Source organism: Brachybacterium sp. GCM10030268 (assembly GCF_042666305.1).
In the GTDB taxonomy this organism is placed as follows: domain Bacteria; phylum Actinomycetota; class Actinomycetes; order Actinomycetales; family Dermabacteraceae; genus Brachybacterium.
Map to the genome: position 1 here is coordinate 115,344 of NZ_JBHTCW010000005.1, position 55,241 is coordinate 170,584.

Below are 55,241 nucleotides of genomic sequence, written 5' to 3' on the forward strand. Positions count from 1 at the left end.
CTTCACCTTCTGCCGGACCCGCCCCCGATGGCAAGGTCCCGGAGCGGACCGGGCCGACCGGTCGGCAGCCGAAAGCTGGAGCGTCGCAGCCGGCCGGTCCGTGCAGGTCGCACCCGGGCGATCCGTGAAGGAGTACGACAGTCGCGCGGCCACCGTCGAGTTCGGCTCGTCTCCGAAGCACTAGGCTCGAGCCGTGCCCCGGCCCCAGGTGAATGACCGAGCGGATCCCAGGAGGACGGGATAGATCCCAGGAGGACGGGATATGAGAAGCATCGCCGATCAGAGCGTCTCCGAGCTGGGGGGACGCTTCAGCGTCCTCTCCCGGCAGCGGCGCGACCATGTGACGCTCGATGGGTTGCTGCACCGCCTGAGCAGCTCGTCGCACGAGGAGCAGCTGCCCGTCCTGATCGACTTGTATCGCCTCGTGTTCCCGCATGCCTTCGCCGAGGAGTCGGTGCTCTGGCCCGTCATGCGCTGCGTACTGCCCGACGGCGAGGACCTGACGCTCGAGGTCGAGCAGGAGCACCAGGAGGTCAATGAGCTCGTCACCCGGCTCGAGGGTCTCGAACTCGGCTCGCCGGAGCGCGAGGCCGCGCTCGAGAGGCTGGCCGAGGTGCTCCGCGAGGACGTCCGCGCCGAGGAGGACGAGCTCTTCCCCCGCCTCCAGGAGCGCGTGCCCGTCGATCACCTCCGTCTCCTCGGCATCGCCTGGGAGGTGGTGAGCCGGATCGCTCCGACGAGGGCGCACCCGATCGTGGCCCGTCGCCCTCCGGGCAACGTGATCGCTGCCCTGCCGCTGTCGCTCCTCGACCGGTCTCGGGACCGCCTCGATGTGATCCGCCTGCGCGGTGCCGGTCCGGCCGAGGGGGCGCTGCATACCGCCACCGATGCGCTGACGCGAACCGCTCATGCCATCGAGCACCACCCCGCGATGCGTGCGGGCGAGGATCCCTCGACGCGCATCGATCCGAAGCCGGGTGCGCCCTGGGGGCTGCTCGCGGCGGGGGCGCTGGTCGCTGTCGCGGTGCCCCTCGCTCTGACCCGCCGACGAGATCGCTGATCTGACAGCCTGCACCCGCTGCCGTCCCCACCCCGATGAGCGCAGCGACGTCGTCGGCGTTCATACGTCGCCACAACCCATACGGCGCGGCCCGAGGCACGGATACAGTCACCAGCGGCCACCACCGGAACCGCAACGACGAGGGCACGCCATGACCCGCAACCACCTGACCGAACGCCTCGATGCCGGCACCGTCATCTGTGCCGAGGGCTTCCTCTTCGAGCTCGAACGGCGCGGCTACCTGACCGCCGGCGAGTTCGTGCCCGAGGTCGCCCTCGAGCACCCCGAGGCGCTGCGCACCCTGCACGTGGACTTCCAGCGCGCCGGCTCCGACATCGTCGAGGCCTTCACCTACAACGGCCACCGCGAGAAGATGCGCGTCATCGGCAAGGAGGACCTCCTCGAGCCCCTGAACCGGTCCGCTCTGCAGATCGCCCGCGAGGTCGCCGACGCCGTCCCGGGCAATCTCGTCGCCGGCAACATCTCCAACTCCAACATCTGGGACCCGGCGGACACCACGACGCAGCGCGAGGTCCGAGGCATGTTCGAGGAGATGGTCGGCTGGGCCGTCGAGGAAGGGGCCGACCTGATCGTCGGGGAGACCTTCTACTACGCCGAGGAGGCGCTGACCGCGCTCGAGGTCGCCAAGGCCTCCGGCCTGCCCGTGGTGATCACCCTCGCCCCGATGGCGTTCCAGGAGATGGCCGAGGGCGCCGGGATCGTCGAGACCGCACAGCGCCTGGAGCAGGCCGGGGCCGACGTGGTGGGCCTGAACTGCTTCCGCGGGCCGGCGACGATGCTGCCGTGGCTGCGCGAGATCCGCGAGGCCGTGGACTGCCACGTCGGCGCCCTGCCGATCCCGTACCGCACCACGGAGGAGGAGCCGACGTTCTTCAACCTCTCCGACCCCGCCGCGGCCGTGCCCTCCCCGCACGGGCGCACCTTCCCCACCGCCCTGGATCCGCTGCTGACCAACCGCTACGAGATCAGCGCCTTCGCCCGTGAGGCGCTGGAGCTGGGCGTGAACTACCTCGGGGTGTGCTGCGGCGCAGCCCCGATCCACATCCGCGAGGTCGCCGAGGCCGTCGGCCGCACCACCGAGGCGAGCCGCTACTCCGAGCGCATGGAGAACCACTTCATGTACGGCAGCAACGAGCGTCTCCCGGAGCACATCGTCGGCCTGGGCTCGCGCGCCTGAGCGTCGGCCCCGGGCAGGTACGGGTCCGGCCCGACGAGGCTCCGGGCTCCGCCCGAAGAGTTCGGGACTCGGCCCGAAGAGCTCGGGACTCGGCCCGACGTCGCTCGGGGCTCCGCCCGGCGCGAGGGCTTGAGCTTCCAGCGATCGCGGGCCGGAGCAGTCGATCATCGGCGCGGAATATCGGATACTGCCAGTGACCGGACACCACCGGAGGAAAGGAGCAGGACGATGACCAGCACGCCGCACGAGCACTCCCCCGAGGCCCCGCTCGAGGACGCCCTGGACCAGGAGGTCGATGCCCTGCCGGACGACGGGACCACGGACGCCCTCGGCTCCGAGGAGCTCGGCTCCGTCACCTCCGCCTACGCCGATCCAGCGGATGTCCTCGACCAGCGCCGCGAGGTCCCGCTCGACGAGGACTACGCCCCCGAGGCGACCGGTGAGGACGGCTCCGAGGACAGTGCCTTCGGGGCCGACGACGGCGCCTTCGACTCCGAGTGAACGGCGACCCGCCAAAGCAGCGGGACGCCGCTCGCTGACCGGCGGGACCGTCGGCCCACCTGATCGGCGAGACCGTCGGCCCACCTGATCGCTTGATCTCCGACCCATCGGTCATGCGGAGTCTCGTCGCGTGATCGGTGACCCTCCGGGGATCGACGTGGGCGATCACGGCCCCGCTCAGCCGCCCCGGGACCCGGCCCCAGCGCCGGGGTCCCGGGGCGGCTCCTGCTATGTCGGGGTAAGGTCGTCGTCGACACGGGGTGCCCCGCCAGGGGCTGAGATCACACCCGACGAACCTGATCGAGTTAGCGCTCGCGGAGGGATGTCATGACGTCGCACTGCGTCACTGCGTCACTGCGCCGCTCGCCGCGTCGCGAGCGCGCCTCGAGGTCGGGCCCCGGGTCACCGGATCGGGAGCTCCCATCCGGACGGATCGACTGACGAGGAGAAGTCCCGATGTCCACCTCTTTCACCGACGACCTCCGTGGGGCCAGCGAACCCACCTGGACCCGAGCCGTCCAGCACCGCTTCGTGGCGGAGCTCCACGACGGGTCGATCCCCGATGAGGTGATGGCCGGATACCTGATCCAGGACCATCGCTTCCTCGACAGCTTCCTGGTGCTCCTCGGCGCCGGCATCGCCGAGGCTCCCGCGTTCGAGGCCCGGCTGCGACTCTCGCAGTTCGTCGGCGAGGTCGCCGGGGACGAGAACACCTACTTCCTGCGCGCGTTCGAGTCCCTGGGCGTGAGCGAGCACGACCGCGCAACCGTCCCGGACACGCTGGCGACCACCGGCTTCACCACCATCTTCCGCGAAGCCGCCGAGACCCGGGACTATGCCGCGATCCTCGCCGTGCTGGTGGTCACCGAATGGCTCTACCACGACTGGGCCGCCGCCGCTCCGGACCCGCGGCCGAGCAGCTTCGTCCACTCCGAATGGATCGACCTCCACGACAACCCGGACTTCGCCGGCTTCGTGAACTTCCTGCACGCCGAGCTCGACGCAGCAGGACCCGGCAGCCCCGAGCGGGCCCGGGAGTTCTTCGAGCGCACCGTCGCCCTCGAGCTCGACTTCTTCGAGCAGTCCTACCTCCACCCGTTCACCGGGGAGGCACGATGAGCCTGTTCGACGATCTCAGGTCCGCCGCCCTGCCCGACTGGGACGATTACACCCGCCACCCGTTCGTCGAGCAGCTCGGCGCGGGCACACTGCCGCTCGCCGCATTCCAGGACTACCTGATCCAGGACTACCTGTTCCTCGTCCAGTTCGCGCGGGCCAACGCGCTGGCCGCCTTCAAGAGCCGACGGCTCGAGGACATCCAGCACTCCGCCGATGCCCTCGCGACGACCCTGGCCGAGACCGAGCTGCATGTGCGGCTCACCGCGAGCTGGGGCATCGATCGCTCGCAGCTGGACGCCGCACCCGAGAAGCAGGCCACCGTCGCCTACACCCGGTACGTGCTGGACAGCGGGCAGGTCGGGGACCAGCTCGATCTGAATGTGGCCCTCGCCCCGTGCGCGATCGGGTACGCCGAGATCGGGGCCCGTCTGGCTCCCCGCCTCGAGGAGCAGCCGGAGCACCCCTACCGCGACTGGATCGCCGAGTACGCGAGCGAGGAGTTCCAGCAGGCCGCGCGCGACGCCATCGCCCACCTCGACGTCCTGGCGGCGCGGTCCCTCACCGAGCAGCGATTCGAGGAGGTGGCCACGGTGTTCCGCACCGCGACCCGGCTCGAATCCGCCTTCTGGCAGCAGGCGCTGGACGGCGCCGTGGAGTGAGGGGCCACGCCGCGGCGGGCAGCCAGAAATCGGTTCCCGCCCGCCATCGAGGGTTGATACGAGGCCAGCGGCACAGTATGGTCGCACCCAAGATCAGCGGGAAACCGGTTTCTCATCGCGAGGGCGCGAGGATGATCCGCGCTCTGCCACGACATCCCCTGTGTGGTCGCCGTACCCGAGAGGCGAACCCGCTGCGATCGGACGAATGACCCCGCCGACGGCGGTCCATTCGAAGGACAGCAATCCACACTCAGGAGAGCCCGTGCTACGACGCCGACGTTTGATGCAAGCCCTGACCACCGCAGCGGTGGCTGCCCCCCTGACTGCTGTCGGCGCGACCACCGCGCAGGCGCGCCCCGAGGACCCGGCGCGAGAGACCCTGCGCGCCGGGGACGGCTGGGGGTCCGCCGGCGCCGGCACCACGGGAGGTGCCGACGCCGCCGGCGACATGGTGTTCACCGTGACGACCAAGGCCGAACTCATCTCCGCGCTCGAGCGAGCCGGCGACGAGCCCGTGATCATCACGGTCCGCGGCACGATCGACATGAACACGGGGCCCGACGGGGCTGCGCTGACGTGCGAGGACTACGCCGACCCCGCGTGGGACCTGGAGGCGTACCTCGAGGAGTACGACCCGGCCCACTACGACGGTGACCCGGAGGGACCGCTCGAGGACGCACGCGACCGTTCCCACCAGGCACAGCTGAACAGCATCCAGCTGGACCTGCCGAGCAATCTCACGCTCATCGGTGAGGACGACGCACGCCTGATCGGTGTGAGTCTGATCCTGCGCGGCGAGAACATCATCGTGAGGAACCTGGAGCTCACCGGCATGGAGAACTGCTTCCCGCAGCGCAACCAGGACGGGTGGGTCTCCGAGGGTTTCGACGTCGTCGGTCTGATCGGCGCCAAGAACGTGTGGCTCGATCACCTGACCATCGACGGACCGTATCGCGCAGGCGAGCCCAAGGAAACCATCTTCGGCGACGTGGTCCACCGGGTCGACGGCCTGCTCGACATCACCAATCAGGCAGACCTGGTCACCGTCAGCTGGAGCACGATCAGGAACGGGAGCACCTCGGTGCTGATCGGCAACAGCGACAGCAAGCCGGAGGACGAGGGCAAGCTTCGCGTGACCTTCCATCACAACCGGTTCGAGAACCTCGCCGAGCGAGCCCCACGCGTCCGCTACGGGGCTGTCCACGTCTACAACAACCTGTTCGTCATCCCCGACGCAGAGCACTTCGTCTACTCGTGGGGAGTCGGCGTGAACTCCAAGCTCTGGATCGAGGACAATGCCGTGCGTGCCGTCGACGGTGTGGCCCCCGCGGAGCTCGTGCACGCATGGGGCGGGACCGAGGTGCACATCGGCGCCACACGATTCAATGGACAGGACGTCGACCCGCTCGCCGCGTACAACGAGGTGGCCGTGGACGCGCTGGTCGAGTACCCGGGCCCGGCCCCGACCCTGTACGGCCACCGCCACCCGCTTCCCGCGGTGGAGCCCGTCGTCCGCGCCAAGGCAGGCGCGCACGGACTCTCCCGGTAAGACCCCGGGGAGCCCGCCACCGGAGGCCGGTACACGACATCTCAGGGCCGGGCCTGCCCGCAGGTATCCGACGACGTCCCACCGAGCAGGTGCTCCGGGTCAGCGCCCACCGGACTCCTGAGGACCTGCTCGGCGGGGCCGCGCCGGCCGGCCGCCGACTCAGGCCAGCAGGATGCCGGCGATCGTGGCGCTCATGAGGTTGGCGAGGGTCCCGGCGAGGATGGCCTTGATGCCCATCTGGGCGATCTCGGAACGGCGCTCGGGGGCGATCTGGCCGATGCCGCCCAGCAGGATGCCCAGGGAGCTGAAGTTCGCGAAGCCGGTCAGGCTGAAGGTGATGATCGCCGCGGACTTCTCGCTGAAACTGCCGGCCTCGGGACCGAAGTTGGTGAAGGCGACGAACTCGTTGAGCACGAGCTTCTGCCCCACGAAGCTGCCGGAGGCGACGGCCTCGCTCCACGGCACGCCCAGCATGACCATGACCGGGGCGAACACGTAACCCAGGATCTGCTCGAACGTCAGGTCACCGGCACCGAACCAGTCGCCCACCGTGCCGATCAGAAGGTTGACCAGGCCGATGAGAGAGATGAAGGCCAACAGCATCGCCCCGATCATGGCGGCGAGCTTGAGCCCGTCGCCCGCGCCACCGGCCGCGGCGTCGATGACGTTGCGGTACTGGATCTCGCCGAGGTCCTCCTCGGCGTCGTCCGTCGTCTCCTCGCCAGTGGCCCCGGCGGAGGCGTCGGACCTCGTCGCGCCGGCAGTGCCGGCAGTGCCGGAGCCGGCCGGGACCGTGCTGCTGTCTCCCGAGCGTGCCGCCCGCCGCGACTTCGCGGCGCGGCTGCTCGCGGCGACCAGCTCGGCCTCGCGAGCGACGGCATCGGGATCGTCCTCGGGCACGATGATCTTGGCCATCAGGAGGGCGCCCGGAGCGGCCATGAAGCTCGCCGCGATGAGGTATTCCAGCGGGGCGCCCAGCAGCGAGTACCCCACCAGCACCGAGCCGGCGACGGTCGAGAGCCCGCCGACCATCACCGCGAACAGGCCCGAGCGGGACAGCCGCTTGATGTAGGGGCGCACCACCAGGGGTGCCTCGGTCTGCCCCACGAAGATGTTGGCGGCGGCATTGACGGATTCGGCGTAGCTGGTTCCCAGCAGTTTGCCCAGCGCGCCGCCGAGCCAGGAGACGACCTTGGGCAGGATCTTCCAGTGGTAGAGCACCGCGGTCAGCGAGGCGAAGAAGATGATCACCGGCAGCACCTGGAAGGCGAAGACGCTCCCCTCCTCGGGCAGCACCGGCCCGAACAGGAAGGAGATGCCCTCGCCGGAGGTGTTGATCACGGCCTGGAAGCCCTCCGAGACCTTCTGCAGGGCCCACCGTCCCGGCCCCCAGTACAGGACCAGCACGCCGAACCCGACCTGGAGCGCGAGCGCCCCCAGGACGGTGCGCAGGCGGATCGCCCGGCGGTTGCTGGACAAGGCGAGAGCGATCAGCAGCAGGCCTGCCATCCCTCCGATGCCCCAGAGCAGGTCGACCATCGCTCTCACCTCACAGAAGCAGATCAGGAATATATGCCGCGGTCGCAGGCGCCAGTGTAGGGGTCGCTCGGACGTGCGCCTGCCGCGGCGGGGCCCGTACGTGGCGGTGTCCTCGTCCGGCTGCTGCCGGTACATCGTCCTGCGGCCGTAGCGTGAGGTGAAGGTCGGGTCAGGCCCGCACCCGGTCACCCCGCGCCGGCTCAGGCGAGCGCCCGGACGATCGTCACCAGCGCACCGGCGACGGCCAGGACCACCACGACTCTCATCATCGTCGGCCCGGAGAAGCGCCCGGCGAGCCGCTGGCCGACGACGGTGCCGCCCAGGATGGCTGCGATGGTCACGATCCAGCCGCCGATGCCGAACGACGGCAGGGCCCACTTCGCGGCGAGGGACACGATGCAGATCACGGCGAAGTGCGCCTGGATCGAGGCCGCGAACCCACGGTGCTCCCATCCCGTGGCGATCGCGTAGACCGCCACGGCCGGGCCGCCGACGCCCGCGGTGACGTTCATGAAGCCCGACGCCGTGCCGAATGCCGAGCTGACCGTCATCGAGTCCTCGAGCCGTCCCGAGCGGAAGAACACGGTGACAGCGATCGCCACGAGGACCGATACCCCCACCAGCACGGCGAGCGGATCCGCCGGCAGCACCAGCAGCACGAGCGCTCCGATGCCGATGCCCACCAGGGAGAACGGCGTGAAGCGCAGCAGACGCCGCCACTGGACGTCCCGACGCAGGAGCCAGAGGTTCACGGACGAGGACACCAGTCCGCAGAGGTTCGTGACCAGGACGCCCTCGAACGCCCCGAGCGTCAGCACCAGGAAGGGAGCGACGACCAGGGCGAACCCCATGCCGGTCAGCCGCTGCAGTCCCGCCCCGACGCCGACGATCACGGCGAGCAGGGTCAGGGCGGTGAGCGTCACCCGAGCCAGCCTACGGCGGCACGGTCGCCGGGACGACGACTGTCCACCCCTCCATCGGTCACACGACACCGTGCTATTGACTATAGTGTGTGGCGCACACTATCGTGTGGGTTATGAGCGATGCCTTCGAGACTCACCTGCAGGAGCTGCGGCGCGGCACGATCGTGCTCGCCTGCCTCCAGCTGCTGCGCACACCCGGATACGGCTACGGACTGCTGCTGGATCTGGAACGCCACGGCTTCGCCACGGACGCCAACACCCTCTACCCGCTGCTGCGCCGCCTCGAGAAGCAGGGCCACCTCGCCAGCGAGTGGAACACCGACGAGGCGCGCCCGCGCAAGTTCTACCGCACCTCGGCCGAGGGCATCCGCCTGGCCGAGACCCTCACCACGGAGTGGCTCGCGCTGACCGACGCGATCACCTCCCTCACCGACGACGACCGCCCGGACCAGGAGCACTGAGATGACCACCCCAGCCACCCCGTCACTGACCCAGCGGTACATCGCCGCGACGACCAGGTCCCTCCCTCCCGAGGCGCAGGACGACGTGCGGGCCGAACTCGAGGCATCGATCGCCGACGCGGTCGAGACTCGCACCGAGCAGGGCGAGGACCCCGCCGAGGCGGAGCGCGCCGTGCTCACCGAGCTGGGCGACCCCGCGGCCCTCGCCGCCGGCTACACGGACCAGCCCTTGCAGCTCATCGGCCCGCGCCACTTCCTGGCCTGGTGGAGACTGCTGAAGCTGCTGCTGATGATCGTCCCGGCCTGCGTCGTCGGCGGCGTCGCCCTGGGGCAGGCTCTGGCCGGCGCATCGTTCGGCGACATCATCGGCGAGGCGATTCCCCTGGGGATCTCGGTGATCCTGCACCTGTGCTTCTGGGTGACCTTCGTGTTCGCCGTGCTCGAGCGCACCGGCGCGGAGGCCACCAGCACATGGGACGTCGACCAGCTGCCCGAGGCCCCCACGGACGGCACCTCCCGCAGCGAGCTCGTCGCCTCGCTGGTGTTCCTCGTCCTGAGCGCGGCCGCGCTCTTCTGGGACCGTTTCCGCGGGTTCGTGTGGACCGACGGGGAGAAGCTCGCCGTGCTGCACCCGGACCTGTGGCCCTGGGGCGTCGCCGCCCTGCTGGGGCTGATCGCACTGGAGGCCGCACTGGCCCTCGCGGTGTACGTGCGGGGGCGCTGGACGGCGGCCCTGGCCACCCTCAACTCCGCGCTGGCACTGCTGTTCGTGGGGTGGGCGCTGTCGCTGCTGGCACGCCAGGAGCTGGTGAACCCGGCTCTGGTGGACGTCATCACCCGGGAGAGCGATCTGGCACCGGGCGCGCTGCGCACCCTGGCCATCGTGACCGCGTTCGCCATCGTGGCGGTCTCGATCTGGGACATCGTCGACGGCTGGCGGAAGACCCGGCGGGACGCCCGCTGACCAGGCCCGCCACCGGGCGAAACACGCACCCAGCACAGCCCGACACCCCTGCGCCGATGTCCGGACTCCCGATCGGGCCGTGGCAAGAAGGTGTAGCTGAGCGGCACGCGCCCTCCTCCTGAGGGGGTCGCGTGCCGCTCAGCTACATGTTCGTGCCAGTCACCTATGGGACCGCCGCCTGCCGCCCGCCTTCGGGGCCGCCTTGCACCAGTCAGCTACGCGGCAGCGCGCCGCGACTGCGCCCGGTACTGACTGGGGCGGATCCCGTACTCCCTGGTGAACGCGGCGCTGAGCGCATAGGGGCTGGAGTAGCCGACGCGCCGGGCGACGGTCTCGATGGTGTCCTCGGTGTCCTGGAGCAGGTCGGCCGCCAGGCACAGCCGCCAGCCGGCCAGGTAGGAGATCGGCGGTTCGCCCATCACGTCGGCGAAGCGGCGGGCGAGCGTCGCGCGGGAGACCCTGGCCGCCCGGGCGAGCGACTCCACGGTCCACGGTCGTGCCGGGTCCGTGTGGAGGGCGGCGAGCGCGGGGCCGACGACTGGGTCTCCGGCGGCGCCGTACCAGGCCGGCGCGCTCGCCTCGGGCAGGGCGAACCAGTCGCGCAGGGCGCCGATCAGCACCAGGTCGAGCAGGCGATCCAGGACCGCCTGCTGACCGGGCTCCCGGCTGCCCAGCTCGGCCTCCAGCATGTCCAGCGCCCGCGAGCGCTGGTGACGGCGGGGCAGGACGACCGCCGGCGGCAAGGCGCCGAGGAGGCGCTCGGAAATACGGCCCGAGGTCGGGAAGGTTCCCGTCAGCAGCACGTGCTCCCTCGCGGGTGCGGCACGCCGGCGGTCGAGCCCCTTTATCCCATCGAGTCTGCCTGCCGGCTCCAGACACCTGCCGTCCGCGCGCACGATGCAGCTGGGTGCCGCAGCCCTGTCGAGGGGATCGCTGGTGATGAGGACCGGGTCTGGGCCGGTGAGGATCAGGAGGTCGCGCGCAGCGAGGCCGACGGGTTCGACGCCGTCCTCGATGAGCCATGTCTGTCCCTGCAGCGGCGTGGCGACGGTGATCGAGGAGCCGGCCTCGAAGCGGATTGACCACGGCGCCTCGAGCAGATTCTGATCGATCAGCGCCCCCGAGGAGCGGATGTTGTCGAGCACTTCGGAGAGGGTGTCCACGACGCCACCCTAGTCGGCACCGGGGCCCACCCTGAGACGGTGGCGCATCTGTTTCAGCGTCAGGGACATTCTCCCGTCTCACCCGGAGGCGATGGAATGGGGCATATCCACAGACCGAGCCACGACCGAACCTGTCGCCCCCAGCCCTTGGCTCACCCCACGGCGTCAGCCCACCGGTACCTCTCATGGTCCCGCCGATCCTCACCCTTGGAGGCCCTCATGTCCGTCGACCATCCGCCCACTCCCGGCTGCGCACTCTGGGTGCTCGCGCATCCTCGGCGCGAATCGCTGAACGGCCACCTCTTCCGCACCGGCGTCGAGGTGCTCTCCCGCGATCACGAGGTGGCGACCTCGGACCTGTACGCCATGGGATTCGACCCGGCGTTCGGTGAGCAGGACCTCGGCGATCAGGCCGCCGCGCCGGGCAACCTCGCCGTCCACGCCGGGGAGGCCTACACGCGGGGCCGGGTCGCCGCCGACGTCCGCGCAGAGCACGCGAAGCTGGCCGCGGCAGAGCTGCTGGTCATCCAGTTCCCCCTGTGGTGGTACGGCCCGCCGGCGATCCTCAAGGGATGGCTGGACCGAGTGCTGACGGACAGCTTCGCCTACGACGCAGAGCTCGATCCCGAGGTCGGCATGCCGCGCCGCTACGGCGACGGCGGCCTCACCCGAAGAAAGGCTCTGGTCATCGTCTCCGCCGGCGACGACGAGCGCACCCTCGGGCCTCGCGGCGTCAGCGGCGACCTCGACTCCCTGCTGTTCCCGCTGACTCATGGGGCGCTGTGGTACGTCGGCATCGACGTGCTGGACCTGCACGTCATCCACGACGCCGACTCGATCTCCGCCGACGACGTCGAGCGGGAGACCCAGCGCCTGACGTCGCGGCTCGAGGGCCTCGAGGCCGAGAGCAACCGCCCCTACCGGCGGCTGCGCGACGGCGACTACCCCTCCCACCTGCGCTCGCTGGATCCCGGCCTGCTGCCGGGGCGCCTGGACCTCGGCATCCATCGCCGTGAGACCCCCGCGGGCGCCGACGGGAGCTCGTGACCATGGCCAACGCACGAGATGGCGTGGACGCGGTGTCCAGCACGGCGCCGACGGTGCCCTCCATGGAGGCCTGGACGACCTCCCCCACGGCTCCCGGCCGGCTGGAACTGGCCCAGGTCCGCACGCCCGATCCGGGACCGCAGGATGTCCTGGTCGAGGTCGCCGCGTTCGCCCCGAATCCGGGCGAACTGGTGGCGCTGGCGTCGGCGCCGGCCGGGTGGATACCCGGGTGGGACGGGGCCGGTCATGTGGTGCGCGCGGCGGCCGATGGCAGCGGTCCCCCACCCGGCGCCCGGGTCGTGTTCCTCGGGGCCGACGCGGGGTGGGCGCGACGGCGCGTCGTGCCGTCGGACTCCGTCGCCGAGGTGCCGGAGACCGCCGACCCCACCGCGATCGCGGCGATCCCGGCGCCGATGGCCAGTGCATTGCGGGCTCTGCGCCGCCTCGGGTCGCTGTTGGGGCGCCGTCTGCTCATCGTCGGGGCGAACAGCGCCGTCGGCAGCGCGGCTGTCCAGCTCGGGGCGCGCTCCGGCGCCGACGTCATCGCCGTCGCCCGGAACCGGGAGAGTCATCCCTGGCTGCGCCGGCTCGGTGCGCGCGAGGTCCTCGCCGACGTGCGGGAGGTGACCACGCGCGTCCATGCCGCTCTCGACATGGTCGGCGGGCCACATCTCGTCGCGGCGTATGCAGCCCTCGAGGCCGGTGGGACCGTGGTCGCCCTGGGACACTCTGCTTCTCAGGAGGAGCACTTCCCTCTCGGGGCGTTCGAGGCCTCCAGCGGCCGGCACAATCGGGCGATCACCAGCTTCTTCCTGGGCGCTGAGGCCGAGCTCTCCACGGAGATGGCGTGGCTGGCCGGTGAGGTCCATGCCGGTCGGCTCGACCCGGGGCCGCTCGATGTGCGTTCCTGGCACGAGCTTCCCCACTGGGTGGCCGGCGGTGCTGCGCGCAGTCACGGCAGGGTCGTCTTCCGGGTCGAGTGACCGGCTGACACAAGCCACGCTCCCGGATTGCCGCCGGTCTCGAACCAGAGGGCGGCGGCGAGGACGGCGAGGATTGGCCGAAAACGTCGCAGGATCGGCGGACAATGCGACGCCACGTGCCAATGTCGAAGAGTCGAGTACGCCCGGCGACTCTCAGCTCTCGGCTCGCGCAGCGTCGCTCTCGGTGCGCCCATCGTCCATCGGGTACTCGACGTAGGCGATGCTGCGGCTGTCCGGGGACCAGCTGTTCACGTTCATCGTGCCCTGGCCTCCCAGCACCCGCGCGAGGTCCCGCATCCCGGACCCGTCGGCTTCGCAGAGCCGCACGATGACGTCCCGGTCCGCCGGGTGGCCCTCCGTGCCGGACGGGAAGCTGACGTAGGCCAGTCGCGTGCCGTCCGGGCTGACGTGCGGGAACCAGTTCACGCGCTCGTCGGACGTGAGCTGCTCGGCGCCGCTGCCGTCGGGGCGCATGCGGAACAGCTGGGCGTGGCCGGGCCGGGTGCGGGCCCGTTCGGAGTTGAGGTAGATCCAGGTGCCGTCCGGCGCGTACTCGGCGCCGTCGTCGGGGAACTCGTCGTCGGTGAGCTGGGTATCCGGCCCGCCAGCGGCAGGGATGGTGAAGACGTTCGGGGCGGACCAGGCGCCGTCGGCCGACGTCTCCACGCCGATGTAGGCGAGGGTCGTCCCGTCAGGACTGACGCCGTGGAGGAAGTGCAGGCGGCCATCGTCATTGGTGACTCGGGTGGCCTGCCCGCCGGCGAGCGGAGCGCGGTAGATGTGCCCGTCGTCCGCCGAGACGAAGAAGTGCTCGTCGTCGGGATCGAGCACGTGGTCGTTGTTCAGCTCCGGCACGTCGCCGAGGTCGATCCGCTGCGGCGCGCCGCCGTTCAGCTCGAGCCGGAATAGATGGCCGTCGCCGTTGACGTAGAGCGCGGTGCCGTCCAGCGCCCAGTTCGGAGCCTCATAGAGCACGTCGGCCGATTCGTGGATGACCGCGGTCTCACCGGTGTCGACGTCGAGGATGCGGATGATCGCGTGCTGGCCGTCGGCAAGGGTGCGTGCCATGAAGTGCTCCTTTGTCGGGGAACGCGGAGCGGTGCGCCCCGTTGCGTGGGGATCAGAGTTCGGTGGTGCCCGTGCCGCCGGCGGTCCGCTCCCCGGAGACCTTGGCCTTGAGGATCTGGGCGATCCCGGCGACCTTCCCACCGGGCAGTCCCCAGAACTGCGCCGAATCACCGACCACTTTGAGCAGGCCGAGGTCCGGGTCATCCTTGCCATCCGGGAAGTAGGCGGCGGCTCGGTCACTCCACAGCTCGTCGATCTTGGCGTGGTCGTCGACGAACTCGGCGCGCCCCGCGACGGACAGCCACGAGCCGGCGTCGGCCACGGCGAGGTTCACATGCGGCTCTTGTCGCAGCGCATCGGCCTGACCACCCGTGAGGCCGATGAAGAACCACACGTCTGCATCGTCGGTGACCTCCTGGATCGCCATCGGATGGGACAACAGCTTGCCGTCCGGCAACGCCGTGGTCAGCATGACCAGGTCGGAGGCGCGGAGCTTGTCCACGACGTCCTGCTGCGACAGGTTCTCGATGTCTACCATGGTGACTCCTCCATCAATCGTCTCGGATCCGTGCAACCGTGGCCGACGTTACTCTGCCTTGCTGCGTGCGCGACGACGGCCGAGTCCCCCTGCCGAAGCCGCGTTCGGTCCCGATATGTTCCCTGGCTCGGAACGTACCGGAACCGAACTGGGCGCGGTGCTCAGCCCAACGGCGCCACCGTGAACCGCGAGGAGAACGGGCTCAGGCTCCCCGGGAGCGTGCTGGTATCCAGCGGCTGCTGCGCCGTCAGCGAGCGCTGCCGGACCAGCTCGCCGAGCACCATGGAGCAGGTCAGCAGCACCACGTTGCGCCCGGGGCAGATACCGGGCCCGTCGCTGAAAGGAACCAGCGGCCAGGCGCGGTCGTCCCGCTCGCCCGGCTCGTGCCCCTCCAGCCACAGCTGCGGGGCGAAGCGATGCGCCTCGGCGAGGTGGCGCTCATCGCGGTGGAAGTACGGGGCGAAGATGATCACTGCCGTCCCCGCGGGCAGGGAACCTGTGCGCCAGGTCGTCTCCTCGGTGGTGTCGCGCAGCAGCAGCGGGGTGGTGGGCCACAGCCGCAGCGACTCCAGCACGGTGGCGCGGAGGTAGGGCAGCTCCGGGGCGCGGGTCATCTCCTCCCGGGCGGTCTCGGCCGCGCCGGGGTGGCAGGTCAGCAGCGACAGGGCGCGGAAGGTGGCCCAGGCGGCGGCGTCGAAGGCGAACAGCCACTGCGGGATCTGCTGGATCGGTTCGGCGTCCCGGGAGGCAGGGGTGCGGGCCACCATCTCGGCGAGGCTGCCGGGTTCGGCCGCCTCGACGTAGCGGCGCAGCTGCGCCAGGAAGCTCTCGCGCAGCCGACGGTTCTGCGGCATCGCGTAGGCGAGGTTCGCCCGTCGGCGCAGGCGCCGGATGTCGTCGGTGATCTGGTGGTCCTCGCGGGCGGCGGCGCCCAGGACGATCTGGCGCACGATGCGCCACCAGGCGGTGGCGAAGCCGTCCCAGTCCAGGGTGCCGGTGAAATCGGCGTGCCCCAGCAGGGAGGTCACCTCGCGTTCGATCGCGGCGGTCATGACCTCCGCATGGCTGTGCACGGGCCTGGAGGATTCCAGGACCTCCTCGTTCAGGGGCCGACGGGCCCGGCGCTCCTGCGCGGAGGAGACCAGGGAGGATTCGGGCTCGAAGTGGTTCAGCGCCCCACGCTTCTCGAGCGTCGCGGGCGTGAACGGCTCCGGCGTGCCGTCGAGCACGCGGTGGACGTCCGCGGGTGCCAGCACAAGTGCGAGACGGCGGCCGGGGATCCGCAGCTGGACGGGCCCGTCGCCGTAGCGCTCGTGCAATCGCTGCATCTCGCGGACGCCGGCACTGTCGAGGTCGAAGCGCTCGACGAGGTTCACCGGTCCGGGCCGGCGCACGATCGGCCCTTTGACCACGGGTGAGAGCAGGATTCTCGTGAGCACCCGGGCGTGGTCGGAGGCGCTCAGCAGCGGAACCTGACCGGCCCCGTCGCGGTCGGGGCTGGGCTGTCCGGAGCCGGCGTGCGTCGTGTCGCGAGGCATGGCTCCAGATTCGCACGAGAAGACCCTGCGCGACCTTCCGAATGGTCCGATGGATATCGCGCGGTGGCGAACGCTGGCACGCTGTGGCCATGTCAGAGAAGACTTCCGGCCCCGGCCCCGCTGATCCGAAGCGTCAGGATCCCGACACCGACCCGTCGGCCGATCCGTGGCCGCTGCATGAGGACACCCCGGACTCCCACGAGGACCGCGGGGCCAACGCGAACCCTGATCCCGAGGAGCAGAACCTCACCGGGCTCGAGGAGGGCGGCGGTGTGCCCCCGGGCGAGACGCCGCCGGCCGAGGACCAGATGAGCTCCGACCAGGGGCACGACGAATGAGTTGAACACGTGGAGACCCGGCTGCCCCGTCGCCTCGCGCGCCGGGACGGCCGGACCGACGGATAAGGAGCACACACGATGACTGACCTGGCGGCACGGCCCGCCTTCACCGATTACCAGCGCGGGCGCGCAGCGTGGCGGCGTACCGGCATCCGGAACACCGAGTTCCGGCGCGTGATCCACCGTCTGGACGCCCTCATGGAAGAGGAGCTCACCGAGGGGTGATCACGGGAGGGCGGGCCCGATACGGTGACTCAGGCCACCTCTGATGGCTCATCCCTGATGGTTCATCCGGACGAAGGAGTTCCCATGACCGCCCCTCTCCCCCGCCGCACCCTCCTGACCGCCGGCAGCGCGGGCACCGCCGCGGCCCTGGCCGCTCTCGCCCCGACCGCCTCCGCCCAGGGTCGCAGCGGCGGGGCCCCGGCCCGCCCCGGTGGCCCACCGGCCCGTACCGCGCGCTTCACCCTGCAGGCACAGGTGCTCGACGGCGGCCAGCAGGTCACCTCTGTGGTCATCGACGCCGGTCGCCGCGGCGGCCTGATCCCGGGCGAGTTCTCCCCGGAGTCCTTCAGCGTGCACGCCACCGGCACCAATCCCGTCACCGGCACGGTCGCCTTCGACGTGGACCGCACCGTCACCGCCGCGCGCGCCGACCACAGGGGCCGGATCACCCTGGATCTCGAGCACGGCCCGGACGTGGAGGGCGCCGGCACCCTGGAGTACCTCGACGACGCGAGCCGCAACGTCCTGTTGGAGCTCGAGTACACCCTCACCCAGAACGCTCCCCTTCCCGCCCGCGGCAACGGGCACGGCACGATCGACGAGTTCGTCCAGGATGGCCTGGTCGACGCGGAGGTGGACGCGTTCAGCTCCCACGTCGCCGCCTCCGGCACCAACTATCGCCTGTTCACCCCGCACGGGCATGGCAGCGCACGCGAGCTGCCGCTGGTGGTATGGCTGCACGGCGGCGGCGAGGGCGGCCTGTTCGACGGGGAGATCGAGTACTACGACAACGAGACCCACCTGCGTGCCAATCGCGGCGCCCTGGCCTTCGCCACCGACGAGGCGCAGGAGATCTTCGGCGGCGCGATCGTGGTCGCTCCGCAGTGCACGTCCGCGTGGATGGACGACGGCCCGGCGTTCGAGCCGCTGATCGACGAGATCATCGAGGAGGTCGCCGCGGATCATCCCGTCGACCGCGAGCGCGTCCATGTGATCGGCTGCAGCAACGGCGGCTACATGAGCCTGAAGATGGTGGTGGAGAACCCCGGCGCGTTCGCCTCCGCGGTGCCGATCTGCGGCGTGATCCAGGCGCGTGGCGACTCCCCGGGCCGCCTCGTCACCGATGACGAGCTCACCGCCATCGACACGCCCACCTGGCTGATCGCCGCGGCCGACGACACGACCGTGGATCCGCAGGCGAACACGGTCCATGCCCACGGCCTGATCCCGGACTCGATCATGAGCCTGTACGACGACGTCACCTGGGAGGGCGAGAGCTACCCCGGGCACTTCTCCTGGATCTACGCCGCCCGCAACGACCCCTCGCACCAGGGCACGCATCTGTGGGAGTGGATGGCCGCCCAGCAGCGCTGAGCGCTCGAGCGACGCTCCCTCGACAGGTGGCAGGACGACTAGTAACTCCTTGGCAGGACGACTAGTAGATCGGTGGCAAGACGACTAGTAGATCCTTGGCAGAACGACCAGTAGGGGGTATCGTCGCAGGCAGGAGGCCCCATGACTCAGTCTGCGAAAGAACCGGCCAACACGTACCTGCACCGCTATATCGACGACGAACTCGACGCACTCCTCCCAAACCTTTCGGCCATCGCGATCGACGGCCCCAAAGGCGTCGGGAAGACAGCCACCGCGTCTCGGCGAACAGACGCCATTCTGGCTCTGGATGATCCCGCGATCCGGTCGCTCGTCGCCGCAGATCCGCAGTTCCACCTCTCCCGTGCCGATACCGTCCTCATCGACGAGTGGCAGCATCTCCCCGAGATCTGGGATGCGGTGCGCCGCGCCGTCGATGCCCGCAGCGAGCGCACGTATCTTCTGACCGGCAGCGCATCACCGCAGACGGGGGTCGACACGCATTCGGGGGCAGGCAGGATCGTCTCGCTGAGGATGCGGCCTCTGAGCCTGGCCGAGCGCCCGACCACCGATCCCTCCGTCCGGATCACCGACCTCTTCGAGCCGGGTTCGACGATCAGGGGGCACACCGAGTTCACGCTGGCTGACTACGCCGCAGAGATCTGCGGGTCCGGGCTGCCCGATGTCCGTGCGCTTCCGCCTCGAGCGCGACGTGCAGCTCTCGCCGGTTACGTGGACCGGATCATCGACCGGGACATCCCTGCGGAGGGGATCTCCGTGCGCCGGCCCGCCTCCTTGCGCGCCTGGCTCTCGGCCTACGCCAGTGCCACGTCGACGACCACCGACTACACGAAGATCCTCGACGCGGCTACGCCGGGTGACTCGAGCAAGCCCTCCAAGGCCACCGCGCTCTCGTATCGGGACATCCTCACGAAGCTGTGGATTCTCGATCCTGTCCACGCATGGCTGCCGGGGTTCTCGCAGATGAGCCGGCTGACCCAGGCATCGAAGCATCACCTTGCCGATCCTGCCCTGGTGACGACACTGCTCAACGCCTCGGAGAGCTCGCTGCTCTCCGGAGCCGACGGCGCTGCCGAGCTATTCGGGCGATTGTTCGAATCACTGGCAACGCTGACGATCCGTGCTGCGGGAGCAGCGGCAGAGGCACGGGTGTTCCACCTGCGCACTCGGGGCGGGACCCGCGAGGTGGATCTGGTCCTGGAGCGATATGACGGCAGTGTCGTCGCCTTCGAGGTGAAGCTCGCTCGCACGGTCGACGATGGCGACGTCCGCCATCTGCACTGGCTGGGCGAACAGATCGGCCCTCGACTCCGCAGCAAAGTCGTGCTGACGACAGGATCGGACGCGTACCGGCGCCCGGACGGGGTCTGCGTCGTCCCGCTGGCTCTGCTCGGGTGAGCCCTGCCGCTCAGCCGTCCTCGGCGAGCGCGGCCCGTCGTGCCTCCTCGCGGCGGGAGGCCTCCCAGCTGGCCAGCAGCTGCAGTCGCTCGGCGCTCTGGGACCCGGGCTCGGCGGTGTAGATCATCAGCACGCAGCCGGGCTCCGCCGTGATCGCGAGCTCCTCGTAGGCCAGGGACACCTCACCCACGACGGGATGGTTGTACCGCTTGGTCCCCGCGCCGTGCTGGCGCACATCGTGGCGGCCCCACAGGGTGCGGAAGAGGTCCGAGCGGGTGGACAGCTCGCCCACGAGGTCCTGCAGCTCCGTGTCGTGAGGGTCGCGGGAGGCCTCCATGCGCATGATCGCCACGCACATCTCGGCGAACAGCTCCCAGTCCGGGTAGAAGTCCTTCGAGGCCGGGTCCAGGAACTGGAAGCGCGCCAGGTTCGGGGTGCGCCCGCCGTCCCCGATCAGTGGCGAGAAGAAGGCCCGGCCCAGGTCGTTGGTGGCCAGCACGTCCTGGCGCGGGTCGCGCACGAAAGCGACCCCGTCGGTCAGCGAATCCAGGGCCCATTGCAGGCTGGGTCGCAGCGCCGTCCGGCTGCTCGAGGGCCGACGGGCCCTGCCCGAGGCGGGGATGCCGTCGGCCGCGCGCGCGAGATCGAGCAGATGGGTCCGCTCGGTCTCGTTCAGCTGCAGCGCCCGGGCGAGCGCATCCAGCACGGCGGCGGAGGCGCCGCCGATCCCGCCGCGCTCGAGCTTGGCGTAGTACTCGACGCTGACCCCGGCGAGCAGCGCCACCTCGCTGCGGCGCAGCCCCGGCACCCGCCGCGCGCCGACGGAGGGCACGCCGGCCTGCTGCGGCGTGATCTTGGCGCGGCGGGAGGTGAGGAACTCGCGCACCTGAGACCTGTTATCCATGGCGACACCTTAGGCCGCGCTCTCGGGGCACCGGGATGCTCCGGGGGGCTCTGGGGTGCCCTGCGAGTACACCCCTCATCAGTCACTCCCCACCAGCCGCCCTCCCGGCGCACCATGGGAACGTCCATGCACAGACCCCTCAAGGAGACATCATGCGCGCCGTGATCATGCACGCCCCCGGCGACGTCCGCGTCGAGGACCGGGAGGACCCCACCATTCTCGAGCCGACGGACGCGGTCATCCGCCTGGCCGCGACCTGCATCTGCGGCTCGGACCTGTGGCCCTACCGCGGCGCCGACCAGCCTGACCACCAGCACATGGGCCACGAGTACGTCGGCGTGGTCGAGGAGATCGGCGACGCGGTCGAGACGCTCGAGGTCGGCGACTTCGTCGTCGGCTCCTTCGTGATCTCCTGCGGCCAGTGCGAGATCTGCCGCGAGGGCCACCCCTCGCGCTGCGTCAACGCGATCTTCGTCGACGGCGAGATCGGCACCCAGGCCGAGCGCGCCCGGATCCCCTTCGCCGACGGCACGCTCGTGAAGACCCCCGGTACCCCGGACCCCGATCTCATCCCCTCCCTGCTGGCCGCCTCCGACGTGCTGGGAACCGGCTGGTTCGCGGCCGATGCCGCCCAGGCCGGCCCCGGCAAGACGGTCGCCGTGGTGGGCGACGGGGCCGTCGGCCTGCTGGGCGTGCTCTCCGCGCAGCAGATGGGCGCCGAGCGGATCATCATCTTCAGCCGCCACGCCGACCGCCAGTCACTGGCCCGCGAGTTCGGCGCCACTGACGTCATCGAGGAGCGCGGTGACGCCGGGGTGGAGAGGCTGAAGGAGCTCACCGGCGGACTCGGCGCGCACAGCGTGATCGAGGCCGTGGGCACCCAGGAGTCGATGATGCAGGCGATCCGCGGCACCCGCCCCGGCGGCCACATCGGTTTCGTCGGCGTCTCGCACGACGTCGAGCTGCCCGGCCAGGAGCTGTTCTTCTCCGCCGTGCATCTGCACGGCGGCCCCGCCCCGGTGCGCCGCTACCTGCCCGAGCTGATCCAGCTGATCTGGGATCGGAAGATCGACCCGGGCAAGGTCTTCGACCTCACCCTGCCCCTCGAGCAGGCTCCTGAGGGCTACCGGGCCATGGATGAGCGCCGCGCCACCAAGGTGCTGCTGAGCGTCTGAGCTCTCACGCCGCCGTGTCCGCCTTCCGCGCGGCCACGGCGGCGTCGGCCGCGGCGAGCTGGGCGTTGATGTGCGCCCCGGCGAGCGCTCCGGCCGCGGCCGACGCCCCCACCTGCGCGCTCAGCTCCGCGACATTGCCGGCGGCCCAGACGCCGGGAACCTCGGTGGTCCCGGCCATGCCGGTGACGATGTGGCGACCCATCCCGTGGGGCAGCTCCTCCATCGGCAGGCCGAGGGGCTCGAGGCCCTCGGTGCGCGCGTGCATGGTGGTGCCGACGGCCAGGACGCGGCGCTCCACGACCTCTCCGCCGGCCAGACGGACTCCGGCGATACCACCGCCCTCATCCGCGATGACCTCGGCGAGTTGGTCATCGACGATCCGGATGCCGAGGGCGTCGAACCGCTCGCGGGTCTCGTCGTCGAGCTCGGTACCGCGCTGGAAGTAGACGAGGTCGTCGGTGAGCTGGCGGAACAGCAGCGCCTGGTGGGCGGAGATGGGCCCGCGGGCGAGAAGCCCGATGGGTTCGTCGCGCACCTCCCAGCCGTGGCAGTACGGGCAGTGGACCACGCCGTGGCCCCAGTGCTCGGCCAGGCCCGGGACGTCGGGCAGCTCGTCGCGCAGCCCGGTGGCGATGAGCAGCCGGCGAGCAGTGAGGCGGCGACCGTCGGTCAGCTCGAGGGTGAAGCGCAGATCGCCGTCGGCCGACGGATCGGCGGGGCGCGCCGCGGCGACCGTGCCGGTCACGATGCGGCCGCCGTAGCTGCGCACCTCGCCGCGGCCGCGCTCAAGGTACTCCCCGGGCGGGGTGCCCTCATGGCCGAGCAGGCCGTGGATCCCGTCGGCCGGGGCGTTGCGCGGCGTACCGGCGTCGATGACGACGACGGAGCGCCGGGAGCGGGCGAGCATCAGTGCGCCGCTCAGGCCGGCGGCGCCGCCGCCGAGCACGGCGACATCCACCGTGCCCTCCGGCAGGACCTCGAAGTCAGGGGTGGAGCGTGTGTCAGTCATGGAGAGTCCTTCTCGTCGTGGGGAGCCTCCCGCGGAGGCGTCACCCTGAGACTAGGCAGGTGTTGCCTCGCAGGCATAGACTCTTGCCTATGACGCAAGAAGATGGCGCCGTCGACGGCCTCGTGCGCAAACGGATCCGTGGCCTGCGCCTCGCGCAGGGCTGGTCGCTGGCCGACCTCGCCGAACGGGCTCACCTCAGCCAGTCCACTCTCTCGAGGATCGAGAACGGGCAGCGGCGGCTATCCCTGGATCAGCTGGTCACCCTCGCCCGCACGCTGGATACGAGCCTGGACCAGCTGGTGGAATCCGCGACCGACGACGTCGTCTCCAACCCCGTCATGGACCGCCACCTGGACGCGCTGCGGTGGAGTCTACAGAGCAGCCCGGACACCGTCGTGCTGCGCCGGCGCCTGACCGAGCCGCCGCCCGCCCCCACCAAGATGCGATCCCACCCGGGACAGGAGTGGATGGTCGTTCTCTCCGGCACCGCAGTCGTGCTGCTGGGCGAGCGCCGCTACCGCGTCGAGACCAATCAGAGCGCCGAGTTCCCGACCATGCTCCCCCACGCCTTCGGCAGCGAGGGCGGCCCGGCCGACGTGCTCATGGTGCTCGACCGCGAGGCGCGGCGGGGGCACCGATCGGAGAACTGACCGTCGGGTCGCTCCGGTTCAGCTCTCCTTCGTCAGCGGCCGGCGCCGCTGTTTGATCCCGGCCGGACCGTAGGGATAGTCGTCCATCTGCGGGGCGCTGACCTCGTCGAGGCGGCGCAGCTCGTCGTCGCTGAGCTGCAGGTCGGCGGCTGCCATGTTGTCGCGCAGCTGCTCCACGGTGCGCACGCCGAGGATCACGGAGGTGACGGCGGGCTGGGCGGCGGCCCAGGCCAGTGCGACCTGGGAGAGGGAGGCGCCGTGGGCGTCGGCGATCGCGCGCACCTCGTCGATCGTGCGCCAGGTGCGCTCGTCGTCGTTGCGCTTCTGCCATGCCTCCATCCCGCGCTGCGGATTCTCCCCCAGGCGCGTGGCGCCGGTGGGTTCCTGATCGCGCTGGTACTTCCCGGTCAGCCAGCCGCCGGCCAGCGGCGACCAGGGCAGCAGGCCCATGCCCGCGTCCTGGACGGCGGGGACGATCTCGTGCTCGATGTCCCGCACCAGCAGGTTGTACTGGGGCTGCAGAGTGACGGGGCGGGCCCAGCCGTGGGCGTCGGCGATGTGGACGGCCTTGGTCAGCTGCCAGCCGAGGTAGTTCGAGAAGCCGTAGTAGGAGATCTTGCCGGCGGAGATCGCGTCGTCCAGGAAGCGCAGCGTCTCCTCGACCGGGGTCAGCGCGTCCCAGGCGTGCATCTGGTACAGGTCCACGTGCTCGACGCCGAGGCGGCGCAGGGACTTCTCCAGCGCGGTGCGCAGGTGGCGGTGGGAGTTGCCGATGTCGTTGGGGCCGTCGCCGGTGCGGGCGCGGCCCTTGGTCGCCAGGACGACCTGCTCGGCCTCGGTGGGGTGCTCGGCCAGCCAGCGGCCGATGATCTCCTCGGAGGTGCCGCCGGTGTAGACGTCGGCGGTGTCGAAGAAATTGCCACCGCCCTCGACGAAGGCGGTCATGATGTCGGAGGAGGTCGCCTCGTCGGCCTCCTTGCCGAAGGTCATCGTGCCCAGCGTCTGCGCCGAGACGACGGTTCCGCTGCAGCCGAGAAGTCGGTAATCCATGGTCACTCCCGTGGTCGGATCCAAGCCCTGCCGAGGCGCCGCCGATGGCGCCGAGGGCTGAGACGAGTCTGTCAGCGCCCACCGGCTGCGTCGAGGGCGGGTCGGGTGGCGGACCGGGTGATCGGGTCCTCAGCGCAGCACGCCGCGCGCCCCGAGCCAAGGCGCCAGCGGGTCCTCGGCGCCCAGCCATGACTCCAGGCCTGCGGCCCACTCGTGTTCGGTGAGCAGGCTGCGGCCGAACGCCCCGCGCACCCGCTCGACATCTGCCGCGTCGACCCCGGTGACCACGAGCCGCGTGGTCGGCAGCTCGCGCGCCGTCTTCCAGGTGGCGCCGATGGAGACCTGCCCGCCGGCGCCGTCCCACTGGCAGATGGTGTCGGGCCGGTCGGGGACCCAGAACCGCCCGCGGCTGCGCAGGCGCCCGCCGCCGAGCGCCTCGATGTTCTCGAGCAGGCGATCGGGATGGAAGGGCCGCTCGGAGTGCAGGTCGAGGGTCCAGGTGCCGTGTGCCGATGGCCCGCCGTAGGGCTCGACCACGCGGGCGTCGCGGCGCAGCAGGGCCGCCTGGTGGTCGAGCGCCCCTCTATGCATCGAGCCGCTCTCGAGGTCATGGAGTCCGACGGCCAGCAGCTGGTCAGGTGCGCGCAGATGTTCGAGCAGCTCCCGGCCGGCCGCGATCCCCTGCATGGCAGGCTCGCCATCGGCGTCGGAAGACCCGTCGGCGTCGAGCACGAGCAGACCCGAGTACTCGATCTGGGCGGCGAGCGCCTCGCCCACGCTGCGCTCGTCGCCCTCGGCCCATTGCAGCTGCCGCTCGGCAAGAGTGGCATCGCCGAGGAGGTCCTCGTGGAGGCTCTCGGCCGAGAGCACGGTCGACGCGCTCGCCAGGTGCCATGCGCGCTGGTGCGGCGCCAGGGTGCCGGCGACGATCGAGGGGTCCGCCGAGATCGGTGGCGCGAGCAGGATCACGCTGATGCGAGGGTCGCTCGCGAGGCGGTTCAAGGCCGGCACGGCGTCCTCCCGCATCGCGCACGAGGCGCAGGGGTGCTCGAGGATGACCTCCTCGTCCTCCGCGATGCCGTCGGCGGACAGGACGAGCCGCCGCAGGGTGACCGACTCGACGTCGACCTCGTAGCGCAGCGCCACGGCGCCCGGGACGTCCAGCAGCAGGCTCGCGACCAGCGAATCCCTCAGCACCGCGTCGATCGCGGTGACGACGGCGACAGGCGTGGAAGATTCCGCCGCTCCCGGTCGTTGACGACGGTGGATCTCATGAGGCTCGGACATACCGGTACTGCTCCAGACGCTTGACGATAATGATTCTCAGTAGCTAGAATCTGCCGTCATGTCCCGACGCTGTCAAGTCACCGGAGCCGCGCCGAGCTTCGGCAAGAACGTCTCCCACTCGCATCGACGCACCTCGCGCCGCTTCGATCCCAACATCCAGTCCAAGCGGTTCTACGTCCCATCCCTGGGCCGCACCGTCCGCCTGCAGGTCTCCACAAAGGGCCTGCGCACCATCGATCGTCGCGGGATCGAGGCCGTCGTGGCCGAGATCCGCCGGCGCGGCGAGAAGATCTGAGAGGAACACCCATGGCGAAGAAGACCGACGTGCGCGCCACCGTGAAGATGCGCTCCACGGCCGGCACCGGCTACACGTACATGACCACCAAGAACCGCCGGAACACCCCCGATCGCCTGGTCGCGCGGAAGTACGACCCGACGCTCCGCTCCGTCGTCGAGTTCCGCGAGGAGCGCTGATGGCCAAGACGTCGAAGATCGCGGCGAACGAGCGCAGGAAGGAGCTCGTGGCCCGCTACGCCGTCGAGCGCCGCGCCCTCAAGCGCGCCATCAAGAACCCGAGCACGCCGATGGCCGAGAAGGTCCAGGCCCAGCGCGCCCTGCAGCGCCTGCCGCGGGACGCCAGCCCCACGCGGCTGCGCAACCGCGACGCGATCGACGGCAGGCCCCGCGGGCACCTGCGCCGATTCGGGCTCTCCCGGGTCCGGTTCCGCGCCGCCGCCCACCGCGGCGAGCTGCCCGGCATCACGAAATCCAGCTGGTGAGGAGAACACCATGAAGCAGAGCATCCATCCTGACTACCGGCCCGTCGTCTTCCGCGACGCCGCCGCCGGCTACTCGTTCCTGACCCGCTCCACCCGCGACTCCGAGAAGACGGTGACCTGGGAGGACGGCAAGGACTACCCCGTGATCGACGTCGAGGTCTCCTCGGCCTCGCACCCCTTCTACACCGGCCAGGCCAAGGTGCTGGACACCGCCGGGCGCGTGGAGAAGTTCCGTCGGCGCTACGGGCAGCGATGAAGGTCCGCTCCTCCCTGCGCTCGCTGGTCCGCAAGCCTGGCGCGCAGGTCGTGCGCCGCCGAGGGCGGATCTACGTCATCAACAAGCAGGACCCGCGCTTCAAGGGCCGCCAGAAGGGCTGACCCGCGACCCCGGCCGTGCCGGGACTAGGAACCCCTGGTCCCGGCACGGCCGTCGCATTACGGTGAAGCCACCCGCTCCGGGTACCACCGGCGAGAGGCTGGCCCATGACCGCAGTGCCGCTGAGCGAACTCCCCCTGCTCGAGACCGACGTGCTGGTGGTCGGGGCCGGGCCGACGGGGCTGATGGCCGCTCTTGTCCTGGCCCGGCGCGGTGTGCGCGCCGAGGTTATCGACCCCAAGTCCGGCCCGACCCGTGAGTCCCGCGCCCTGGTGGTCCAGGCCCGGTCGATGGAGATCTACGATCAGCTGGGACTGGCGCAGCAGGTGCTGGAGGCGGCGAATCCTGCCACGGGGTTCCAGCTGCGGCAGTCCGCGAACCCGGAGGGGTTCCAGTTCGCTCCTGCCCAGGCCGGGGACACCCCGTTCCCCGGGGCGGAGATCTTCGAGCAGAGCCGTAACGAGGAGCTGCTGGCCTCCGCGCTCGAGGGCGAGGGGCGTCCTGTCCGATGGGGCCACCGTCTGGTCACTCTCCTCGAGGGCATCGACCCCGCGGATGAGCAGGTCGAGGCACTGGTCGAAGGACCCCAGGGGCTATGCCGGCTCCGCGCCCGCTGGTGCATCGGCGCCGACGGGGCGAGCTCCACGGTGCGTCACCAGCTCGGCCTGCCCTTCGAGGGGGTCACGGACGACGCCACCTTCTGCGTCGCCGATCTCCACGGCGTCACCGGGATCCCCGACAACACCGTCGCCGCCCGCTTCGGCGATGCCTCCTTCGCCGTGTTCATCCCGCTGGGCCCGGGCGGCCACGCCCGCCTGGTGTGCCTCAGCCCCACCGAGTCCCCGGATCAGGACGAGGTCCTGGCCGAGGCCCGCGCCGATCTCGGCATCAATTTCGAGCGCGTGGACTGGTTCTCTGCCTACCGGGTCCACCACCGCGTCGCCTCCCAGTTCCGCAAGGGGCGCGCGCTGCTCGCCGGCGACGCCGCCCACGTGCACTCCCCCATCGGCGGCCAAGGGATGAACGCCGGCCTGCAGGACGCCCATCACCTGGCGAACCTCCTGGCCGACGTCGTCCGCGGCCACCTCACTCCCTCGGCCGTCGGACGCTACGAACGGGAGCGGCGACCCGTCGCTCTCACCCTGATCGAGGGCACCGACCGCGCCTTCGGGATCATCGCCCGCCGCGGCCGCGGGGCCGCGGCGCTGCGACGCCGGTTCAGCGGGATCATCTCGCTCCTCGGCCCGACGCTGTTCCGGTCAGCCCTGGGCCCGCGCCTGGGCGGGCTGCTCGGCCAGTACCGGATCCGCTACCGGCAGGTGCCGGCCGGCACGACGCCGCCGGCCTGGGCCGATGATCCGGCAGTGGGCCTCCGGCTGCTGGCCGACGGGGAGAGGGCGGACGCTCTGCGCGCGATGACCTGGCAGCTGCACACCTACGGAAGCCGGGCGCGCCGCCCTGCCGTTCCGGACTGGATCGAGGGCCCGTTCGCCTTCGCCGCGGATCCCCGGGGCCGGCTGCGGCCGGACCGGATGTACCTGATCCGGCCCGACGGCTTCGTCGCCGCCGCGTTCCCGCTGCATGCCGGCGCCGCGAGCACCTACGACGTGAGCTCGGCGCTTGCGGCGTTCGAGGTCGTCGCGTGAGGCCGCCGCTAGCCGACAGACCCCCTTACCCCGGGCCCCGCGCCTGACGCAAGTGACGTCCGGGGCGGGCTCAGAGAATCAGGACGGCTGATAGGCCACAGCCGGTTCGCCGCACCCGCGTCAGGCCTGCCCGCCGTCGAAGTACGCCCGCACGTCCTCCGGCACGGCGGGCACCTCGAACGGCACTCCCCCGCTGCGGATCGACTCGGCGCCGCGCACCCCGGTGGCCACGGCCTCGCGGGCTGCGATGGCGGAGACCTCTGTGCTCCCGCCGTCGCGGGCGAATCGCAGGAACTCCGCGACCAGGCGCGGATCGGCGCCGCCGTGCCACCCCTCGGCGCGTTCGATGACCTCGACGGCGTCGGGGCGGCCGGGTCCGGAGCGGCGCGATTCCCAGATGTGGATCTGGTCCCCGCCGTCGTTGCCCATGTTCTCGATCCGTCCCGCGTCGCCGATCACGGTGTAGTTGCGCCAGTAGTCGGGGGTGAAGTGGCACTGCTGGTAGGAGGCCAGTACCCCGTTGTCCAGCGTCATCGACAGCATCGAGATGTCCTCGACGTCGATGACGGGGTTCAGCTCCTTCTGGGCGGTGGGAGGCCAGGTGTCCTCGTCGTACCAGTCGCCCATCCGGCGGTCCGAGTTGTCCCGGCGATCGGTGATGTCCCCATAGACCGCGAGGTCGCCGATGCCCGAGACGCGGCGGGTGTAGCCGCCGGCGAGCCAGTGGATGACGTCGATGTCGTGGGCGCCCTTCTGCAGCAGCAGGCTCATCGCCTTGTCCCGCTCGGCGTGCCAGTCCTTGAAGTAGAAGTCCCCGCCGGCGCCCACGAAGTGGCGGCACCAGATGGCGCGTACCCGGCCGATGCGACCGGAGTCGATGATCTCCTTCAGCTGCCGCACCACCGGCATGTGGCGCATGTTGTGGCCGATGTACAGCCGAGCGCGCTTGTCCCGGGCCATGGCGAGCATGGCGTCGGTGTCCTCGATCCCGATCGCCATCGGCTTCTCGCAGAAGGTGGCCACGCCTGCCTCGAGCGTCTTCAGGGCGACGCCAGCGTGCGCGTAGTCGGGGGTCAGGATCATGACCGCGTCGACGTCGTTCCCGGCCAGCAGCTGGTCGACGTCCTCGACCAGCGCGATGTCCTCCCCGAGCTGCTCCCGCGCCATCTCCTTGCCGCGCTCCGACGGGTCGGCGACCACGGTGATCCGGGAACCCTCGCCGGGGCGGTGGGCGTGCTCGGCCAACGGCGAGCGCGCCCCGAACCCGACCACCCCGATCCTCAGATCCGACATGGCAGGGGCCGACGGGGTGGGCTGAGGTGGCGTGAGGCCGGGCATGAGTCTCCGTTCAGTGGCGGGGGTGCGAGGGGCACGGCAGGTGATGGAGGGGGCGAACTGCGGGGCGGCATCGGATGACGGGAGCGGTGGGACGAGGGGGACCGGGCCGGGAACCGGTGACGCAGTCCGACGCGCCGTGCCATTCCCCCGATTCGTGGCGGTAGTGCAACGTATCGGGGGAATGGCGGGCGACGACGCGTGTGTCGGGGTGGCCCGGGCACGCAGGCCGCCCGCGCGCAGACCGACCGCACCAGGCCGCCCACCGCGGTATGCCCGCTCAGCTCTCGCGGACCACTGCCGCGGCGCCGGCGTGGACGGTCACGGCGCCTTCGACATCGGTGGCCGAGAGCATCTCGTAGCCGCTGACCTGCACCACCTGGTCGCGGTCGGAGTGGTTGAGCACGAACAGGTAGGTGGTGCCGTCCTCCGCGAAGCGACGCACCGCCTCGACATCGCGGTGCAGCCCCACCGCCGACGGCTCCACGCCGGCCGCGGCGACGATCTCGGCCACCAGGGCCTCGAGCCCCTCGGCCGACGGGCGGGCGGCGACGTACCAGGCCGCGCCCTCCCCCACCGGGTTCCGGGTCACGGCGGGCCGGCCGTGCAGCGGCCCGTCGGCCCAGCTGCGGATCGCCTCGGCGCCCTCGAGGCGGGTCTTCTCGCTCCACAGGTCCGCCTCGGTGCCGTCGTCCAGATGCAGCACCTGGCCCTCGAGCAACGGGCAGAACTCCTCGGTGCGCACGCCGAGCAGGTCGCGGAAGGCGCCGGGGTAGCCGCCGAGGCGCACGTGGTCGTTCTCGTCGACGATGCCGGAGAAGAAGGTGATGACCACCTGCGCGCCGGCGCGCGCGGCTGCGGCGAGGCGGTCGGCGTCCTCGTCGCGCACGGTGTACAGGGTGGGGGCGAGCACCAGCTCGTAGCCGGTCAGGTCCGCGTCGAGGGGCACCATGTCCACGCCCACGCCGAGGTCCCAGAAGGCGGTGTACCAGCGCAGCAGCTCCTCGCTGTAGCGCAGCGCCTGGGTGGGGTGGGAATCCAGTTCGCTCGCCCACCAGGAGGGATAGTCCACGATGATCGCGATCCGGTTCAGGACGCGGCTGCCGCGCACCTCGGCCAGTGCTTCCAGGGCGCGGCCGAGCGCGACGGTGCTGCGCCAGATGTCGGTGTCGCGGCCGGCGTGGGGCACCATCGCCGAGTGGAACTTCTCGGCGCCCGCGCGGGACTGGCGCCACTGGAAGAACATGACCCCGTCGGCACCGCGGGCCACGTGCGCCAGGGAGTTGCGCAGCATCTCGCCGCGGCCCTTGGCGCGGTTGCGAGGCTGCCAGTTCACGGCGGAGGTGGAGTGCTCCATGAGGATCCACGGGTCGCCGCCGGCGACGCCGCGGGAGAGGTCCGCGGCCAGCGCCAGCTCGATCTGGCCGCGCGGGTCGTCGGCGATCAGGTAGTGGTCGTTGGCCACGAGGTCGAGGTCATCGGCCCAGGAGTAGTAGTCCATCCACTTGGTGTCGGACTTGAGCATCAGGTTCGTGGTGGTGGGGATCTGCGGGGTGATCTCGCGCAGCACGTCGCGCAGGGCCCGGTAGTGGGTCAGCAGCTCGTCGCTGGAGAAGCGGGCGAAGTCCAGCTGCTGGGTGGGGTTGGCGTAGGTGGGGGCGGCCCGCGGCGGCAGGATCTCGCGGAAGGTGTCGTAGCGCTGGGACCAGAACGCCGTACCCCAGGCCTCGTTGAGCGCGTCGATCGAGCCGTACCGGCGCTCGAGCCAGGCGCGGAAGGCGGCCGCGGCCCGGTCGGAGTAGTCGTGGGGGACGTGGCACCCCAGCTCATTGTCCACGTGCCACAGCGCGAGGGCGGGGTGGTCGCCGTAGCGTTCGGCCATCATCCGGGTCATGCGCACCGCGTACTCGCGGAACAGCGGGGAGGAGACGGCGTAGGCCTGGCGCCCGCCCTGACCGAGCACGGTGCCGTCCTCGGTGACGGGGAGGATCTCGGGGTGGTGGCGGGTCAGCCACGGCGGCGGCGACGCGGTGGCGGTGGCCAGCGCTACCTTGATGCCGGCCTCGCCGAGGCGGTCCATGGTCTCGTCCAGCCAGGTGAAGTCGTAGTCGCCCTCGCGGGGCTCGATCGTGGCCCAGGCGAAGATGGCGACGCTGACCAGGTTCACTCCGGCCTCGCGCATCAGGTCGATGTCCTCGAGGCGCACCTCCTGCGGCCACTGCTCGGGGTTGTAGTCGCCGCCGTAGGCGATCCCCTCGACGCCGACGGGCCAGGGTCGTGCAGCAGTCATGTCTCCTCCATCGCGAGATCATTCGGGAAGCGCTTCGGCCAGCATAGATGCCGTCATCGCGTCTGCGTCGGATCGCCGATCCAGCCGACGACGAGCGGGGCGAGCGTCGAGGTCTCGTAGGCGACGACCAGGAAGGGCGAATCCAGCACGAGTTCGTGCTCCTCCGCGGGCGCCGAGACCGCCTCGGCGACGACGGCGGTGGCCGCGGCCGCCTCCATGCCCTCCTCGTCCACGGTGATCACCGCCTTCTGGATCACCTGCGAGATGGACAGGTCCGTCTCGGCGGTGATCCCGGAGAAGTCGGCCGCCCCGGCCTCGAAGGCATCGCGCAGGCCCAGCTCCTGCAGCGGCCCCGACAGCTCGCCGTCCCAGTCGATGTCGAACCCGGGCAGGGTGAGCTCGGTGGCGCCGCCGGTGGCATCGAGCCCGCTCAGCAGTGCCGAGAGCCCGGCTGCCGTGTCCTCGGCGCTCTCCGCCCACGCGTCGAGCACGGCGGCCACGTCCTCGAGCGGCTGGACGAGAGCGAGCGCGAGGTCGTCCCCATAGGTCTCCAGCGCCGTCGCCCGGCACAGCTCGTCCTCGTACCAGCTGCCGGTCGTTCCGCTGAGCATCTCCACGCTCTTCTCCTCGCCCTCGGCGGTGGTGAACGTGCCGCCGGAGCGGGTCAGCGTGTCCTGCCAGGCCGCCTTCAGGTGCAGCGCATTGACCAGCACCAGCCGTGTCTGCGCATCGAGGGCGTCCTCGGGGACCAGGTCCTCGATCAGGTCGTTCGTGGCCTCGGCGACCCAGTCGTTGATCCGCTGGCGGGCCTGCTCCCGCTCGGCGTCGTCGGCGAAGTCCGCCTCGTAGACGCCGCTGGCGAAGTAGGTGGCCAGGCCCTCGAGGAAGCCGTCCTCGACGGCCATGCCCTCCTGCAGCCAGGTGCCGTTCACCAAGGACGCGACGGGCGGCTCCGGGGCGTCGTCCTCTGGATCCTCGCGCTCCTGATCGCCGACGGCGGCCAGCACAGTGGCCAGGGTGTTGGAGACCTGGGCGAGCTCGTCGATGCTCCCGCCGAGAGCCTCCTCCATCTGGGCGCGGGTGTCCCCGGCTGCTCCCAATCCGGCCATGGTCAGCGCGATCTGGGCGGACAGCGGTGAGCACACGGCGTTGACGGCGCTGCGGTCGATGCCTGCCCACAGCCGCGCCGTGAAGGGCACGACGCTCTCGCCGGCGCCCTCGGGCGAGCCGGGCTCGGCACGCGGCAGCTCGGCTCTCAGATCCGGCTCACCGGCCTCGCCCTGCCCGTCGTCCCCGCAGGCCGCGAGAGCGACCGACGCGAACGGGAGGGCCGCCCCGGCCGTCAGGACGGAGCGCCGGCGCCACTCCGGGCGGCGTGCGGGACGGGACGGAGCAGCAGTGGTGGCCATGTCCTCATCGAAGACGGGACGACGGCCCGGTGCAAGGGCTCCGGCGTGGCGAATCGGCCCCGGGGCCGTGCGGGGCCGGGGCGAGATCACCCCTTGACCGACCCCTCCGTCAGCCCGCCGCGCCAGAAGCGCTGCAGGACCAGGATGAGGATGGCCAGCGGGATCACCGACAGCAGCGCGCCGCCGACGGTGAGCTGGTAGAACTCCGGCAGCCGGTCGGTCTGGGCCCGCCAGTTGTCCAGGCCCAGGGTGATCGGATAGAGCGTCTCGTCGGCCAGCATCACCAGCGGCAGCATGTAGTTGTTCCAGATCGCGACGAACTGGAACAGCACGATCGTCACCAGGGCCGGGGTGAGCTGCGGCAGCGCGAGCCGGTGGAACAGCCCCAGCTCCCCCACCCCGTCGATCCGGCCGGCCTCCAGCAGCTCGTCCGGGACCGCGGCGCTGGCGTAGATCGAGGCCAGGAACAGACCGAACGGGCTGACCAGAGAGGGGATCAGCACCGACCAGTAGGTGTTCGTGATCCCGATGGAGCTGAACAGGAAGAACAGCGGCAGCGCCACCGCGGTGCCGGGCACCAGCACGCCGCCGAGGACCAGCACGTAGACCAGGCGCCGGCCCGGGAAGCGGTACTTCGCCAGGGCGTACCCCGCGGCGGCCGCGAAGTAGGTGGCCAGCACCGAGCCGACTCCCGCGTACAGCACGGAGTTCAGCGCCCACCGCGGGAAGATCCCGCCGTTGGCCGAGAGCACCGCGCGGATGTTCTCGAGCAGCTGGAAGTCCTGGCCGAACCAGAAGCCGCTGGTGCCGAACAGGTCCTCGGTGGACTTGGTGGCGTTGACGAGAACCCAGTACACCGGCACCAGGAAGTAGATCGCGATGACGGCGAGGATCGCGGTGACCAGGATGGTGGTGGTCGGTCTGCGCCCCGCCTCGCGGGAACCGGAGCGGCCGTCGGCGACGGGCGCGGCGCGGCGGCGGGTGGGGGTCTGCGTGGTGGTCATCGGCGCTTCTCCGTCCAGGAGGAGACTCCCAGCGCGATCGCCGAGAGCACGAAGGCGGAGACCGCGATGATCACGGCCTGCGCGGCGGCCATGCCGACGTCGTTGTACTGGAACGCGAAGGCGTAGGCGGCCATGTTCGGGGTGTACTCCGAGGTGATCCCGGCGCTCATGTTCTGCATCAGCCGCGGTTCGGCGAACAGCTGCAGGGTGCCGATGATCGAGAAGATGATCGTCAGCATCACCGCGGGGCGGATCAGCGGCAGCTGGAGGGAGCGGACGATCCGCATCGGCCCGGCTCCGTCGATCTTCGCCGCCTCGTACAGCTCGCCGGGGATCGCCTTGAGCTGGGCGATGATGATCAGCATGTTGTACCCGGTGTAGGTCCAGGTCACGATGTTCGCGATCGACCACAGCACCAGTTCGGGGGCCAGGAAGTCGATGTCGATGCCGACGATCCCGAGGACGTCCACGATGGGGCTGAGCCCGGGGATGTACAGGAAGGACCACAGGATCGTGGCGATCACGCCGGGGATCCCGTAGGGCAGGAAGTAGGTGGCGCGGAAGAAGCCGGGCCACCTCGCGCTCGCGCTCTCCAGCAGCAGCGCGAGGATGGTGGCGGCGACGATCATCACCGTCACCTGGACCACGCCGAACAGGATCATCCGCCCGATGGAGGCGATGAAGTTCGCGTTCGACAGCGCGGCGACGTAGTTCTCCAGCCCGGCGAAGGCGCTGGTGACGCCCTCCTCGCCGAGCAGCCCGGAGCGTTCGACGCTGGTGAAGCTGTAGCCGATGGCCATGATGATCGGGATGATCATGGTGCCGATGAACAGCACCAGGAAGGGCCCGAGCAGGAGCCAGGGGGCGGTCTTCGATCTCATCGTGCCTCCTCCGCGTCCAGTCCGATCTCGCGCATGATCCGGACGATCTCCGCCTGGGTCTCGGCGAACATGTCCGTCAGCGGGACCTCGCCGGTGATGGCGCCGTTCATCCCGTCACCGAGGATCGCCATCACGCGCTGCATGAGCGGCGCCCAGGTCCACTCGAGGTTCTGGCCCTCGGCCATGGGGACGAACACCTCTTCGTTGTAGTTCTGGCCGGAGAAGAACTCGGAGGGCTCCTGGCGGACCTCTCCGATGTAGTCGGCCGCCGGCGACCAGCCGATGCCGGAGTTCTCGATCATGGCGTCGATGCCGACGGGGTCCGTGCACATCCAGGTCAGGAACTCCAGCGCTTCCGCAGGGTGCGCACTGTTGGACAGCACCGCGGCCGATGACCCGCCGTGGGCGCCCGAGGCGAAACCGTCCTCCCACCTGGGCATGGGCGCGACCGCCCATTTCCCCTCCGCCCCGGGCGTGGTCTGGATCAGGGCATCGCTCCAGGAGCCGGAGATGGAGGCGAGCACGTCCCCGGCTCCCGCCGCGGCGTACCAGGGCGTGGAGAAGGCGCCGTACCCGGTGCCGACGAGCTTCTCGGCGAGGATGCCGTCCCAGAACTCCGCGACGCGCATGGAGGCGTCGTCGGTCATGTTCACGATCCAGCCGTCCCCCTCCGGGGTGAACCACTGCGCGCCGGACTGCATCGCCCACGCGACCGGATGGGAGCCGTCGCCGGGGTCGAGGGTGATCAGCTGCTTGCCGGCCTCGGCCACGGTCCCGGCGAGCTCGTGGAACTCCTGCCAGGTCGCCGGGGCCTGCAGCCCCATCTCCCCCTCGAGCACCTCGCGGTTGTAGAAGGTGCCGACGGGGCCGGTGTCCTGCGGGACGGCCCAGTAGGCGTCGCCGACCTTGATCTGGGAGACCGCGCCGGGATCGAAGGCGGACTCCTGGTCCGCGAAGCCGTACCGGGTGAGGTCCACCAGCGCGCCCGCGAGCGCGAACTCGGGCACCGACCGCAGCTCCACCTGGGCGATGTCGGGGCCGCCGCCTGCGGCGACCGCGGAGAGGATCTTGGCGTAGCCGCCGTCGTTGCCGCCGGGGATCCAGGTGGTCTCGACACGGATGCGGTCCTGGCTGGCGTTGAAGACGTCGGCGACCTTCTGGAGGTCCTTCAGCCACGCCCAGTAGGTGAGGGTGACGGGTCCGTCGGCCGCCGGGATGGTGGCCTCGGCGTTGACGCCGCCGGGGTTGGGCGGCGCGCACGCGGCGGCGGCAGCGGCCAGGGCGGCCGCTCCCGAGCCGGCGAGCGCTGAGCGCCGCGAGAATCTGCTCATGGGGCTGGTCTCCTCTCCTCGTCCTCGAGGGTGAGGCCACCATAACCGCACGCCCCGAACGTTCCCCGAACCCGGCGGGAAGCGGTTGCCGTGTCGGCCGGTCCGCCGGCCGGAACAGCGGCCCGCACGGCCGCGCCCGATCGGGCGGAACCGCCCATACCACCCCATGGATCTGTGACGTCCGACGCGTCTGGCGCACACCCGCGCAGATCACCGAAACGTTTCGGTTATCCCGCTCCTACTCGGTGGTAGCGTGACCGGCCGTCAGCACGAGCTGCCCTCCGCCGGTGCGCCTCCCTCCTCGGGTCCACGCCGGCGGCGGCCCCTCTTTTCCCACGTTCCAAGGATTCCTCATGGTCGACATCCGCCTGGATGCACAGTGGATCGACTACGCGATCATCGCGTTGTACTTCGCGTTCGTCCTCGGCGTCGGTTGGTACGCCAAGCGCGGCGTCTCGAACTCGATCGAGTTCTTCCTCTCCGGTCGCTCCCTGCCCGCCTGGGTCACCGGTCTCGCCTTCATCTCCGCCAACCTCGGCGCCGTCGAGATCATGGGCATGTCCGCCACGGGCGCCCAGTACGGCCTGCCGACGATGCACTACTTCTGGGTCGGCGCGATCCCGGCGATGCTGTTCCTGGGCGTCGTGATGATGCCCTTCTACTACGGCTCCAAGGTGCGCTCGGTCCCCGAGTTCATGCGCATGCGTTTCGGCACCGGCGCCCACCTGGTCAACTCCCTCAGCTTCGCCGTCGCCCAGCTGCTGATCGCCGGCGTGAACCTCTCGCTGCTGGCCACGATCGTCAACCGCCTGCTGGGCTGGCCGATCTGGGTGGGCCTCGTGCTCGCCGCGGCGTTCGTGCTGTTCTACATCACCGTCGGCGGTCTCTCCGCCGCCATCTACAACGAGGTGCTGCAGTTCTTCGTGATCGTCGCGGCCCTGCTGCCGCTGACGCTGATCGGTCTGCACCGCGTGGGCGGCTGGCAGGGCTTGACCGAGCGCGTCGCCGGTGACGGCATGCTCGGCTCCGAGCAGCTGCACACGTGGCCGGGCGAGCAGCTCTCCGGCTTCGACAGCCCGGTGCTGTCGGTGGTCGGCATCGTGCTGGGCCTGGGCTTCGTGCAGTCCTTCGGCTACTGGACCACGAACTTCGTCGAGGTCCAGCGGGCCATGGCCTCCAAGGACCTCACCGCCGCCCGGATGACGCCGATCATCGGCGCCTTCCCCAAGATGTTCATCCCCTTCATCGTCATCATCCCCGGCATGATCACCGCGGTGCTGGTGAACGAGATGGTCGACTTCAAGCAGTACGCCTCGGCCGGAGACGCCGAGGCGGCCGCCGCCACGGGCGTGACCTACAACGACGCCCTCCTGCTGCTGATGCGCGACGTGCTGCCCAACGGTCTGCTCGGCGTCGCGATCGCGGGCCTGCTGGCCGCGTTCATGGCCGGCATGGCCGCGAACATCTCGGCGTTCAACACGGTCGCCAGCTACGACCTGTACCAGCAGTACGTGAAGAAGGACGCGCCGGATGCCCACTACACGTTCGTGGGCCGCGTCGCCACCGCCGCCGCCTGCGTCATCGCGATCTTCACCGCGCTGATCGCCGGTCAGTTCTCGAACCTGATGGACTACCTGCAGGCTCTGTTCGGGTTCTTCAACGCGCCGCTGTTCGCGACGTTCATCCTGGGCATGTTCTGGAAGCGGATGACGCCGACGGCCGGCTGGGCCGGCCTGGTCGCCGGCACCCTGGCGGCCGTGGGCCTGTGGGCTTCCTCGACGTTCTTCGGCGTCTTCGAGCTGCCCGGCCAGGGCCTCGCCTTCGTCAGCGCCTTCGCCGCGTTCGCGGTCGACATCGTCGTCTCCGTCGTGGTCACGCAGTTCACCGCTCCCAAGCCGGTCCTCGAGCTGAAGGGCCTGGTGTACTCCGAGACCGCGAAGGCCGACCTGGTCGATCCCGAGGAGAAGAACCTCGCCTTCTACCGCCGCCCGGTTCCCATGGCCTTGATCGCTCTGGGCCTCGTCGTCATCCTGAATATCGTCTTCGCGTGAGCGCGGACGGAGGAGATCACTCATGAGTGCACACAAGGACAGCAGCACCGCCGACGTCCCCGACGGCACGCACGTCGAGACCACCGGGGCCTTCGACATCCGCAATTTCATCGGCGCCCTGATCGGGCTCTTCGGCATCGTCGTGACCCTGATGGGTCTGTTCGCCTTCACCGAGGCGGAGGCCGCCAAGACCGGCGGGGTCAACGCCAACCTGTGGGCGGGCCTGGCCATGATCGTGGTCGCGATCGCGTTCGTCCTCTGGACCAAGGTGGACCCGCTGCGCATCGTCGTGCGGGACAACGAGGAGGGTGCCGAGGCACCTCGGGACATCGCTCCTCTGGAGTGAGGGCCTGAGACCCCGCTCCCTCTCCGCAGGACCGATCCCGGCCCGCCTGCCCGATGCTCCTCGGGCCGGCGGGCCGGCGTCGTCGGGGCCCGCGTAGCATCGAGGCCGACGCCCCCGACGTGAAGGAGCACGAGTGAACGCCGAGTCCACCACCCCCGCCCCCGAGACCGGCAAGGGCGCAGACGCCACCCCCGTGCCCGAGGACAATCTGGTCACCACGCTGCACTCGCTCGCGCTGGCCGACGGGCCGCTGGACTACACGGCCACCGCCGGCACCGTGGTGCTGAGGGAGGAGCCCGAGGGTGAGGAGTACGGCCGCGCCACCGCCTACGCCGAGCTGTTCTCCGTCTCCTACGTCGCCAGCGCACCGGCCCCGGGCGGCTCGGAGGCGGCCCGGCCGGTGGTGTTCGCCTTCAACGGCGGCCCCGGTGCCTCGACGGTGTGGCTGCACCTGGGGCTGCTCGGCCCGCGCCGGGTGGACGCCGGCGACGCCGGCTCCCCGGCCGCCCCGCCGCACCGGCTGCTGGACAACGACGAGACGATCCTGCGCCACGCGGACCTCGTGGTGGTCGACGCGATGACCACCGGCTACTCCCGGCCCGTCCCCGGCCAGAAGCCCGACCGCCACCACGGACTGGCCGCGGACCGCGACCTGATCGCCTCCTTCGTCATCGACTGGCTCACCCGCAACCAGCGCTGGACCTCCCCGATCTACCTGGCCGGGGAGTCCTACGGCACCACTCGCGCCTCCGCCGTGGCCGCCCGCCTGATGGACCGCTACTACGTGGCCGTCGCGGGCATCGCCCTGATCTCCCCCGTGCTGGACTTCGGCACCATCCGCTTCACCGAGGGCAACGATCGCCCCTACGTGCACTACCTGCCCACCTACGCCGCCATCGCCCACGCGCACGGCAAGCACGAGGAGCGACTGCTGCAGGACGTGGTCGACGAGGCCGAGGCCTTCGCCGAGCAGGAGTACCCGGCCCTGCTCGCCGCGGGGCTGCGCCTGTCCCCCGAGCAGAAGCTGGAGGCCGCCGCCCGCATCGGCTCCCTGATCGGCGTGGACCCCGACTGGGTCGAGCGCGCGGATCTGCGCGTGGAGCACCAGGCGTACCTCGCCGAGCTGCTGCGGGACCAGGGCCTGGTCGCCGGCCGCATCGACGGGCGCTTCACCGCTCCCGCCGGGGACGGCAACGCCGCCGCGATGGAGACGGACCCCTCGATCGACCAGCTGGCCCCGGCCTACACCGCGACGATCAACCAGTACCTGCGCCGGGAGCTCGACTTCACCAGCGACGTGGTCTACGAGATCATGTCCGCCCGCGTGCACCCGTGGAGCTACAAGGACTTCGAGGGCCGCGCCGTCGAGGTCGCCTCTGACCTGGCGCGGCTGCTGCGCAAGTCCCCGCACACCCGGGTGCTGGTCTCCCACGGCTACCACGACGCCGCGACCCCGTTCCATGCCAGCGAGCACGTCCTGGCCCAGCTCGCCATTCCGCGAGAGGACTTCGCCGAGCGGATCCGCATCGAGTACTACGAGGCCGGGCACATGATGTACTGCCACGAGCCCAGCCGCCTGGCCCTGTCGCAGCATCTTGCCGAGTTCGTCGGCGCGGCGGAGCCGGAGATGGTGGACTGATCTCATGACGGCTCCACGCATCGAAGAGCACGCCCTCCTCTCCGACCAGCGCACCACGGCACTCGTGACGCGGGAGGGGGACATCGACTGGCTGTGCATGCCGCGCTTCGACGCCGACGCGATGTTCACCTCGCTGCTCGGCGACGAGTCCCACGGCCACTGGTCCCTGCGGATCGCCGACGGGGAGGTCCTCTCCCGCCGCTACCTGCCCTCGACGATGGTGCTGGAGACGGTGTGGCGCTCCCCCACCGGCACCGCGACGGTCACGGAGTTCCTCCCGATCGACCTCGCCGACCCGTCGGACGATCCCGCCGCGGACAGCGGAGACGGCGCGGACGGCAGTGATTCCGACGCCGCCGACCGGCCCTCCACCCCCAGCTCCGCCTCGAGCTCCGCCGCCGGCACGGCGACCTCCCTGCGCGGCGACGTGGAGGATCACGCGGACCTGATCCGCAGCGTCACCTGCACCGAGGGCACCGTCGAGGTGGTCCAGGAGCTGAAGATCCGCTTCGAGTACGGCCAGGCCGTGCCGTGGGTGCGCCGCGGCCAGGACGAGAAGGGCGAGAGCGTGCTGATCGCCGTCGCCGGCGGGGACGGCGTCGCCCTGCACGGGCCGGCGCTGAGCGCGCACGGCCGTGTCCACCGCGGCAGCCACCGGCTGGCCTCGGGCGAGAGCGCCTCCTGGGTGCTCACCTGGTTCCCCTCCTGGCAGCAGGTGCCCGCCGCCCCGAACGTCCGCGCGGCTCTGGCCCGCACCACCGCCGAATGGGCCGGCTGGCTGGGGCAGGTCCGGGTGGAGAACGAATACGCCGAACCCGTCGCCCACTCCCTGCTGGTGCTGCGGGCCCTCACCCACCGCCGCACCGGCGGGATCATCGCCGCGGCGACCACGAGCCTGCCCGAGGACTTCGGCGGGGTGCGCAACTGGGACTACCGGTTCTGCTGGCTGCGCGACGCGGCCCTGTCCCTCGAGGCGCTGCTGGCCCACGGTCACATCGATGCCGCCGCCACCTGGCGCGACTGGCTGCTGCGGGCCATCGCCGGCGACCCCGAGCGCCTCCAGATCATGTACTCCATCACCGGGGACCGGAACCTGGTCGAACGCGAGCTCCCCCACCTCCCCGGCTACGAGGACTCGGTGCCGGTGCGCATCGGCAACGGGGCCGCCGGCCAGTACCAGGCCGACGTGGTCGGCGAGGTGATGATCGCGCTGTCGGCGATGCGCGAGGCCGGGCTGGAGGAGTCCGCCTGGTCGTGGCCGCTGCAGAAGGCCCTGGTCCGCTACGCCGTGGACCGGATCGACGAGCCCGACCACGGGATCTGGGAGATGCGCGGCGAGCCCGCCTACTTCACCCACGGCCGCGTGATGATCTGGGCGACCTTCGACCGGGCGATCGATGCGGTCGAGACCTACGGCCTGCCCGCCCCGGACGAGGACCTCGCCCGCTGGAAGCACCTGCGCGAGCAGGTGCGCGAGGAGATCCTCACCCGCGGCGTCGGCGAGGACGGCGCCTTCACCCAGACCTACGGGTCCGCCGAGGTCGACGCCTCTCTCCTGCAGATCCCCCACACCGGCTTCCTGCCGCCGGACGATCCGCACATGCTCGCCACCGTCGAACGGATCGAGCGCGACCTGCTCACCGAGGACGGACTGATCCTGCGCTACCTCACCAAGGGCCAGGACGGGCTGCCCGGGGACGAGCACCCGTTCCTGGTGTGCTGCTTCTGGCTCGTCGAGCAGTACGCCGGCTCCGGCCGTCGCGCCGACGCCGTCCAGCTCATGGACCGCATCCTGGCCTGCGCCAACGACCTCCACCTGATGGCCGAGGAGTACGACGGCACCGCGCAGCGCATGGCCGGCAACTTCCCCCAGGCCTTCAGCCACCTCGGCCTGATCCGAGCGGTCGACGCTCTCGCCCTGACGATCCCCCGCTGAGCCCCGCCAGCAGACGACGAAGGAGATGACCACGATGAGCGATCTGCCCACCGACACCGAGGCCCGCATCGCGGAGCTGATGGACCGCGTGCCCCGCAGCTCCTATGTCGACGGCCGGTTCCTCGCCGCCACCGGGGACCTGGACGTCATCGACCCCGCGACCGGCCGGCCGCTGACCCAGGTGGCCGACGCCGATGCCACGACCGTCGGCCCCCAGGCGCTCGACGCCGCCGTCGCCGCGCAGAGCGACTGGGCGGCGACCACCCCGCGCGAGCGCTCGGAGATCCTGCGCCGCGCCTACGAGCTGTGCCACGAGCGGGCCGATGACCTCGCCCTGGCAATGACCCTGGAGATGGGCAAGCCGCTGAAGGAGGCCTACGGCGAGGTCACCTACGGCGCGGAGTTCCTGCGCTGGTTCAGCGAGGAGGGCGTGCGCCCGCCCGGCGAGTTCCGCCCGGCTCCGTCGGCGAAGCACGCGATCCTCACCGTGTCCCGGCCCGTCGGCCCCGCCTTCCTCATCACCCCGTGGAACTTCCCGCTGTCGATGGCGACCCGCAAGATCGCCCCGGCGCTGGCGGCCGGCTGCACCGTGGTGCACAAGCCCGCCCAGATGACGCCGCTGACCTCGCTGCTGTTCATGGAGATCCTGGCGCAGGCCGGGGTCCCCGCGGGTGTGGTGAACTGCGTGGTCACCTCGGACTCCAAGGGCCTCAGCTCCACCCTGATGTCCGATCCGCGGCTGCGGAAGATCTCGTTCACCGGGTCCACCGCCGTCGGCCGCACCCTGCTCAGCCAAGCCTCTGAGCACGTGCTGAAGGCGTCCATGGAGCTCGGCGGCAACGCGCCGTTCCTCGTGCTGCCCTCGGCGGACATCGAGACCGCGATCACCGCGGCGATGCCCGCGAAGTTCCGCAACAACGGCGAGGCCTGCACCGCCGCGAACCGGTTCTACGTCCACTCCACCGTCGCCGAGGAGTTCACCCGCCGCCTCGTCGAGGAGGCCGAGAACCTCGTCACCGGCCCCGGCGCCGAGGACGGCACCACGCTCGGCCCGCTGATCAACGAGGACGCCGTCCAGAAGGTCGAGGAGCTGGTGGCCGACGCCGTCGACCGCGGCGCGAAGGTCCTCACCGGCGGGCAGCGGCTCGATCGCGAGGGGTACTTCTACGCCCCCACCGTGCTCGGCGACGTCCCGGCCGACGCCCGCGTCAATCACGAGGAGATCTTCGGGCCCGTCGCCCCGATCATCGTCATGGACGACATCGACGAGATGGTCGCCGCCGCCAACGACACCGAGTTCGGGCTGATGAGCTACGTCGCCGGCTCCGACCTCGGTGAGGTCACCGATGCCGCCCAGCGCATCGAGGCCGGAATGGTCGCGGTCAACGTCGGCGTCTCCTCGGATCCCGCCGCCCCCTTCGGCGGCATCAAGGAATCCGGGCTCGGCCGCGAGGGCTCCCACGAGGGCCTGGCCGAATATCTCGAGACCAGCTACGTGCGCCTGCCGATGTGACCGGCATAAGCTTCGCCCCATGGGGACCACGATCTACCTGACCGGCGAGGCCAAGGCGCCGAGCAACAATCCGATCACGTCGCAGTGGGGATTGTTCTTCATCGGCCTCATCGTCGATACTGAGACGCACGTCATCCGGGCTGCGGACTGCACCGCCACGCTGACTCTCACCGTCGAGTTCGTGCGTGAGCTGCTGGTGGGCCGTTCGCTGCTCGAGGATGACGCCCTGGTGGAGTCGATCACCGACAGGTACCACGGGTCCTCGCAGAGGGCGCTCGCCACGTCCGTGCGCAACGCCGCTGCGAAGTACCGCGATCTGTCGGCCGGCATCACCGCATAACTCACCGTCCGCCCGGAACCTCACCGAACCGGATCCCGTCGGAAGCACCGTGAACGCGCCTCGGAAGAGGCGGCGCTCGCTGGTGCTTCCGATTTTTTTGTCCCCGAATCCGGTCCCGACCCCCGACCGCCCCCGACGAAGAGGACCCTTCTCGTGATCACCGACGGCCTACTCATGCTCGGCGTCCTGCTCGGACTCTCCGGCGTGCTGATCGTGCTCGAACGCACCACCGGCTGGAAGTTCTTCCGCTTCGTGCCCGGCATGGTGCTGATGTACCTGCTGTGCGCGACCCTCAACTCCCTCGGCGTCTTCGGCCAGGACGACGCCACCCGGGGGCCCATCGCCCAGGTCAAGGACGTCCTGCTGCCGGCGATGATCTTCCTGTTCCTCTTCGGCTGCGACCTGCGCAAGATCATCCGGCTCGGCCCGAAGCTGCTGTTGACCTACTTCGTGGCCGCGGCCTCGCTGTTCCTGGCGATGGTCCTCGTCTTCCTGGTCTTCCAGGCGGCGCTGCACGAGGAGTCGTGGAAGGCGCTCGGTGCTCTGCTGGGCTCGTGGACCGGCGGCAGCGCCAACATGGTCGCGATCCAGGACATCCTGCAGGCGCCGGAGAGCATCTTCGGCTACGCCCTGATCACCGACACGATCATGTACTCGCTGTGGCTGATGATCATGTTCGCCTCGGTCGCCGCCTCGCCGCGGTTCAACCGGTGGACCAAGGCCGACACCTCCCACCTCGACTCCCACATGGGCGTGCTGGAGGAGGAGAAGCGGCCGGTCACCGTGGTCTCGCTGGCCATCACGATCTTCGGCTCGATCCTGGTCTCGACCGTCGTGACCTGGATCGGCGGCCTGCTGCCCGAATGGGGCGACGTGGTCACCGGCACCACCTGGACGATCCTCATCGTCTCCGTCCTGGGCCTGATCGTCGCCGTCACCCCACTGGGGAAGACCGCGGGCACCCAGGAGGTCGCCACGCTGATGCTGTTCGTGGTGATCGGCCAGATCGCCTCCGGCTCGGACTTCTCGGCCCTCACCCAGGCGCCGCTGTACCTGCTGATCGGCCTGCTGGTGCTCGCCATCCACGCCGTGATCATGGTGGTCTACGCGAAGCTGACCAGGACCGAGCTGTTCTCGCTGGCCGTGGCCTCGACGGCGAACATCGGCGGGATCGCCTCGGCGCCCGTGGTCGCCAGCGCCTTCAACCGGCAGCTGGTCCCCGTCGGCATCCTCTACGCACTGATCGGATCGTTCGCGGGCACCTTCATCGGTCTCGCCGCGGCCCAGGTGATGTCGGCACTGTGAGCACCGCACCCGATCCCCGAGAACGAGAGCTCCACATCCTCGCGGTGCGTCAGCATCGCCACCGGGCTCCTCTGCGCCGTCCCTTCGTCACCGCCGCCCGCCGCACCGAGGCCGTCGAGTACGTCGTCGCCGAGGTCGAGCTGGCCGGAGGCATCGTCGGCCAGGGCTCCGCGGCGGAGACCGTCGCCGTCACCGGCGAATCGGCCGACTCCATCGCCGAGGCCCTCTCCGGCCCCCTCCGGCAGGCGCTGGAGGGCGCCCGGGGCACCGTCGCGGAGCTGTCGGCCCGGATCGCCGGGGCCCTCGAGGGCGGCACCAGTGCCCGGGCGGCGTGCGACGTGGCCCTGCACGACGCCTGGGCCCGCGCGGCCGGCTCTCCCCTGGTGGAGCTGCTCGGCGGCCGCGCCGACGACGGGCTGATGAACGACATGACCGTCTCGCTCGAGGAGCCCGAGGTGATGGCCGAGCGGGCTCGCGCCGCGGTGGCCGGCGGCGAGGAGATCCTCAAGATCAAGCTCGGCCACGACATCGATGAGGACCGACGCCGGCTGGCTGCGGTCATCGCGGCGGCCCCGTCGGCCCGTCTGCGACTGGATGCCAATCAGGGCTGGAGCCCCGAGCAGGCCATCGACATCATCACCGGCTTCGAGATCGACGCTCTGCCGATCGACCTGGTCGAGCAGCCCGTGGCGGCCGCCAACGTGGAGGGCATGGCGCGGGTGGCGGCGGCGGTCGAGCTGCCGATCATGGCCGATGAGTCCGTGTGGTCCGTCGAGGACGCCCACCGGCTCGTCGAGGCCGGCGCCGCGGACCTGCTGAACATCAAGCTGGCCAAGACCGGCGGCATCCCGCAGGCCCTCGCCATCGCCGACGTCGCCCAGGCGGCAGGCATCGAGTGCATGATCGGCGCGATGATGGAGCCGCGCATCTCGATCACTGCGGCCGCGCACGTCGCGATCGCGCACCCGGCGATCACGATGATCGACCTGGACCCGCCCTTCTGGTTCGCCTCCGATTCTCCCCCCGGCGGCTTCACCCAGAGCGGCGGCTGGCTGCGCCTGACCGGCGGTCCCGGCCTGGGACTCCAGCGGCTGCGGGCCGATGAGGATGGGGGTGATACGTGAGCACCGTGCCCATGCCGGGTGTCGCGCCCGACCGCGCCCACCCGTCGCACCCTGGACCCACCATCTGCCGTCCTCGCCCTGCCGGGGACACCTCGAAGGAGAACCTGATGTCCACGCACTCCCCCGCTGTCCGTCTCACCCGCCGCGATGGTCTGCGTCTCGCCGCGACCGGTACCGCCGGCCTCGCCGTCGCGGGGCTGGCCTCCGTCGCGCCCGCCGCCGTCGCCGCTCCCGCCGACACCGCCCCCGCGGGGCTCCCCGCCCCTGGTGAGGGCCTCACTCCGGGCGGCCTCGCCCATGTCGCCGTCACGGCCACCACTCTGTGGGTGGATCCGCGCACGAACCGTCCCGGGATCGACGACCCCTCGCTGACCAACCCCGTCGATCTGGATGCCTGGAACGCGAACATGCAGGACACCGAGACCCGGCGCTGGCTGACCGGCGAGCTCGAGTCCCAGGCCGTGCTCGGCAGCGAGGTGATCGTCGATGAGATCGACGGCGACTGGGCGAAGATCGTGGTGACCGCGCAGCCCACCCCGCGCGACCCGCGCGGCTACCCGGGCTGGGTGCCCACCATCCATCTGGTGGCCGACGGTGACTTCGCCGCCCGTGCCGGCTCCGCGCCGACGGCGACCGTCACGGCGCTGACCAGCACGCTGACGGGGACCCCGTCGGGCAACCATCCGAGCATCCCGGTCTCCTTCGACACGATCCTGCCGGTGCTCGGCCGTACCGGGAAGGCGGTCAAGGTCGCGGTTCCCGGCGCCCGGGCGGCGTACCTGCCGGCCGACGACGTGGTGGTCCGCGAGCACGGCGAGCAGCCGCCGCTGCCCACCGTGGAGGACATCGTCGCCACCGGTGAGCGGTTCCTGGGGCTGCGATACCTGTGGGCGGGCGTGAGCGCCTACGGGTTCGACTGCTCCGGCTACACCTACACGCTGTTCCACCACCACGGGATCACCATCAACCGCGATGCCGGTGCCCAGATGAACAACTCCGGGCTCGAGCCGGTCGAGCGGGAGGATCTCCAGCGCGGCGACCTGGTGTTCTTCGCGACCGAGCCGGGCGGCGACTCGATCCGCCACGTCGCCCTCTACCTGGGCGAGGACATGATCATGCAGGCACCCAACGCCTCGCGCAGCGTCGAGCAGATGTCGCTGACCGAGTACGACCCGACCGGCGAGTACGCCGGAGCGCGGCGCGTGGCTCTGGCCGGCTGAGCCAGCGGCGGGTCGCCGGGCCAGCGGGGCGACGGGCCAGCGGTCCGGCGGGCCACCGGTCCGGCGGGCCCCTTGCCCCGTGCAGCCCCACACCACGTTCGTGCCCCATCGGCACCTGACGGTGCGCTCCCTGAGCGCGCGCCGGCAGGTGCCGATGTGTGTCTGGGGCGGTGTGCGGCTCAGTGCCGGTGACGACGCCCGGCGCAGTGCTCGTGGGCCGTCCGATCCGGTGCTCACGGCGACCCGATGCGCCTTTCCTCCACAATGGCAGGTTTTCCACACCCATACTGTTGACGCCGCTCAGATGTGGTAAATCGCGTGGACGTAAACTGTCATTCCTGCATAGTGGCAATTCGTCCACATTGACGCCTCGCTGTTCCTCCACAGTGGCCATTCGTCCACATTCGACGCCGCCATCGTTCCTCCACAGTGGTCACTCATCCACAAATTTCTCCGGATCTCGCGGATCTCTTTCGGATTGGTGTTCGAGTCGATAAACTGGGGACAGTCGCAGGGGCCGGATATTTCCGGGGGTGCGGCACTGTCAGGGAAAGGGAGGGGGTTTGGTCATGGGCGAGGAAGAACTGCAACGAGACCACGCTGGCGAGCCCTCCCCGGGCACGGATGCTGCTGACTCTGCGGATGCACGTGAGGCGACCGCTCCTCCCGGGACGAGCGAAGGCCACGGCTCGGATGACGCTCCTGGCTCCGGTGAAGTTCCCGATCCACCCGACGATGCCGGCCCCGATGACGCGTCCGGCCCTGCGGACACTGCGCCGGAACCCGAGCCCGAGATGCCGACAGTGCCGCCCCTGCGAGCCCGCAAACCCCTCACCGAAGAGCGGATCCTCGAGGCCGCCGAAGCCGAGCCCGGCAGCGAGCAGGCCGATCGAGTGCAGGCGATCCATGCCGCCCTCCGTGCCCAGGCCACCGCCTACGCCCGCCAGCTCGAGCGGATCTGTGAGTTCTTCACCGCCGACGACGAGGCGGCAGGATCCGTGGAGGACTCCGACCTGGTCGCGCTGAAACTCGCCACTGCGATGCGTTGCTCCACCAGCCGCGCCGAGACCATGATCCGCCACGCCCACCGCGCCATCGACCAGCTCCCCGCCGTGTTCGCGTTCCTCGACGCCGGGGACCTCCCCGAGGACTGGCACCGCCACCTGCTACGCAAAACCGCGGCCCTGAACGACGAGAAGATCCACATCGTCGATACCCATGTCTCCTCGTGGGATCTGGCGAACATCTCCCGCGACCAGTTCGACCGCCGCCTGAGATACCTCATCGATCTGCTGACCGCCGACGCCCTCCCTGAACCACCCGAGGCCAAACGCCAGGTGGCGGTGGAGATCGATGACGAGCGGTGCGGGACGGCGACCATGCTGATCACCGGGCCCATCCCCGAGATCATCGCGCTCATGCACCGCATCGACACCTCCGCCCTGACCGTCCAACAAGCACAGCGCCAAGCCCTCCGCGACGGCCAAGAAGGCCCACTGCCGTTCGACATCGACGAAGACCTCCGCGAACGCGGCCGCGCCAAATCCCTCGCAGAGCTGCGGTATGCGGTGCTGACCCACTCGATGCTGAGCATCGACCCGGTCCAAGAACGCGGCCAACAGTTCACCCTCAACGTCACCGTCCCCGCCCTCACCCTCCTCGGTGCCTCGAACGCGCCCGGGCTGATCGAGGGCCAGACCCCGATCCCCGCCGAACAAGCAAGAGTGCTGGCAGCGAACGAGGATGCGACCTGGCACCGGATCCTCACCGACCCCGCCACCGGAGCGTTCCTGCCCACCGCCGCCACCACCTACAAACCCAGCGCGCAGATGTGTCAGCAGTTGCGGCTGCGCCACCCCGTGTGCGCCGCCCCCGGGTGCCGGAAAGCCACCGCCCTCAGCGCCGAGAACGACCACATCCAAGAATTCAACCACCACCACCCCACCGCCGGCGGCCTCACCACCCTCGTCAATCTCCACCGATTATGCTGGCGCCACCACCAGTTGAAAACCAGTCGCCGAATAGACCCCGAACGCGACACCGGAAACACCCGCGCGCCCAGCGGCGGCAGCATGCCCGATAACGAGGGCGGCCCAGGAAACCCGGCACCCGATCCCAGGGGTCCCGGGAACCCCAGTGGTACCGGTCGTGCCGCTGGGCCCGAAAACGACGACAGCAATACTTTTAAGGGGCACGACCGCGCCGACCCGTTCCACGGCAGCAACGGCGGGCCGCTGGAGACCCGGTGGAGCATCGACCTCGCCGCCCGCGCCCGCACCCGCGAAGAGACCGACCTCGCCACCCCACACCTCGTCGCCGCCCTCAACACCGCCTGGAACCACCACGAGAGAGTCCGCGAGCACGCCACCCGGGCCCAAGAACGCGACGCCCAACGCTCCGACGCCGAACGAACCACCGAGAAGCGCCGCGAACGCGAACGCAGATTCCTCGGCAAACGCCCCGACCCCACACCACCACCGCCGCCCAGCCCGGAGGACGACGAACCACCACCGTTCTGACGGCTCTCACGGCAGTGCCCAGGAGCAGGGTTCAGGCTGCGCGGTCCGGGAGCAGTGTGCGAACCAGGTCGGCAATCTGTGCGTCGGCGTCGTCCTGGCCGATTCCGGCCGTCAAGACCGCCAGGAAACGCGTATCAGGTCCGGCGGGGCTGCTCACGTACGCGACGTCGTGGCGATAACCCTCGACCCAGCCGGACTTCGACCCCCACTCGACTCCATGCCGCAGAGCCTTTCCGATCACGGGAATGCGCTGAGCACGCAGCGCTTCCCGTGCCAGCTGCTGAGACGCTCGCGAAAGGCCGGACCCCGCTCCAACCAGTGCGCGCATCGTCACGGCAAGATCCCTGGCGCTGGTCTCGTTGGTCGCGCCGGCATCGATGGCGCCCTTGTCACCGATGAGCCGTTCGACGCGAGTGGCCGTAAGTCCCAGATCCTTGATCGCCGCGGCCACTGCGTCGAGGCCGATGAGTTCGACGAGATGGTTCGTCGCCTCATTGCTCGAGCGGTCGATCATCCGAACCGCCAGCTCGCGCACCGCGATTCGCTCGCCCTCGCCAGGATGGGTCGGATCGAGGTGGTCCCCGCCGAGGGTGAATGCCTGCCCGTCGGCGCCCGTGAAGGTCCGCGCCGACCCGACCGTGGCGTCGAGATCCAGCTCGCCGCGGTCGGCCGCGAACAGAGCAGCGCACAGGACGTGCAGCTTGATCGTGCTGGCGGCGTAGTACGGGTGCTCAGCACCGACGGCCGAAAGCTCCCGGCCGTGCGCGTCGAGCAGGCAGTGGGACACCGAAGCCTGGTCAGGGACGGGGGCGGTCGGGATCGACATTCTTCGAACCCTACCGACATCCGTCCCTGACCAGGTCGGCTCGTGCGAGCCGTCGTCCGGGCTCAGGCGCCCTGACGACCGCCGAACTCGCCGGGGTTGCCGCCGCGGCGGCCTGCCTCGCCCTTGTGCAGAGCGGTGATCGCCTCGATCTCGTCGTCGGCGAGCTCGACCTCGAGGGAGGCGAAGTTCGACACGATGCGCTCGGGGGTCTCGGACTTCGGGATCACCACGTTGCCGAGGGCCAGGTTCCAGGCGATGACGACCTGCGCGGTGGAGGCGCCGTGCTTGTCGGCGATCTCCTGGACCACGGGGTCGGTGAGCTCGCCGCCGCCCTGGCCCAGCGGCGACCAGGACTCGGTGACGATGTTCTTGGAGGCGTGGAACTCGCGCAGCTCGGGCTGGTTGAAGTAGGGGTGGAGCTCGATCTGGTTCAGCACCGGCCGCACACCGGTCTCGGCCTCCACCTTCTCCAGGTCCTCGATGCGGAAGTTCGAGACGCCGATGGAGCGGATACGGCCCTGCTCCTGCAGCTCGATGAACGTCTTCCAGGTCTCGACCGCGAGACCGTTGGCGGGGGCCGGCCAGTGGATCAGGTAGAGATCGAGCTCCTCGAGCCCGAGATCCTCCATGGTGGCGTCGAAGGATCGCAGGGTGTTCTCGCGCCCCTGGTCCTGGTTGGGAACCTTCGAGGTCACGAACACGTCATCACGCGCGAGACCCGCCGACTTCAGGCCCTGGCCGACGCCGGCCTCGTTGTTGTAGCCGCGGGCGGTGTCGATGTGGCGGTAGCCGGCCTCGAGTGCCTGGGCGACGACGTCGGTGGCCACGGAGTTCTCCACCTGCCAGACGCCGAACCCGAGCTGCGGGATCGAACGGCCGTCGTGGAAGGGGATGGAGGGCGAGCTGGGCATGATTCTCCTCGTGATGAAACAGGTGAGTCGGCGACTCCCAGGCTAGCGTTTTCCTCCCGGCCCCGGGAGCTGGTCCGCCCGGCGTCAGGCCGCGCAGACCCCGAGCGAGACGGGCCGGCTGCTGGGATCGGACTCGAGCCAGCGGGCGAGTTCGACGGGATGGAAGCGGTACTCGGCGAGGCGATCCAGGGGAAGCCAGGCGGTGCCCACCTGCCCCGGATCCGGCTCGGTGCCGATACCCGGTTCCTCGCCCTCGACCAGGCCGGCCCAGTAGGCCACGCTGACCTGGTGGAACGGCGGGATGAGGAGCTCGTAGAGGCAGGCCAGCTGGTGAACCTCGACCAGTGCCCCGATCTCCTCGCGGCACTCGCGGATCAGCGCCGACACCTGGTCCTCGCCGTGCTCCTGGCCGCCGCCCGGCGGGGCGTACACATCGCTGCCGTCGGGATCGATGTAGTGATTCATGAGCACGTGCGCATCGCGGACGATCAGCGCCTTCACTCCCAGTCGCGGTGAGCTCACGCGCGATCCTCCTCTCTCTGGCCAGGGTCGACGTTACCCAGCTGTGCCATCGCGCGCTCGCGCAGCTGCTCGTCGTCGGCCGCGGCCAGCAGATCCGCGACGGCCGACTCGTCCCGCAGCACGCCCACCAGTCGCTGCAGCGTCGCCACGTGCTCCGTGGCGTCGCGGAGCAGGGGCATGGCCACCAGCTGCACGTCCACGGTGCCGCCGCTGCCGCCCATCTCCCCGAACGGCACGGGCCGGGCCAGGGTCGCCAGCGCGAGGCCGGGGACAAGGACATGCTCGGGATCGGCATGCGGGATCGCGGTGGGGATCGGCGTCGGCAGGCCCGTGGGGTAGCGCAGCTCGCGCTGGTGCAGGGCGTCGGGGAAGCCGGGCGTCACCGCGCCGTCGTCCAGCAGCCGTCCGGCCAGGGTGCGCAGCACGTCCTCGGCGCTGGCCACGTCGAGGCCGGAGAGGACGACGCCGAGCTCGAGGCGCGGCGCAGCAGGGTCGCGGTGACGAGGATCTGTGGTCATGGGGCCTCCCGGGTCGGTGCCACAGATTCTGTCATCCCCTCGCCCCGGCCCTGCGTACGCTGGGCGGATCCGTTCCCGCGCGTCCCAGGAGAACCGTATGCCCGCACCTCGCGACACCGCCGTGATCGTGCGGGCGGCCCGGCTCTACTACGAGCAGGGCCGTTCGCAGACGGAGGTCGCCCACGAGCTCGGGCTCTCGCGCTCGAACGTCTCCCGGATCCTCACCCAGGCGCGGGACCGCGGAATCGTCGAGATCGCGATCCACGACCCCGAGGGACCTCCGCGGCGTGACGAGGCCCTGGAGGCGGCGCTGCGGGCGGCGTTCTCCCTGCGCGAGGCCCATGTCGTCTCGGCGCCGCGCACCACCGCGATGGAGGCGGTGGCCCGCCAGGGTGCTGCGGCGCTGGCCGAACGGGCCGCGCACGTGGGCGGCATCGGCGTCTCCTGGGGGCAGACGGTCCAGAACGTGATCGCCCAGCTCGATGCCCTGCAGCTGCGGCCGACGCCCCGCGTGCTGCCCCTGGTGGGCGGGCACAGCGCGCTGGACCAGTTCGACTCCGGTGACTCTGTGCTCCGGGTGCTCGCCTCGCGGCTGGGTGCGCGACCGGAGACCCTGTACGCGCCGGCGGTGCTGGAATCGGCGACCACGGCGGCCACCCTGCGCTCCGAGTCGAGCATCGGGAAGGTGCTCGCCGCCGCCGCGCAGGTCGAGCTCGCCCTGGTGGGCATCGGATCCGTGGGCCTGCATTCCTCCCCGCACATCGTCTCGCTGATGAACCTCAGCGAGGCCGAGCGCGCCGCGTTCGAGGCGCAGGACCCCGTGGGCGACGTGTGCGGGCGGTTCGTCGATGCGCACGGGGTGCCGCTGGGGGCGCCGACGGACCAGCGGGTGCTCGCGGTGACCTTCTCCGAGCTGCTGCGGATCCCCGAGGTGGTCGGCGTCGCGGCCGGCGCCGAGAAGGCCCCCGGGGTGCGCGGCGTGCTGCGCAGCGGGGCGATCGACACCGTGATCGTCGACGCCGAGCTGGCCCGGGAGATCCTCGCCCGCGCCTGATCCCCGCACGCGCCTTGCCCTGGAGCGCGCTCCAGGAGTCACACTCGGATCATGACCGATGGGATCGCGATCGCCGATGCGGCGGGGCAGCTCGCCCTGACCTCGGACACGCTGCGCTACTACGAACGGGCCGGCCTGCTGCTGCGGCCCGTGCCCCGCTCGGCCAGCGGGCAGCGCCGCTACGAGGACCCTGACCTCGCCTGGATCGCGCTGATCACGAGGCTGCGCGCGACGGACATGCCGATCCGCGAGATCCGCCGGTACGCCGATCTGGTGCGGGCGGGGGCGGGCAACGAGCAGGAACGGCTCGAGCTGCTGCAGGCCCACCGGCAGGTCGTGCTCACCCAGCTCGCCGACGTCACCGCCCACCTCGGGGCGATCGAGCAGAAGATCGGTATCTACGAGGACGCGCTTGACGTGGAGCGCGCTCCAAGGAGTTGTCTGGACCCATGACTATCACACAGCGCACTCTCGGCACCGCCTCCCCGCTCACCGTCTCCACCCTCGGCCTCGGCTGCATGGGCATGTCGGAGTTCTACGGCACCCCCGATCACGCCGGCGGCATCGCCACCATCCACCGGGCCCTCGACCTCGGGGTCACCTTCCTCGACACCGCCGACATGTACGG

General features: G+C 70.6%; 55 protein-coding genes and 1 riboswitch (1 of these 56 only partly in view). Of the genes, 35 read left to right on the forward strand and 20 right to left on the reverse strand.

What is annotated here, in order from left to right; genetic code table 11:
• Window positions 1–262 precede the first annotated feature (262 nt).
• From ACFQRD_RS09510 to ACFQRD_RS09535, 6 genes are all read left to right on the forward strand, one after another.
• A complete protein-coding gene (locus tag ACFQRD_RS09510; protein ID WP_377803958.1) occupies window positions 263–1,060 on the forward strand; it encodes a hemerythrin domain-containing protein in 798 nt (265 codons plus the stop codon).
• A gap of 151 nt (window positions 1,061–1,211) precedes the next feature.
• A complete protein-coding gene (locus tag ACFQRD_RS09515; protein ID WP_377018922.1) occupies window positions 1,212–2,258 on the forward strand; it encodes a homocysteine S-methyltransferase family protein in 1,047 nt (348 codons plus the stop codon).
• 228 nt (window positions 2,259–2,486) lie between these two features.
• The gene (locus tag ACFQRD_RS09520) at window positions 2,487–2,759 is read left to right on the forward strand and encodes a hypothetical protein (RefSeq protein WP_377018921.1); all 273 of its coding nucleotides are present in this window, start codon (window positions 2,487–2,489) and stop codon (window positions 2,757–2,759) included.
• A 246-nt stretch (window positions 2,760–3,005) separates the two neighbouring features.
• A riboswitch (TPP riboswitch) is annotated at window positions 3,006–3,099 on the forward strand.
• Between the two features lie 116 nt (window positions 3,100–3,215).
• Complete coding sequence (locus tag ACFQRD_RS09525; RefSeq protein WP_377803960.1) at window positions 3,216–3,878, forward strand: TenA family protein; 663 nt, start codon at window positions 3,216–3,218, stop codon at window positions 3,876–3,878.
• The gene (gene tenA / locus ACFQRD_RS09530; RefSeq protein WP_377018918.1) at window positions 3,875–4,537 is read left to right on the forward strand and encodes a thiaminase II; all 663 of its coding nucleotides are present in this window, start codon (window positions 3,875–3,877) and stop codon (window positions 4,535–4,537) included. Before ACFQRD_RS09525 ends, tenA begins: the two co-directional genes overlap by 4 nt.
• A 307-nt stretch (window positions 4,538–4,844) precedes the next feature.
• Complete coding sequence (locus ACFQRD_RS09535) at window positions 4,845–6,086, forward strand: polysaccharide lyase family 1 protein (protein ID WP_377803962.1); 1,242 nt, start codon at window positions 4,845–4,847, stop codon at window positions 6,084–6,086.
• A 159-nt stretch (window positions 6,087–6,245) separates the two neighbouring features.
• On the opposite strand, the gene ACFQRD_RS09540 is transcribed toward ACFQRD_RS09535, so the two are convergent.
• Together ACFQRD_RS09540 and ACFQRD_RS09545 are read right to left on the reverse strand one after the other, a co-directional pair.
• Window positions 6,246–7,625 carry a NupC/NupG family nucleoside CNT transporter gene (locus tag ACFQRD_RS09540; RefSeq protein ID WP_377018916.1) on the reverse strand — a complete coding sequence of 460 codons (1,380 nt, stop codon included), beginning with the start codon at window positions 7,623–7,625 and terminating at the stop codon, window positions 6,246–6,248.
• Between the two features lie 200 nt (window positions 7,626–7,825).
• Window positions 7,826–8,548 carry a TSUP family transporter gene (locus ACFQRD_RS09545; protein ID WP_377792811.1) on the reverse strand — a complete coding sequence of 241 codons (723 nt, stop codon included), beginning with the start codon at window positions 8,546–8,548 and terminating at the stop codon, window positions 7,826–7,828.
• 113 nt (window positions 8,549–8,661) lie between these two features.
• Here ACFQRD_RS09545 and ACFQRD_RS09550 point away from each other — a divergent pair, with 113 nt between their 5' ends.
• Both ACFQRD_RS09550 and ACFQRD_RS09555 read left to right on the forward strand, forming a co-directional pair.
• The gene (locus tag ACFQRD_RS09550) at window positions 8,662–9,009 is read left to right on the forward strand and encodes a PadR family transcriptional regulator (protein WP_377803964.1); all 348 of its coding nucleotides are present in this window, start codon (window positions 8,662–8,664) and stop codon (window positions 9,007–9,009) included.
• 1 nt (window position 9,010) lies between these two features.
• Window positions 9,011–9,973, forward strand: a complete 963-nt coding sequence (locus tag ACFQRD_RS09555; RefSeq protein ID WP_377018912.1) for a permease prefix domain 1-containing protein — start codon at window positions 9,011–9,013, stop codon at window positions 9,971–9,973.
• Between the two features lie 215 nt (window positions 9,974–10,188).
• Here ACFQRD_RS09555 and ACFQRD_RS09560 read toward each other — a convergent pair whose 3' ends face one another.
• Window positions 10,189–11,136: an AraC family transcriptional regulator gene (locus tag ACFQRD_RS09560; RefSeq protein ID WP_377803966.1), complete on the reverse strand. Its 948-nt coding sequence runs from the start codon at window positions 11,134–11,136 to the stop codon at window positions 10,189–10,191.
• Window positions 11,137–11,355: 219 nt separating this feature from the next.
• Between ACFQRD_RS09560 and ACFQRD_RS09565 the strand changes: the two genes are divergently transcribed.
• Both ACFQRD_RS09565 and ACFQRD_RS09570 read left to right on the forward strand, forming a co-directional pair.
• Complete coding sequence (locus ACFQRD_RS09565) at window positions 11,356–12,183, forward strand: NAD(P)H-dependent oxidoreductase (RefSeq protein ID WP_377803968.1); 828 nt, start codon at window positions 11,356–11,358, stop codon at window positions 12,181–12,183.
• A 2-nt stretch (window positions 12,184–12,185) separates the two neighbouring features.
• Window positions 12,186–13,166 (forward strand): zinc-binding dehydrogenase, encoded by a 981-nt coding sequence (locus tag ACFQRD_RS09570; RefSeq protein WP_377018908.1) that lies wholly within the window; start codon window positions 12,186–12,188, stop codon window positions 13,164–13,166.
• A 153-nt stretch (window positions 13,167–13,319) separates the two neighbouring features.
• Here ACFQRD_RS09570 and ACFQRD_RS09575 read toward each other — a convergent pair whose 3' ends face one another.
• The 3 genes from ACFQRD_RS09575 to ACFQRD_RS09585 all read right to left on the reverse strand — a co-directional run bounded on the left by ACFQRD_RS09575 (window position 13,320) and on the right by ACFQRD_RS09585 (window position 16,310).
• Window positions 13,320–14,234, reverse strand: a complete 915-nt coding sequence (locus tag ACFQRD_RS09575; RefSeq protein ID WP_377803970.1) for a TolB family protein — start codon at window positions 14,232–14,234, stop codon at window positions 13,320–13,322.
• A gap of 52 nt (window positions 14,235–14,286) precedes the next feature.
• Complete coding sequence (locus ACFQRD_RS09580) at window positions 14,287–14,772, reverse strand: pyridoxamine 5'-phosphate oxidase family protein (protein ID WP_377018906.1); 486 nt, start codon at window positions 14,770–14,772, stop codon at window positions 14,287–14,289.
• Between the two features lie 161 nt (window positions 14,773–14,933).
• On the reverse strand, window positions 14,934–16,310 hold the full coding sequence (locus ACFQRD_RS09585) for a cytochrome P450 (RefSeq protein WP_377803972.1): 1,377 nt from the start codon (window positions 16,308–16,310) through the stop codon (window positions 14,934–14,936).
• A gap of 89 nt (window positions 16,311–16,399) precedes the next feature.
• On the opposite strand from ACFQRD_RS09585, the gene ACFQRD_RS09590 reads away from it, so the two are divergent.
• The 4 genes from ACFQRD_RS09590 (at window position 16,400) to ACFQRD_RS09605 (ending at window position 19,663) form a co-directional block, all read left to right on the forward strand.
• Window positions 16,400–16,648: a DUF6480 family protein gene (locus ACFQRD_RS09590; protein WP_377018904.1), complete on the forward strand. Its 249-nt coding sequence runs from the start codon at window positions 16,400–16,402 to the stop codon at window positions 16,646–16,648.
• Window positions 16,649–16,726: 78 nt separating this feature from the next.
• Window positions 16,727–16,873, forward strand: a complete 147-nt coding sequence (locus ACFQRD_RS09595) for a hypothetical protein (RefSeq protein ID WP_377018903.1) — start codon at window positions 16,727–16,729, stop codon at window positions 16,871–16,873.
• Window positions 16,874–16,957: 84 nt separating this feature from the next.
• On the forward strand, window positions 16,958–18,247 hold the full coding sequence (locus tag ACFQRD_RS09600) for a prolyl oligopeptidase family serine peptidase (protein ID WP_377803974.1): 1,290 nt from the start codon (window positions 16,958–16,960) through the stop codon (window positions 18,245–18,247).
• Between the two features lie 141 nt (window positions 18,248–18,388).
• Window positions 18,389–19,663, forward strand: a complete 1,275-nt coding sequence (locus ACFQRD_RS09605) for an ATP-binding protein (protein ID WP_377018900.1) — start codon at window positions 18,389–18,391, stop codon at window positions 19,661–19,663.
• A gap of 10 nt (window positions 19,664–19,673) precedes the next feature.
• Here the strand turns inward: ACFQRD_RS09605 and ACFQRD_RS09610 are convergent, their stop codons facing one another.
• Complete coding sequence (locus ACFQRD_RS09610) at window positions 19,674–20,567, reverse strand: helix-turn-helix domain-containing protein (protein WP_377018899.1); 894 nt, start codon at window positions 20,565–20,567, stop codon at window positions 19,674–19,676.
• A gap of 152 nt (window positions 20,568–20,719) precedes the next feature.
• Here ACFQRD_RS09610 and ACFQRD_RS09615 point away from each other — a divergent pair, with 152 nt between their 5' ends.
• Window positions 20,720–21,742 (forward strand): zinc-dependent alcohol dehydrogenase family protein, encoded by a 1,023-nt coding sequence (locus ACFQRD_RS09615; RefSeq protein ID WP_377018898.1) that lies wholly within the window; start codon window positions 20,720–20,722, stop codon window positions 21,740–21,742.
• A gap of 4 nt (window positions 21,743–21,746) precedes the next feature.
• Here the strand turns inward: ACFQRD_RS09615 and ACFQRD_RS09620 are convergent, their stop codons facing one another.
• Window positions 21,747–22,751, reverse strand: a complete 1,005-nt coding sequence (locus tag ACFQRD_RS09620; RefSeq protein ID WP_377803976.1) for an NAD(P)/FAD-dependent oxidoreductase — start codon at window positions 22,749–22,751, stop codon at window positions 21,747–21,749.
• 89 nt (window positions 22,752–22,840) lie between these two features.
• On the opposite strand from ACFQRD_RS09620, the gene ACFQRD_RS09625 reads away from it, so the two are divergent.
• Entirely contained in the window at window positions 22,841–23,401 is a 561-nt protein-coding gene (locus tag ACFQRD_RS09625; protein WP_377018896.1) for a helix-turn-helix domain-containing protein, read from the forward strand.
• Between the two features lie 18 nt (window positions 23,402–23,419).
• Here ACFQRD_RS09625 and ACFQRD_RS09630 read toward each other — a convergent pair whose 3' ends face one another.
• Window positions 23,420–24,451 carry an aldo/keto reductase gene (locus tag ACFQRD_RS09630; RefSeq protein WP_377803978.1) on the reverse strand — a complete coding sequence of 344 codons (1,032 nt, stop codon included), beginning with the start codon at window positions 24,449–24,451 and terminating at the stop codon, window positions 23,420–23,422.
• Between the two features lie 129 nt (window positions 24,452–24,580).
• A complete protein-coding gene (locus tag ACFQRD_RS09635) occupies window positions 24,581–25,738 on the reverse strand; it encodes a GTP-binding protein (RefSeq protein WP_377803980.1) in 1,158 nt (385 codons plus the stop codon).
• A gap of 58 nt (window positions 25,739–25,796) precedes the next feature.
• Between ACFQRD_RS09635 and rpmB the strand changes: the two genes are divergently transcribed.
• The 6 genes from rpmB (at window position 25,797) to ACFQRD_RS09665 (ending at window position 28,539) form a co-directional block, all read left to right on the forward strand.
• Complete coding sequence (rpmB, locus tag ACFQRD_RS09640; RefSeq protein WP_377803982.1) at window positions 25,797–26,033, forward strand: 50S ribosomal protein L28; 237 nt, start codon at window positions 25,797–25,799, stop codon at window positions 26,031–26,033.
• An 11-nt stretch (window positions 26,034–26,044) separates the two neighbouring features.
• A complete protein-coding gene (gene rpmG / locus ACFQRD_RS09645) occupies window positions 26,045–26,212 on the forward strand; it encodes a 50S ribosomal protein L33 (protein ID WP_377792285.1) in 168 nt (55 codons plus the stop codon).
• On the forward strand, window positions 26,212–26,517 hold the full coding sequence (gene rpsN, locus ACFQRD_RS09650; RefSeq protein WP_377803984.1) for a 30S ribosomal protein S14: 306 nt from the start codon (window positions 26,212–26,214) through the stop codon (window positions 26,515–26,517). The genes rpmG and rpsN overlap by 1 nt, the downstream gene beginning before the upstream one ends.
• Window positions 26,518–26,527: 10 nt before the next feature.
• Window positions 26,528–26,773, forward strand: coding sequence for a type B 50S ribosomal protein L31 (locus tag ACFQRD_RS09655; protein WP_377803986.1), 246 nt, complete (start codon window positions 26,528–26,530; stop codon window positions 26,771–26,773).
• A complete protein-coding gene (gene ykgO / locus ACFQRD_RS09660; protein ID WP_377803988.1) occupies window positions 26,770–26,895 on the forward strand; it encodes a type B 50S ribosomal protein L36 in 126 nt (41 codons plus the stop codon). The genes ACFQRD_RS09655 and ykgO overlap by 4 nt, the downstream gene beginning before the upstream one ends.
• Before the next feature lie 105 nt (window positions 26,896–27,000).
• Entirely contained in the window at window positions 27,001–28,539 is a 1,539-nt protein-coding gene (locus ACFQRD_RS09665; protein WP_377803991.1) for an FAD-dependent monooxygenase, read from the forward strand.
• A 120-nt stretch (window positions 28,540–28,659) separates the two neighbouring features.
• On the opposite strand, the gene ACFQRD_RS09670 is transcribed toward ACFQRD_RS09665, so the two are convergent.
• The 6 genes from ACFQRD_RS09670 to ACFQRD_RS09695 form a co-directional block, all read right to left on the reverse strand.
• Window positions 28,660–29,877: a Gfo/Idh/MocA family protein gene (locus ACFQRD_RS09670; RefSeq protein WP_377803993.1), complete on the reverse strand. Its 1,218-nt coding sequence runs from the start codon at window positions 29,875–29,877 to the stop codon at window positions 28,660–28,662.
• 277 nt (window positions 29,878–30,154) lie between these two features.
• Entirely contained in the window at window positions 30,155–32,164 is a 2,010-nt protein-coding gene (locus ACFQRD_RS09675; RefSeq protein ID WP_377803995.1) for a beta-galactosidase, read from the reverse strand.
• 53 nt (window positions 32,165–32,217) lie between these two features.
• Complete coding sequence (locus tag ACFQRD_RS09680) at window positions 32,218–33,573, reverse strand: serpin family protein (protein ID WP_377803997.1); 1,356 nt, start codon at window positions 33,571–33,573, stop codon at window positions 32,218–32,220.
• Window positions 33,574–33,659: 86 nt separating this feature from the next.
• Complete coding sequence (locus ACFQRD_RS09685) at window positions 33,660–34,577, reverse strand: carbohydrate ABC transporter permease (protein ID WP_377018880.1); 918 nt, start codon at window positions 34,575–34,577, stop codon at window positions 33,660–33,662.
• A complete protein-coding gene (locus ACFQRD_RS09690; RefSeq protein ID WP_377803999.1) occupies window positions 34,574–35,458 on the reverse strand; it encodes a carbohydrate ABC transporter permease in 885 nt (294 codons plus the stop codon). Before ACFQRD_RS09690 ends, ACFQRD_RS09685 begins: the two co-directional genes overlap by 4 nt.
• Window positions 35,455–36,789: an ABC transporter substrate-binding protein gene (locus ACFQRD_RS09695; RefSeq protein WP_377804001.1), complete on the reverse strand. Its 1,335-nt coding sequence runs from the start codon at window positions 36,787–36,789 to the stop codon at window positions 35,455–35,457. Before ACFQRD_RS09695 ends, ACFQRD_RS09690 begins: the two co-directional genes overlap by 4 nt.
• 353 nt (window positions 36,790–37,142) lie before the next feature.
• Here ACFQRD_RS09695 and ACFQRD_RS09700 point away from each other — a divergent pair, with 353 nt between their 5' ends.
• The 10 genes from ACFQRD_RS09700 (at window position 37,143) to ACFQRD_RS09745 (ending at window position 50,782) form a co-directional block, all read left to right on the forward strand.
• Window positions 37,143–38,840, forward strand: a complete 1,698-nt coding sequence (locus tag ACFQRD_RS09700; RefSeq protein ID WP_377804003.1) for a sodium:solute symporter family protein — start codon at window positions 37,143–37,145, stop codon at window positions 38,838–38,840.
• Between the two features lie 22 nt (window positions 38,841–38,862).
• A complete protein-coding gene (locus ACFQRD_RS09705; protein WP_377018875.1) occupies window positions 38,863–39,186 on the forward strand; it encodes a hypothetical protein in 324 nt (107 codons plus the stop codon).
• Between the two features lie 133 nt (window positions 39,187–39,319).
• Window positions 39,320–40,825, forward strand: a complete 1,506-nt coding sequence (locus ACFQRD_RS09710) for a S10 family peptidase (protein ID WP_377804005.1) — start codon at window positions 39,320–39,322, stop codon at window positions 40,823–40,825.
• A gap of 4 nt (window positions 40,826–40,829) precedes the next feature.
• Window positions 40,830–42,761: a glycoside hydrolase family 15 protein gene (locus ACFQRD_RS09715; RefSeq protein ID WP_377792295.1), complete on the forward strand. Its 1,932-nt coding sequence runs from the start codon at window positions 40,830–40,832 to the stop codon at window positions 42,759–42,761.
• Window positions 42,762–42,795: 34 nt separating this feature from the next.
• The gene (locus tag ACFQRD_RS09720; protein ID WP_377804007.1) at window positions 42,796–44,274 is read left to right on the forward strand and encodes an NAD-dependent succinate-semialdehyde dehydrogenase; all 1,479 of its coding nucleotides are present in this window, start codon (window positions 42,796–42,798) and stop codon (window positions 44,272–44,274) included.
• 19 nt (window positions 44,275–44,293) lie between these two features.
• Window positions 44,294–44,614 carry a DUF3870 domain-containing protein gene (locus ACFQRD_RS09725; RefSeq protein ID WP_377018871.1) on the forward strand — a complete coding sequence of 107 codons (321 nt, stop codon included), beginning with the start codon at window positions 44,294–44,296 and terminating at the stop codon, window positions 44,612–44,614.
• Between the two features lie 153 nt (window positions 44,615–44,767).
• Window positions 44,768–45,919 (forward strand): DUF819 domain-containing protein, encoded by a 1,152-nt coding sequence (locus ACFQRD_RS09730; RefSeq protein WP_377804009.1) that lies wholly within the window; start codon window positions 44,768–44,770, stop codon window positions 45,917–45,919.
• Window positions 45,916–47,043, forward strand: coding sequence for a dipeptide epimerase (locus ACFQRD_RS09735; RefSeq protein ID WP_377804011.1), 1,128 nt, complete (start codon window positions 45,916–45,918; stop codon window positions 47,041–47,043). Before ACFQRD_RS09730 ends, ACFQRD_RS09735 begins: the two co-directional genes overlap by 4 nt.
• 107 nt (window positions 47,044–47,150) lie before the next feature.
• Entirely contained in the window at window positions 47,151–48,263 is a 1,113-nt protein-coding gene (locus ACFQRD_RS09740; protein WP_377804013.1) for an NlpC/P60 family protein, read from the forward strand.
• Window positions 48,264–49,057: 794 nt separating this feature from the next.
• Window positions 49,058–50,782: a DUF222 domain-containing protein gene (locus ACFQRD_RS09745; protein WP_377804015.1), complete on the forward strand. Its 1,725-nt coding sequence runs from the start codon at window positions 49,058–49,060 to the stop codon at window positions 50,780–50,782.
• Window positions 50,783–50,813: 31 nt separating this feature from the next.
• Here the strand turns inward: ACFQRD_RS09745 and ACFQRD_RS09750 are convergent, their stop codons facing one another.
• From ACFQRD_RS09750 to ACFQRD_RS09765, 4 genes are all read right to left on the reverse strand, one after another.
• The gene (locus tag ACFQRD_RS09750) at window positions 50,814–51,608 is read right to left on the reverse strand and encodes a serine hydrolase (RefSeq protein WP_377018866.1); all 795 of its coding nucleotides are present in this window, start codon (window positions 51,606–51,608) and stop codon (window positions 50,814–50,816) included.
• A 62-nt stretch (window positions 51,609–51,670) separates the two neighbouring features.
• Complete coding sequence (locus tag ACFQRD_RS09755) at window positions 51,671–52,519, reverse strand: aldo/keto reductase (RefSeq protein ID WP_377804017.1); 849 nt, start codon at window positions 52,517–52,519, stop codon at window positions 51,671–51,673.
• An 84-nt stretch (window positions 52,520–52,603) separates the two neighbouring features.
• Window positions 52,604–53,041, reverse strand: coding sequence for an NUDIX domain-containing protein (locus ACFQRD_RS09760; RefSeq protein WP_377804019.1), 438 nt, complete (start codon window positions 53,039–53,041; stop codon window positions 52,604–52,606).
• Window positions 53,038–53,559: a PTS sugar transporter subunit IIA gene (locus tag ACFQRD_RS09765; protein ID WP_377804021.1), complete on the reverse strand. Its 522-nt coding sequence runs from the start codon at window positions 53,557–53,559 to the stop codon at window positions 53,038–53,040. Before ACFQRD_RS09765 ends, ACFQRD_RS09760 begins: the two co-directional genes overlap by 4 nt.
• Before the next feature lie 97 nt (window positions 53,560–53,656).
• Between ACFQRD_RS09765 and ACFQRD_RS09770 the strand changes: the two genes are divergently transcribed.
• The 3 genes in view from ACFQRD_RS09770 to ACFQRD_RS09780 are tightly spaced (at most 51 nt apart) and all read left to right on the forward strand, a layout consistent with a single transcriptional unit that may run on beyond the window.
• Window positions 53,657–54,613, forward strand: coding sequence for a sugar-binding transcriptional regulator (locus ACFQRD_RS09770; RefSeq protein WP_377804023.1), 957 nt, complete (start codon window positions 53,657–53,659; stop codon window positions 54,611–54,613).
• 51 nt (window positions 54,614–54,664) lie between these two features.
• On the forward strand, window positions 54,665–55,066 hold the full coding sequence (locus tag ACFQRD_RS09775) for a MerR family transcriptional regulator (RefSeq protein ID WP_377018859.1): 402 nt from the start codon (window positions 54,665–54,667) through the stop codon (window positions 55,064–55,066).
• Window positions 55,067–55,068: 2 nt separating this feature from the next.
• Window positions 55,069–55,241 carry the 5' portion of an aldo/keto reductase gene (locus tag ACFQRD_RS09780; protein ID WP_377804093.1) on the forward strand. Its footprint extends 823 nt past the window's final position, so the window shows 173 of its 996 coding nt (coding positions 1–173); its start codon is at window positions 55,069–55,071; its stop codon lies beyond the right edge, outside the window.

Bases quoted from the DNA above. Each gene is read 5' to 3' on its own strand.
- ACFQRD_RS09510 (WP_377803958.1), top strand. From the start codon at position 263: ATGAGAAGCATCGCCGATCAGAGCGTCTCCGAGCTGGGGGGACGCTTC.
- ACFQRD_RS09515 (WP_377018922.1), top strand. From the start codon at position 1,212: ATGACCCGCAACCACCTGACCGAACGCCTCGATGCCGGCACCGTCATC.
- ACFQRD_RS09520 (WP_377018921.1), top strand. From the start codon at position 2,487: ATGACCAGCACGCCGCACGAGCACTCCCCCGAGGCCCCGCTCGAGGAC.
- ACFQRD_RS09525 (WP_377803960.1), top strand. From the start codon at position 3,216: ATGTCCACCTCTTTCACCGACGACCTCCGTGGGGCCAGCGAACCCACC.
- tenA (WP_377018918.1), top strand. From the start codon at position 3,875: ATGAGCCTGTTCGACGATCTCAGGTCCGCCGCCCTGCCCGACTGGGAC.
- ACFQRD_RS09540 (WP_377018916.1), bottom strand. From the start codon at position 7,625: ATGGTCGACCTGCTCTGGGGCATCGGAGGGATGGCAGGCCTGCTGCTG.
- ACFQRD_RS09550 (WP_377803964.1), top strand. From the start codon at position 8,662: ATGAGCGATGCCTTCGAGACTCACCTGCAGGAGCTGCGGCGCGGCACG.
- ACFQRD_RS09555 (WP_377018912.1), top strand. From the start codon at position 9,011: ATGACCACCCCAGCCACCCCGTCACTGACCCAGCGGTACATCGCCGCG.
- ACFQRD_RS09565 (WP_377803968.1), top strand. From the start codon at position 11,356: ATGTCCGTCGACCATCCGCCCACTCCCGGCTGCGCACTCTGGGTGCTC.
- ACFQRD_RS09570 (WP_377018908.1), top strand. From the start codon at position 12,186: ATGGCCAACGCACGAGATGGCGTGGACGCGGTGTCCAGCACGGCGCCG.
- ACFQRD_RS09575 (WP_377803970.1), bottom strand. From the start codon at position 14,234: ATGGCACGCACCCTTGCCGACGGCCAGCACGCGATCATCCGCATCCTC.
- ACFQRD_RS09580 (WP_377018906.1), bottom strand. From the start codon at position 14,772: ATGGTAGACATCGAGAACCTGTCGCAGCAGGACGTCGTGGACAAGCTC.
- ACFQRD_RS09585 (WP_377803972.1), bottom strand. From the start codon at position 16,310: ATGCCTCGCGACACGACGCACGCCGGCTCCGGACAGCCCAGCCCCGAC.
- ACFQRD_RS09590 (WP_377018904.1), top strand. From the start codon at position 16,400: ATGTCAGAGAAGACTTCCGGCCCCGGCCCCGCTGATCCGAAGCGTCAG.
- ACFQRD_RS09595 (WP_377018903.1), top strand. From the start codon at position 16,727: ATGACTGACCTGGCGGCACGGCCCGCCTTCACCGATTACCAGCGCGGG.
- ACFQRD_RS09600 (WP_377803974.1), top strand. From the start codon at position 16,958: ATGACCGCCCCTCTCCCCCGCCGCACCCTCCTGACCGCCGGCAGCGCG.
- ACFQRD_RS09605 (WP_377018900.1), top strand. From the start codon at position 18,389: ATGACTCAGTCTGCGAAAGAACCGGCCAACACGTACCTGCACCGCTAT.
- ACFQRD_RS09610 (WP_377018899.1), bottom strand. From the start codon at position 20,567: ATGGATAACAGGTCTCAGGTGCGCGAGTTCCTCACCTCCCGCCGCGCC.
- ACFQRD_RS09615 (WP_377018898.1), top strand. From the start codon at position 20,720: ATGCGCGCCGTGATCATGCACGCCCCCGGCGACGTCCGCGTCGAGGAC.
- ACFQRD_RS09620 (WP_377803976.1), bottom strand. From the start codon at position 22,751: ATGACTGACACACGCTCCACCCCTGACTTCGAGGTCCTGCCGGAGGGC.
- ACFQRD_RS09625 (WP_377018896.1), top strand. From the start codon at position 22,841: ATGACGCAAGAAGATGGCGCCGTCGACGGCCTCGTGCGCAAACGGATC.
- ACFQRD_RS09630 (WP_377803978.1), bottom strand. From the start codon at position 24,451: ATGGATTACCGACTTCTCGGCTGCAGCGGAACCGTCGTCTCGGCGCAG.
- ACFQRD_RS09635 (WP_377803980.1), bottom strand. From the start codon at position 25,738: ATGTCCGAGCCTCATGAGATCCACCGTCGTCAACGACCGGGAGCGGCG.
- rpmB (WP_377803982.1), top strand. From the start codon at position 25,797: ATGTCCCGACGCTGTCAAGTCACCGGAGCCGCGCCGAGCTTCGGCAAG.
- rpmG (WP_377792285.1), top strand. From the start codon at position 26,045: ATGGCGAAGAAGACCGACGTGCGCGCCACCGTGAAGATGCGCTCCACG.
- rpsN (WP_377803984.1), top strand. From the start codon at position 26,212: ATGGCCAAGACGTCGAAGATCGCGGCGAACGAGCGCAGGAAGGAGCTC.
- ACFQRD_RS09655 (WP_377803986.1), top strand. From the start codon at position 26,528: ATGAAGCAGAGCATCCATCCTGACTACCGGCCCGTCGTCTTCCGCGAC.
- ykgO (WP_377803988.1), top strand. From the start codon at position 26,770: ATGAAGGTCCGCTCCTCCCTGCGCTCGCTGGTCCGCAAGCCTGGCGCG.
- ACFQRD_RS09665 (WP_377803991.1), top strand. From the start codon at position 27,001: ATGACCGCAGTGCCGCTGAGCGAACTCCCCCTGCTCGAGACCGACGTG.
- ACFQRD_RS09670 (WP_377803993.1), bottom strand. From the start codon at position 29,877: ATGCCCGGCCTCACGCCACCTCAGCCCACCCCGTCGGCCCCTGCCATG.
- ACFQRD_RS09675 (WP_377803995.1), bottom strand. From the start codon at position 32,164: ATGACTGCTGCACGACCCTGGCCCGTCGGCGTCGAGGGGATCGCCTAC.
- ACFQRD_RS09680 (WP_377803997.1), bottom strand. From the start codon at position 33,573: ATGGCCACCACTGCTGCTCCGTCCCGTCCCGCACGCCGCCCGGAGTGG.
- ACFQRD_RS09685 (WP_377018880.1), bottom strand. From the start codon at position 34,577: ATGACCACCACGCAGACCCCCACCCGCCGCCGCGCCGCGCCCGTCGCC.
- ACFQRD_RS09690 (WP_377803999.1), bottom strand. From the start codon at position 35,458: ATGAGATCGAAGACCGCCCCCTGGCTCCTGCTCGGGCCCTTCCTGGTG.
- ACFQRD_RS09695 (WP_377804001.1), bottom strand. From the start codon at position 36,789: ATGAGCAGATTCTCGCGGCGCTCAGCGCTCGCCGGCTCGGGAGCGGCC.
- ACFQRD_RS09700 (WP_377804003.1), top strand. From the start codon at position 37,143: ATGGTCGACATCCGCCTGGATGCACAGTGGATCGACTACGCGATCATC.
- ACFQRD_RS09705 (WP_377018875.1), top strand. From the start codon at position 38,863: ATGAGTGCACACAAGGACAGCAGCACCGCCGACGTCCCCGACGGCACG.
- ACFQRD_RS09715 (WP_377792295.1), top strand. From the start codon at position 40,830: ATGACGGCTCCACGCATCGAAGAGCACGCCCTCCTCTCCGACCAGCGC.
- ACFQRD_RS09720 (WP_377804007.1), top strand. From the start codon at position 42,796: ATGAGCGATCTGCCCACCGACACCGAGGCCCGCATCGCGGAGCTGATG.
- ACFQRD_RS09725 (WP_377018871.1), top strand. From the start codon at position 44,294: ATGGGGACCACGATCTACCTGACCGGCGAGGCCAAGGCGCCGAGCAAC.
- ACFQRD_RS09740 (WP_377804013.1), top strand. From the start codon at position 47,151: ATGTCCACGCACTCCCCCGCTGTCCGTCTCACCCGCCGCGATGGTCTG.
- ACFQRD_RS09745 (WP_377804015.1), top strand. From the start codon at position 49,058: ATGCCGACAGTGCCGCCCCTGCGAGCCCGCAAACCCCTCACCGAAGAG.
- ACFQRD_RS09750 (WP_377018866.1), bottom strand. From the start codon at position 51,608: ATGTCGATCCCGACCGCCCCCGTCCCTGACCAGGCTTCGGTGTCCCAC.
- ACFQRD_RS09755 (WP_377804017.1), bottom strand. From the start codon at position 52,519: ATGCCCAGCTCGCCCTCCATCCCCTTCCACGACGGCCGTTCGATCCCG.
- ACFQRD_RS09765 (WP_377804021.1), bottom strand. From the start codon at position 53,559: ATGACCACAGATCCTCGTCACCGCGACCCTGCTGCGCCGCGCCTCGAG.
- ACFQRD_RS09770 (WP_377804023.1), top strand. From the start codon at position 53,657: ATGCCCGCACCTCGCGACACCGCCGTGATCGTGCGGGCGGCCCGGCTC.
- ACFQRD_RS09775 (WP_377018859.1), top strand. From the start codon at position 54,665: ATGACCGATGGGATCGCGATCGCCGATGCGGCGGGGCAGCTCGCCCTG.